The following is a 57,671-nucleotide window of genomic DNA, read 5'->3' as shown; positions in this document are numbered from 1 at the left end:
GGCCTGGCGTGGACCCAGGTGGGCGGCGAATTGCTGACCATCGAAGCTGCAGTGATCCCAGGCAAAGGCCAATTGATCAAGACCGGCTCCCTCGGTGATGTGATGGTCGAGTCCATCACTGCCGCGCAGACCGTGGTGCGCAGCCGCGCGAGGAGTCTGGGGATTCCCCTGGACTTCCACGAGAAGCACGACGTGCACATCCACATGCCTGAAGGGGCGACCCCGAAAGATGGTCCTAGTGCAGGCGTAGGCATGTGCACGGCGCTGGTATCGGCATTGACTGGCATCCCCGTGCGCGCCGATGTCGCAATGACCGGGGAAATTACCCTGCGTGGTCAGGTATTGGCTATCGGTGGTTTGAAAGAGAAACTGCTGGCTGCGCATCGGGGTGGCATCAAGACCGTGATCATTCCAGAAGAGAATGTTCGCGACTTGAAGGAAATTCCGGACAATATCAAGCAGGATCTTCAGATTAAACCAGTTAAATGGATTGACGAGGTCCTGCAAATTGCGCTGCAATACGCGCCGGAGCCCCTACCGGATGTAGCTCCGGAGATAGTCGCGAAGGACGAAAAACGCGAGTCTGATTCCAAGGAAAGAATTAGCACGCACTAATCCGCTAAAGCCTGGGGGCTTCCTTGACAGCTTTTTAGAGCCCTTGTTATAAAGCGGCTCTTAAGTGTCTGTAGGCCATTCAGCACTGGTTTTTGCTTTCACCAAAAAACTTAGAATCATACTCAATAGATATATAAGGGGACTTAGAGTGAACAAGTCGGAACTGATTGATGCTATCGCCGCATCCGCTGATATCCCGAAAGCTGCTGCTGGCCGTGCGCTGGACGCAGTAATCGAATCCGTCACTGGCGCTCTGAAGGCCGGCGACTCTGTGGTACTGGTAGGCTTCGGTACTTTCTCTGTGACTGACCGCCCAGCTCGTACTGGCCGTAACCCACAGACTGGCAAAGCACTGCAAATCGCTGCTGCCAAGAAACCAGGTTTCAAAGCCGGTAAAGCCCTGAAAGAAGCTGTTAACTAAGCGTCGATCAAGCCTTACCTACCCGGGTCGGACACCGTCCGGCCTGGCAGCGGAGCGGCAGCTGACCCATGTATCCATCGGGTCACCAAGCCGGGGGTGTGGGTTAAACCCCCCGTCCGCTCCGCCAGTTACGAGAAGGCGCATCCTCGGATGCGCCTTTCTTCTATCCGGACTCTACCCACGCTCCACGGTTGCCTATTTTTGAAGTTCAACCGTTTCTGGGGGACGCATGCTGCAAAATATCAGGGACAATTCACAAGGCTGGATTGCCAAGACAATTATCGGGATCATCGTCGCATTGATGGCGTTCACCGGTATCGAGGCCATTTTTCAGGCTTCGACCAATACCAAGCAGGACGTGGCCAAGGTCAACGGTGAAAAAATCACCCAGACCGAACTGAGCCAGGCCGTCGACATGCAACGTCGCCAGCTGATGCAACAGTTGGGCAAGGATTTCGATGCTTCGCTGCTGGACGAAAAACTGCTGCGCGATGCCGCCCTCAAGGGGCTGATCGACCGCAAGCTGCTTCTGCAAGGTGCGGCTGATTCCAAGTTTGGCTTCTCTGAAGCGGAGCTGGATCAGGTGATCCTGCAGACGCCGGAATTCCAGGTGGACGGCAAGTTCAACGCCGAACGCTTTGACCAGGTGATCCGTCAATTGGGTTACAGCCGTCTGCAGTTCCGTCAGATGATGACCCAGGAAATGCTGATCGGCCAGGTTCGTGCGGGCATCGCAGGCAGCGGTTTTGTGACCGACGCCGAAGTGCTGGCATTCGCCCGTCTGGAGAAACAGACCCGCGATTTCGCCACCGTCAATATCAAGGCCAACCCTGCGGCGGTGAAACTCACCGACGATGAGGTCAAGGCTTACTACGACCAGCACGCCAAGGAGTTCATGACCCCGGACCAGGTGGTCATCGACTATCTGGAACTGAAGAAGTCGTCCTTCTTCGACCAGGTCAGCGTCAAGGACGATGAACTGCAGGCGGCCTATGAGAAAGAAACCGCCAACCTCGCTGAACAGCGTCGCGCAGCGCATATCCTGATTGAAGTGAACGACAAGGTCACCGACGCGCAAGCCAAGGCCAAGATCGAGGAAATCCAGGCACGCCTGGCCAAGGATGAGAAATTCGAAGCCCTGGCCAAGGAGTTCTCCCAGGACCCTGGTTCGGCCAACAATGGCGGCGATCTCGGGTTTGCGGGGCCTGGTGTCTATGACCCGGATTTCGAGACCGCCTTGTACGCGTTGAACAAGGACCAGGTCTCGGCGCCGGTGCGCAGCTCCTTTGGTTGGCACTTGATCAAACTGTTGGGCGTTGAGGCACCGCAAGTGCCGACGTTTGCCAGCCTCAAAGGCAAGCTGACCCGTGAGCTCAAGACCCAACAGGTCGAGCAGCGTTTTGTTGAAGCCACCAAGCAACTGGAAGATGCGGCATTCGAAGCTTCCGACCTGGCCCAGCCCGCGTCTGACCTGAAGCTGACCGTGCACACCTCCGCGCCGTTTGGCCGTGAAGGTGGCGACGGTGTTGCGGCCAACCGTGCCGTGGTCACTGCTGCGTTCAGCCCGGAAGTATTGGATGAAGGTGCCAATAGCACCGCCATCGAACTGGACCCGGAAACCGTCATCGTGCTGCGTGCCAAAGAGCACCTCAAACCTACGCAACTGCCGCTGGAAAGCGTTGCCACGGCGATTCGTGCACAGATGACCAAGGAGCGCGCCAGCGCAACGGCCAAGACGCATGCGGACGAGTTGATCGCCAGCCTGCGTGATGGCAAGACCCCGCTGAGCCAGCCGATTGATGGCCAAGCGTGGAAAGTCACCGCAGCGGCTACCCGTGGTCAGGAAACGATTGATCCGGCGGTGCTGCAAGCTGTGTTCCGCATGGCCAAGCCTGTGGCCAAGGACAAGCCGACCTTCAGCAGCGTGACCCTGGCTGACGGTAGCCTGGCAATCGTGCGCTTGAACGGCGTCAATGAAGCCGTTGCTCCAACGGACGAAGAAAAAGCGCAGTACCGCCGCTTCCTCGCTTCCCGTATTGGTCAGCAGGACTTCGCGGCGTATCGCAAGCAACTGGAAGCCAAGGCTGACATCAAGAAGTACTGATGTCGGTTTGAACGAAAAAGCCCCCGGCCTGAAAAGACCGGGGGCTTTTTCATGGGCGTTTGCCCAGCGCCAGCAGCATCAACAGTGCCACTGCCCAGGGAAACGCAACTACGCCCCAGCTCTGTAATAGCAACCCGCCCGCCAACCCGCCTCCGGCAATGCCCAGGTTCCACACGGTCACCAGCATCGACTGCGCGGCGTCCGCTGACTCGCCGGCTGATTTGGCCAGCGCGGTTTGCAGCAGGGCCGGCAAACCACCGAATGCCAGACCCCAAACCGCCACAGCGCTGTAGATGACTATCGGTGAGTCGATCCAGAACGCCAGCGCCAATGCCAGCAGACCAAACAGCAAGCAACTGATCAGCACCAACAGTCGCAGCCATCGGTCGATGAGCAGCCCTACCAGCCAGATGCTCAACAATGCCGAGAGGCCAAACACCAGCAGGACCTGATCTATGTCGCCTTCGATTCCTGCTGGCACCAGCAGGGGCGCGATGTAGGTATAGAGAATGTTATGAGCCAGCACGTAGGCGAAGGTTACCCATAGCACCGGACGAATGCCTGGCAAGCCCAGCACTTGGCGCAGTCCCAAACGTTTATCCGCCTGTTCGCCGGAAAAATCCGGCAGTAGCAGGCGCGCCCATATCAGCAGCACCAGCGTCAACCCGGTCATGATCGCAAAGCTCAGGCGCCAGCCAACGGTGGTACCGAGGAAAGTCCCCGCAGGCATGCCCAGTGACAGCGCCAACGGTGCGCCCACCATCGCCACGGCAATGGCGCGACCTTGCAGATGAGGTGCCACCATTCGGCTTGCATATCCGGCCAGCAGTGCCCAGAGCAACCCGGCGAACACCCCGGCAAAAAAACGTGCTGCCAGGGTCAGCCCGTAGTGGCTCGAAACCGCGGTTATGCTGTTGACCAAGGCAAAGCCGCCGATGGCGAGCAGCAGCAACGGGCGCCTGCGCCAGCCACGGGTCAGCAGTGTGAGGGGGATGGCCGCCAGCAGCGATCCCAGGGCATAAACAGTGACCAATTGGCCAATCAGTGCGGGCGACACGCCGAGCCCTTCGCTCATTTGCGGCAGGAGCCCTGCGGGCATGGCTTCGGTAAGGATGGTGATGAAGCCGGCGCACGCCAGGGCCAGCAAACCACCCAGCGGCAGCGCATCAGGTTGGGCGGGCGCTGGACAATCAGTCAGTGAGGGGCTGTTGTTCATGAGGTCGTCTCCATGCAAAAGGGCAAGGACGCAGGGTAGAGGGCTGTGATGCACGGAAAAACAGGCTAAGGTTCCTGACTTATCGGACGTCGGTGTCCGTAATGGGCAAGGATGGGGTCATGGACAGCTTGGGCAGCCTTTCGGTATTTGTGCAGGTGGCGGACACGCGCAGTTTCACCGCCGCAGGCCGCGTGTTGGGGGTGTCGTCGTCGGCAGTGGGCAAAAGCATTGCGCGCATGGAAGAACGCCTGGGCGTGCGCTTGTTTCATCGCAGCACTCGCAGTATCACCTTGACCAGCGAAGGCTCGCTGTTTCTTGAGCGGTCGCGGCGTATTCTCGCCGAGGTGGAAGCGGCAGAGCGGGAGCTGACGCTGGCCAGCACCACGCCCAGGGGTAAGTTGCGCGTCAGCGTGCCGCAAGTGCGGGGCTTGTTGATGCCGGTGCTCAGCGATTTTATGCGCGCTTATCCGGACATCGAGTTGGATGTGGATTTTTCCGACCGTATGGTGGACGTAATCGAGGAAGGTTTCGATGCGGTGATTCGCACCGGCAAGCCAGAAGACTCGCGCTTGATGGCTCGTCATCTGGGTCACTACCATCTGGTGCTGGTGGGTACGCCGGCCTACTTCCAACGACACGGCACTCCGCAACAGCCCCGGCACTTGAGCGCGCATGCCTGCCTGCGCCACAAGTTCTGCGCCACGGGCAAACTGGAGCCCTGGCCCTTGCGGCAGGAGGCTGGCGCTGTGGAGCCCATGATGCGCACCCCGTTGGTCAGCACCACGATCGAGTCCCTCAATCATGTGGTGCACGAAGGGTTGGGCATTGCCTGTCTGCCGGACTACATGGTCAACCAGGCCGTGGCAGAGGGGCGGCTGCAACGGGTGTTGGATGACTATCTCGAGCATCAGGGCAGTTTCTGGATGCTGTGGCCATCCAGTCGTCATGCTTCTGCCAAATTACGCGTGTTTATTGATCATATGTGCGCCGGGCTTTTTCCTGCAGGCCCCGCTGTGTAGGCTTGTGACGTTTTACCGACAGGAATGCGCGCGCCAAGGCCTCGTTCTGTTGCACAATACGGCCCTGACTGTTTTCCTCAGGATTTTCAATGTCGACATCATTTCACTTGCGTAGCCTCGGGTTGGCGCTGGTGCTGGCGGGCGCTGCGGGCTGCTCGTCACCCAAGACCGCTATTTATGAACATGAGAGTTTCGACGACTCCGGCACCTTCTCGCGAGATTATCCGGTCACAGATGTCGCCGCATGCGAAGCCGCTCGGCGTGCATTGCTGAGCCAGGGTTACATCATCACCAGCAGCGATCCGAAACTGGTCGTGGGCAACAAGAGCTTCCAGCAGACCGGCGAGACTCACCTGCAGATCAGCTTCAACGTGGTGTGTGCCGACGACGGCAAAGGCAAGAACCACTCGACGATGTTTGCCAACGCCTTGCAGGATCGCTATGCGCTGAAGAAGGTCAACAATTCCGCGAGTCTGGGCGTAGGCGTGCTGGGTTCGGTGTCGATGCCGATCGGTTCCACCGACGACTCGATGGTGAAGGTGGCGAGCGAGACCGTCTCGGCGCCGAAGTTCTATGAACGTTACTTTGCGCTGGTGGATTTGTTCCTGCCCCAGGAAGTGAAGAAGGCCGAGCATATTCCCGAGAAGCCAAAAGCGGATCTGGGGGTGCCTGAGCCTAAAGCAGCACCGGCGGTCGAAAAGGTCGAGGCACCGAAGGAGCAGCCCGCCGCCGCAGCGCCTGCGGTTTCCGAGCCTGCCGCACCGCAGCAGGAGCCGGCACCGAGTGTCCCGCAACAAGAGCCGGCCCCCGCCGCGACGAGTTCGGAACTGCCGGCCCCGACCGAGGCGATTCCACCGTTGCCGACACCTGCGCAGTGAAAGGCCGGCCGGTGGTGATCCCCGGCTGATAAATTCTCCAGGCGCTACTACGTTTAATCCTGTAATGCAGGAACGTCATGGCGCTGACTTTTTTTCGTCATCGCGGCACTTTAGGCTGGTCTTGCAGGTCATTAATTTGCAGCTGCTTTGAACCCTAAGGAGCCTTATATGGACGATTACCAGGAAGAACTGCTCGAGTACCAGGCGTTTGAGTTGGACCCGCTGGAACCGGACGACGCAACAGAGCTGTAAGACCGACTTCAGGCGGAGTGCCGCTGACTGCGGCGAAATTCCCCTGGGGTCTGGTTGTTCCATCGCCGGAACGCCCGCTGGAAGGCCTGGGCCGAGGCGAAACCGAGTAAGTAGGCGATCTCGCCGAACGCCAGTTCCGTGTCGCGAATGTAGGTCATGGCCAGGTCGCGACGTGTATCGTTGAGAATGGCGCGAAACTGAGTGCCTTCTTCGGCCAGTTTGCGGCGCAGCGTCCAGGTTGGCAGCTTCAAGCGTGCCGCCACTTCTTCCAGGTCGGGTTCCCGGCCGCCATTGAGCATCGGCCCGAGCAAGCGGGTAATGCGCTCGCGCAGGCTGCGGGTGCGCGTCAGTTGCTCCAGTTCCCGTTCACACAGTTGCAGCAGCAGTTGCCAGGTGCTCGGACAGTGCTGCGGGTTACGCAGGGCCAGGCTTTGCTGGTTCAGGCGCAGTTGATTGGCCTCGGCGCCGAAGTGGACCGGGCTGTCGCTCAGGATGCGGTACTGCTCGCTGTACTCGGGGGCGTCGAATTCGATGTCGATACGCTGTGCCTGCACCGTCTGCTGGGCCAGGTTGGACAATTGCTGCAGCCAGCCGGCGATGATCGAATCCACCACAAAACGGTTGTAGGCGTTGTAGGGGCTGATGGAGTAGAACCGCAGCCAGGCGCCTTCGGCATCTTCATGGAAACTCGACTGCCCACGATAGTTGGAGCCGTACAGGGCTTCGAAGCGGGTCAGCGTGCGGGCGGCCTCGCGTACGTTGGGCGCCTGGGCGGCGGTGACGCCGGCCAGCCCGGCCTGGCTCAAACGGCTGAGCTGGCCCATGCGCAGGCCCAGGCCGGGGTCACCGGTGAGTTGGATGGCCCCATGGCCCAGGCGCATATAGCGCGGGATCGACAAGCGTGCGCCCGCTTCGGCGAGTCGCGCCGGGTCGAGGCCGTATTGCAGCAGCAGCGGTTGCGGGTCGAGGCCGTGGCTGTGGACGGCGTCGGCCAGGGTCTGCACGAAGCCTACCGACAGATCCCCCAGGCGCACTGGCTTCATGGCATTACAGCCAGATATTCAGCAAGCGCGCGCCACGGGCGTCGCCGTCGGCACTGATTTGGCCGTTGCTGCTGAGAAAGCTGCGCCCGGCGGTACCGAGGTCCCAGAATTGCCCACGTAGAAATACGCTCATACCGGCGACTGCCTGGCTGATCGGTTGCTGGCTGATCAGCGTAAGGCGCCGCCACGCTTCGCCCTCACTGAGTTCTTCAGGCTTGAGGCTGACTTCCGGCGGCGTCGACACGCTTTTGAAGCCGCGCCAGGGTCGGTCCCACGTATCGCGACCCAGCACAAAGGCCGGCACGGCGATCAGTTGCGCGCCGCGCTCGTTGAGTTTGCGGTAGTTGTCCGGGTACCAACTGTCACTGCCCACCAGCACGCCCAAGCGGCCAGCCGGGGTGTCGACCACGCTGACGACGTTTTCATCGCCGGGCTCGATAAAGCCGCGCTCATCGTAGATCGGATAGAACTGACGCTGCGGCTCGCCGATCGGCAAACCGTCTGCGGCAAACACCACACTGGCGTTGTACAGCGCACCATGGCCGACCTGCAATTGACCCAGGCTGACACTTGGGTTCGGCAGCGCGATGGAGCCGGCCACCAGGGTGACGCCGAACTCCTTGGCCAGACCGCCGAACAGCACCTGATAGTCCCGCGCCATGGCTGGGGCTTTCATGCGCAGGTAGGCGTCGTCGGTACGGTTGTCGCCGGTGGCGCTGATCCAGGCGCGCAGGAACAGCACCGGGTTGCTGATCGCCAGCCAGTTCATCGCATCCTTGGCGTGCAGCGCCTGGTACACCTCGTTCTTTTCACCGGCGAGCATCAGCCAGGTGCCAATATGTTCGGGCAGCACCACGATGGTCTTATCGTTGATCAGCCCCTGTTCCCGAGCCTTTTGCAGATAGGCTGCGAGTTTCAGGTGCAGGCGTTCCAGGCTCTGGTAGTCGGCAGGGAACAGTTCCGGCTGGATGCCCAGCAGGTTGCCGCGATCGGCAGGCAGGCCTTCATTCACGGCGAGGGTAATGCGCAGGTCCGACAGGTAATGCGCCACGGGGCGTTCCTGGATCCAGGCCAGATACGCGGCGACGGCGGCAACGAGGGCCATGGCGAGGGTGAAGGCGAGAAGTTTACGCATGGGGCAACAGACAACAGACCGTGTGCTGGGTTCGCCGACTAGGGTAGGGCCCATGCACGGGCTTGCCAAGGGGCGCTGTGCATTTGGATCAATAACTTGTCAGTTTCGGTCATTGAGCGGTAATCCATCGCCTCTTAGTCTGTGGGACATAAACCGATGAGGCGTCATTCGAACGCCTCACGTCCCGTGATGATCCGTTGTGGAGCTTGACCATGACCGCTGTTGCCTACCCGCACCTGCTGGCCCCGTTGGACCTGGGTTTTACCACCTTGCGCAACCGTACCCTGATGGGCTCGATGCACACTGGCCTTGAAGAAAAGCCAGGCGGCTTCGAGCGCATGGCGGCCTACTTTGCCGAGCGCGCCCGTGGCGGCGTGGGCCTGATGGTCACCGGTGGCATTGGCCCCAATGATGAAGGCGGCGTGTATTCCGGCGCGGCCAAGCTGACCACGGACGAAGAAGCGCAGAAGCACAAGATCGTGACCAAGGCCGTGCACGAGGCGGGCGGCAAGATCTGCATGCAGATCCTCCACGCCGGCCGTTATGCCTACAGCCCCAAGCAGGTCGCACCGAGCGCGATCCAGGCGCCGATCAACCCGTTCAAGCCCAAAGAGCTGGACGAAGAGGGGATCGAGAAGCAGATCCGCGATTTTGTCACCTGCTCGTTGCTGGCCCAGTCCGCCGAGTACGACGGTGTGGAAATCATGGGCTCGGAAGGCTATTTCATTAACCAGTTCCTCGCGGCCCACACCAACCATCGCACCGACCGTTGGGGCGGCAGCTATGAGAACCGCATGCGCCTGGCAGTCGAGATCGTGCGCCGTGTGCGTGAGGCGGTTGGCCCGAATTTCATCATCATCTTCCGCCTGTCGATGCTCGACCTGGTGGAAGGCGGTAGCAACTGGGAAGAGATCGTGCAGTTGGCCAAAGCCATCGAGCAGGCGGGCGCGACCCTCATCAACACCGGGATCGGCTGGCACGAAGCGCGCATCCCGACCATCGCCACCAAAGTACCGCGTGGGGCGTTCAGCAAAGTTACTGCCAAGCTGCGCGGTGCGGTGCAGATTCCGCTGATCACCACCAACCGCATCAACACGCCGGAAATCGCCGAACAGATCCTGGCCCAGGGCGATGCCGACATGGTGTCGATGGCGCGACCGTTCCTCGCCGACCCGGAGTTCGTCAACAAGGCCGCGGCGGGCCACGCCGATGAAATCAACACCTGCATCGGTTGCAATCAGGCTTGCCTGGACCACACCTTCGGCGGCAAGTTGACCACTTGCCTGGTCAACCCGCGCGCCTGTTACGAAACCGAGCTCAACTACTTGCCGGTCAAGCAGATCAAGAAAATCGCCGTGGTCGGCGCCGGGCCTGCGGGGCTGGCCGCTGCCACTGTGGCGGCCGAACGCGGTCATCAGGTGACGCTGTTCGATTCCGCCAGCGAGATCGGCGGTCAGTTCAACATCGCCAAGCGCGTGCCGGGAAAGGAAGAGTTTTTCGAAACCCTGCGGTATTTCAATCGTAAATTGCAGACCACCCACGTCGAGGTGTGCCTCAACACCCGTGTCGATGTTGCGCAACTGACGGCGGGCGGCTACGACGAGATCATCCTGGCCACCGGGATTGCGCCGCGGACGCCGGCGATTCCGGGGATCGACAATGCCAAGGTGCTGAGCTACCTGGACGTGATCCTTGAGCGCAAGCCGGTGGGCAAGCGCGTGGCGGTGATCGGCGCCGGTGGTATCGGTTTCGACGTGTCGGAATTCCTCGTGCACCAGGGCGTGTCCACCAGCCTGGACCGTGACGCGTTCTGGAAAGAGTGGGGCATCGACACCCAATTGCAGGCTCGTGGCGGTGTGGCCGGCATCAAGCCTGAGCGCCATGCGCCGGCACGCGAGGTGTTCCTGCTGCAGCGCAAAGCCTCCAAAGTCGGCGACGGCCTGGGCAAGACCACCGGCTGGATCCACCGTACCGGCTTGAAGAACAAGCAAGTGCAGATGCTCAACAGCGTCGAGTACCTGAAGATCGACGACGAGGGCCTGCATATCCGCATCGGCGCCGAGGGTGAGCCGCAGCTATTGGCAGTGGACAATGTCGTCATCTGCGCCGGCCAGGACCCGCTGCGCGAATTGCAGGATGGGCTGCTCGCCGCGGGCCAGAATGTGCACCTGATCGGCGGCGCCGATGTGGCGGCCGAGCTGGACGCCAAGCGCGCCATCAACCAGGGCTCGCGCCTCGCCGCCGAGCTGTAAGACCCAAGAAGGGGCGGTGTTAGACTACCGCCCCTTTTTCATGCAGATGTCCCTCCGATGGGTCCTTTCGATTGGCTTCCCCATGCCCCGCTTGAATCCGTGCAGTTGGATTGGCTGAACGGCGTCGAGTTGGCCGTGCTGCGCCTGGATCGTATCGACCCGCTGATCAGCGGCAACAAGTGGTTCAAGCTCACCGAGCACTTGGCCCAGGCGCAGCAGGTCGGCGCCAGCGGGATCATCAGCCTCGGCGGCGCTTACTCCAACCACCTGCATGCGCTGGCGGCGGCGGGGAAACGCTTTGGTTTCCCCACCGTCGGCCTGTTGCGCGGCCACCCCCAAGACACCCCCACCGTCCTCGACCTGAAAGCCTTCGGCATGCAGCTGCATTGGCTCGGCTATGGCGGCTATCGCGCGCGGCATGCGGCGCAGTTCTGGACGCCGTGGCGCGAGCGATATCCGGGTCTCTTCCCGGTGCCCGAAGGCGGCGGCGGGAGGGCCGGGGCGTTGGGATGCGGTGTCTTGGTCGAGCAGGTTCGCCAGCAATTGAGCGACGTGGGCTGGGCCGATTACGACGCCTGGTGGTTGGCGGCAGGCACCGGGACTACGCTGGCGGGTCTGGCGCTGGCAGAGGCGCACGCGCGTCCGGTCTACGGTGCACTGGCGGTGCCGGATGATCATGGCGTCGCACAGAACGTGCAGGCCATCGTAACGGGCGGGTATGTGTTGCTGGACGCCAGCCGGGGAGGCTTTGCGAAGGTCGATCCGCTCTTGCTCGAATTTATCGACACCACCGAACAGGCCTGCGGTGTACCCCTGGAGCCGCTCTACACCGGTAAAGCGTTGCTGGCGTTGAAGCAACAGATCGAGGCCGGGCGTTTCGCTCCCGGCACTCGCCTGATCTTCGTCCATACCGGCGGCTTGCAAGGCCGCCGAGGTCTGGTGGCCTAGCGCTTGGGCATCATGCGCAGCACGGTGTTATCGCGCATGAAGTAGTGATGGTACAGCCCGGCCAAGGCGTGCAGGCCAATCAACCAATAGCCGATCGTGCCGCCCAGCTCATGCCACTCTTTGATCTGCTTGGACAGGTCCTTGTTTTCGCCAATCAACGGCGGCAACTCGAGCCCGTAGAACATCACCGAATGGCCTTGGGCGCTGACGATCAACCAGCCGGCAATCGGCATGCCGATCATGAACAGGTACAGCGCCCAATGCATCAGGGTCGCCAGCAGCGATTGCCATTGCGGCGGTGCCGGGATGATTTTCGGTGCGACCCCCAGGGAACGTGCAAACAGGCGTAGCCATACCAAGACAAATATGGTCAGGCCGAACATGAAGTGCATCTCCACGATCAACGCCCGTCCGCCACTGCCTTTGGGAAAGATCCCGCGAAACTCAATGCAGGCGTAAACCACCGCCAGCAGCACCAGCATCAACCAGTGCAACGCAATCGACAGGGTGCTGTAGCGCGTATCGGAATTTTTCCACGGCATCGCTTTTTTCCTCACTCATCAGGGCATATCTCCGTTCTTCGGCGACGAAGTCCTTTTACTGTATGCCTGTTTGGTGGGATTTGCCTGAAGCTAATGCCCTTGTGTTGACCTTGATCAGTGACTTTGCGGCATTTCTCCGCGGGCCAGGCGCGCGTTGATATCCGCGATGACCGCCGGCAGTTCGGTGAGGGTGTCGATCAGGTAGTGCGGGCGCGAGCCTTCGAACATCGCCTCGATGCGTTGACGTTCACTGCTCAAGGTCGCGGCATCCAGGGCGCGGAATTGCGCGTAGGTCAGGCCCAGGGCATTGCCGGAGCAGGTCAGGGCCACGGTCCACATGCCGGCACGGCGACCTTCGAGAATGCCGGGCACGGTGTCGTCGACCTTGACGCACGCCGCCACATCGTCGATGCCCAGCGCGATCACGTTGGCCAACGCCTGGGCCGGCCATGGGCGGCCGTTGGGCACTTCGTCGGTGGCCACCACATGGTCGGCGACGTAGCCGTTGGTGGCGGCGAGTGCGACGACCTTGTCCATCACTTGCTTGGGGTAGCCGGAGCAGGAGCCGATCTTGATGCCTTGCTCACGCAGTTGGCCGATGGTGTCGAGGGCGCCGGGGATCAGCGCTGAGTGTTCGGCGATCTTTTCGATCTGCAGCGGCATGAAGCGCCGGTAGATGGCGGTGACGTCGTCGTCGGTGGGCGTGCGACCGAACGCCTGGCGGTAGCGCTCGGCGACTTGCGGCAGGTTGCAGAGGGTGCGGATGTGGTCCCACTTGCCCATGCCCATCGGGCCACGGGCTTCTTCGATGGAAACCTGCACATCGAACTCGGCAAAGGCCTCGACAAAAATCTGCGTGGGCGCGAAGGAGCCGAAGTCGACCACGGTGCCGGCCCAATCGAGGATGACGGCCTGGAGGGTGTTGGGATGTTGGTAATTCATGATTCAGATCCTGTAGGTAAAGACACTGTAGGAGCGAGCTGGCTCCTACACATTGCTTGCAGCACTTGGCCGATCGCCTTGACCGCAGCGTGCATGCCTGCCGCGTTGACATGGCCGATGCAGCCCACGCGGAAGGTGTCCACCTGGGTCAATTTGCCGGGGTACAAGATGAAACCCTTGGCCTTGACCCGCTCGTAGAAGTCCTTGAACTGGTAGCGCGGGTCTGTCGGTGCATGGAAGGTCACGATGATCGGCGCCTGGATCGCCGCCGGCAGGAAGCTGCGCAGACCCAGATCGGCCATGCCGTCGAGCAGCACCTGGCAGTTGTCGGCGTAACGTTTGTGGCGTGCGGGCAGGCCGCCTTCTTCCTGGTATTGCAACAGCGCTTCGTGCAGGGCTGCGACCACGTGGGTCGGCGGGGTAAAGCGCCATTGACCGGTCCTGGCCATGTAGCTGTGCTGGTCGAACAGGTCCAGTGCGAGGGAATGGCAGTTGCCCTGGGCGGCCGCCAACGCCTGTTTGTTGGCGAATACAAAACCCATGCCCGGCACACCTTCCAGGCATTTGCCGGAGGCGGCGATCAGCGCGTCGAACGGCACTTCGCGGGCATCGATCGGCAACGCGCCGAAGGAGCTCATGGCGTCAATGATCAAGCGCTTGCCGTGTTGTTTGACGACCTGGGCGATGTCCGCCAGGGGGTTGAGAATGCCGGTGCTGGTTTCGCAGTGGATCAGCGCGACGTGGGTGATGGTCGGGTCGGCGTGCAGCAGGCGGTCGACGTCGGCGGCGGTGGTGGGTTCGTCCTCGGCGGTTTCAAAGGTACTGAAGTCGCGGCCGAGCACTTCGCAAATCTTCGCCAGGCGTTTGCCATAGGCACCGTTGATCAGCACCAGCACCTTGCCATCGCGGGGCACCAGCGTGCCCACGGCGGCTTCGACGGCAAAGGTGCCACTGCCCTGCAACGGCACGCAATGGTGGCTGCTTTCTCCATGCAGAATCGCCAGCAGTTGCGCGCAGACGCTGGCGGTGAGGGCGTTGAAGCGGTCATCCCATGAACCCCAGTCTTCCTGCATGGCCTGGCGGGTGCGGGCAGACGTCGTCAGGGGGCCGGGGGTCAGCAGGATCGGCGCGGCAGTGTTCATTTCAAGTTCTCGCAAGGCGTCGGGGTTGAAGCTACGGCGCCTAAATTGCAGTTTGGCTTGTCATCAATCAAATTGTTTGTTGTTATGCGAGCTATCAGTGAGGCCGATAGCTATGAACCTGTTCCAACTGCGCGCATTCGATGCCGTGGCCCGCGAGGGCAGTTTTACCCGTGCGGCGGCGCGGCTGTTCATCAGCCAGCCGGCGGTGACCGGGCATATCAAGGCCCTGGAAGAGCACTATCAGATCCCGTTGCTGCGTCGCACGGCGCGTCGGGTGGAGTTGACCGAGGAGGGCGCGCGGCTGGCGGCGATCACGCGGGCGATCTTCGGCCTGGTGGACGAAGCGCAGACGCTGCTGGAGGCCAACCGGCAACTGCTCACCGGACGCCTGGAGGTCGCGGCGGACGGCCCGCACCTGGTGATGCCGATGATCGCCAGCCTGCGCGCGCGCTACCCCGGGATTACCGTCAACCTGCGCCTGGGTAACGCCCAGGAAACCCTGGCCGCGCTGTTGTCCGAGCATGCGGATGTGGCGGTGCTTACCGAAGTGGAACCGCGCAATGGCCTGCACCTGCAAGCGTTGGCGCAATCGCGGATCTGCGCCCTGGTGCCGGCCAGCCACGCGTGGGCGACGCACGTCAAGGGCATTCGCCTGGAGCAACTGAACGACGTGATCATGGTGTTGCGCGAGCCCGGTTCCATCACCCGGCGCACCTTCGATGACGCCTGTGTGGCTGCGGATGTGCGCCCTAAAGTGTTGCTGGAGCTGGACAGCCGCGAGGCGGTCACCGAAGCCGTCGCCGCGCAATTGGGGGTGGGCGTGGTCTCGTCCATGGAGGTCAGCCCGGACCCACGGGTGCAGGCGGTGGCGATCCAGGGCGACGGGCTGGTCAACCGGCATATGCTCGGTTGCATGGAGCGGCGCCGCTCATTGCGCTTGATCCAGGCGTTTTTCGAGTTGGCGCCCTGATGGTTTTTTGGTGGAACGATGGGTTCTCGCGCTATAAACTCTGCCCCCAAAGCGCCGGCCAGTAGACGTTTCGGCGCGATGGACAGAAGAGAGTGAGTCATGGGCGCACAGTGGAAAGTCAAACATAAAGAAGCAGCAGCCAATGCCAAGGGCAAGATCTTCGGCAAGCTGGTCAAAGAAATCACCATCGCCGCCCGCAACGGCGCCGACACCGCGACCAACGCCCACCTGCGTCTGGTGGTGGAACAGGCCAAAAAGGCCTCGATGCCCAAGGAAACCCTGGACCGCGCCATCAAGAAGGGCGCCGGTCTGCTCGGCGAAACCGTGCAGTACCATCGCGTGACCTATGAAGGGTTCGCCCCGCACCAGGTGCCGCTGATCGTCGAGTGCGTGACCGACAACATCAACCGTACCGTGGCTGAAATCCGTGTGGCCTTCCGCAAGGGCCAATTGGGCGCTTCCGGCTCCGTGGCCTGGGACTTCAATCACGTCGGCCTGATCGAAGCCTCGCCGGACAGCCCCGACGCCGATGCGGAAATGGCCGCCATTGAAGCCGGCGCCCAGGATTTCGAAGCCGGCGAAGAAGAAGGCACCACCCTGTTCATCACCGAGACCACCGACCTCGACGCCGTGCAAAAAGCGCTGCCGGAGCAGGGCTTTACCGTGCTGTCGGCCAAGCTGGGCTACATCTCGAAGAACCCGGTCAGCGGTTTGACCGATGAGCAGATGGCTGAAGTCGAGGCGTTCCTGGAAGGGCTGGACAACCATGATGACGTGCAGGACATGTTCGTCGGCCTGGCCGGCTGATCCATAACTGAATAAACCCGGTCAAACATGTGTGTGCGGCACGGCTTCCAGCAGTGCTTCGACGTCTTCGAAGCTCGGCCGTGCCAACACCTCGGGCTGACAGCAACGCGCCTGCAAGCCTTCCAGTAGCTGACGCGCTGCGTCGCTCAAGCCCGTGTCAATCCGCTCCAGCAACTCCCCGAGCAACACCCCGAACGCGCGCACTTCAATACGCTGCAACGCCCGGGTCTCCACGCTGTCTGCCGTGGCATGGAACGACGCCGCGCCAAAGTCCCCCAGCAGGCAATCCCCCGCTGCATTCCACAAAATATTATGGCCGTACAGGTCGCCATGGGTGATGCCGTGTCGGTGCAAGTGCGCCGCCACCGACGCAATCCCCCGTGCCATGCGCAGCGCCACCTCGAGGCTGAACCGGGTGCTCGGCTCATAGATATCCCGGGTGCACGAGGCCAGGCTCGGCAGGGCGGCGAGGTTGCGGTAGCTCGGGTCGATCAGGTCCATCACCAGCGCGGCCTGCGCCTCGGGGTGGCCGACCACGCGGCCTTCCACCTTGATCAAATTGGGATGCAACCCGGCGGCGATGCAGGCCTGCATTTCGTGCAGGGGCGAGCCGTCACTGGTGATGGTGCCTTTGTAGAGCTTGACCGCGACGGGTTGCGCCGAGGGTTTCCACAGTGCCTTGCGAATCACCCCGGAAGCGCCTTCGCCCAGCACGTCGGCCACTTCCAGCTCGGACCAGGGAATATTCGGTGTGGTGTCATCCGTTGCCGCCTTCTCGGCGATTTCCACCGGGTTACCGGCGTAGGCCAGCCAGGTCAGGCTTGGCAACGCCAGCAGCCACTCAGGCAGACGCGTCAGGCGGTTGGAGGCGATGCGGATCAGTTCCAGGTTTGTGCACTGGGCCAGGCTTTCTGGCAGATGAGCCAGTTGATTACCGGCCAGCATCAGCTTTTGCAGCAGCGGCCGCTGGCCCAATGCGTCGGGCAATTGGCTGATGCGGTTGTCGGTGAGGATCAGCCAGCGCAACTGCGGCGGCAGCGCGGCGGCAGGGACATGGTGGATCTGGTTGGCCTTGAAGCCGATCATGCTCAGCTTCGCACACTGGCCCAGGCACGCCGGCAGTTCGGTAAAGCGGTTGTCCGAGCAGAACAGCACGCGCAGGTGCGGCAGGCGGTGCAGATCGTCGGGCAGGCTGCTCAGGGCGTTACCGCTGAGGTTGAGGATTTCCAGGGAGTCGGCCAGTTCGAAGATTTCCCGCGGGAATTCGGTCAGCCCGCAGGACAGGTCCAGGCGTGTGATGCCGGCCAATTGGCCGGTCTTGAGTTGGGCGAGGGTATGCATGAACGGCGCGGTCACTCGGCAAGAGGGCTTGAATGGCGCTCATGATACTGGCTCGGACAGGGCTTGCGGGGTGGCCTGTTGCAATTGGTTCAGGCGGCTGGCGGTGCGCGCCAGGTCGATGGCCTGTCCCGCCAGGCACTCGTTCAGAGGCCGTTCGCCGATCAGGATCAGGTGCTTGTCCTGGTCGTACAGCACGTCCACCAGGTTGATAAAGCGCTGTTGCACGGCAATCGGGCAATCCTCCAGCAGAGGCAGGCCGTCGATGATCCAGTGGTCGAAGTCCTGGCACAGCAGCAGGTAGTCCATCACCGCTGTCAGTTGTTCGCAGAGGTCGCCGAAGGTAAAGGCGAGGGTGCGGGCTTGATGGTGGCGGGCTATCAGATGGCGGTTGCCAACCGTCAGGGACTGCGCCGGGCCATCCATGGCAGGCAGGCCGAGCGCTGCACGCTGGGCCGCCGTGCCCGGCCACACGTATCGGCCGATGGTAAAACGCTGCGTGGCATGGGCCTGGGGCAGACTGCGAAAGTCCTGGGGCGAACTGACTTCCAGCACCTCCATCCGCGCGGCGATCAGGTCGATGACCGGCTTGAAGCGCTCGTGGTACAGCGGGTTGGGCAACAAGCCTGCGGGCGGGTAGTTGGAGGTGACCAGCACCAGTACACCACGCTCGAACAGCGCCTTGAACAGTCGGGTGATGAGCATCGCATCACCGATGTCGTGGACATGGAACTCGTCGAAACACAGCACCCGGCAGTCCGCCAGTTGTTCGTCGAGGCTGACGGCCAGGGCGTCGGCATGCTCACGGTGCTTGAACAGGCTGCGGTGCAGGTGGGCGAAAAATCCGTGGAAATGCACGCGCTTTTTCTCGGCGAGCGGCAGCGCCTGGAAAAAACCGTCCAGCAGCCAGCTTTTGCCGCGCCCCACCGGGCCGTGCAGATACAGGCTGCGCGTGGGCTGGCCGGCGAGCAGGCGTTGGCATTCGCGGGACATTGCGGCAATCGCCAGGGCCTGGCCGGCGCTGAGGGTGTAGCCCTGTTGTCGGGCCTTGTCCTGAAAGAACGTCTGGATGGAGGTGGCGTTGTGGGCGTCGGTTTTTTTACCGAGCAGACGACGAATCAGCGGTAGCGCGGCCAATGGGAGTCACTCTGTAGTGCGGTGGTCGCTCACTTTAGGCGGCGCATCGCCATTTGACCAATAGAGAAGTGCGCCGCCAGCCATCTCGAAACGGCATGTCGCAGGTGTAAGGCGACGCCGCTGCCGAGGGCGGGCGTCTAGAACTTCAGCATCGGTGGGGCGGGCTGATCGCTCGGACTGACCACCGCATAGTTGTAGCCGTCGCCGGACCAGTATTGCGCCTGCAGCCCATCGGCGCTGCGGCTACCAGGGGGCAGGAAGCCGTTGTCCGGTCCCGGCGGGCGGATGTAGAAACTGATGCGCCGTCCTTGCGGGTCTTCATACAGCACCATGGCCGCCGCACCTTGGTCGGTGGTGAGCAGACGCCCGCTCACCGGGGTGAACCCCGCCGCGCTCAAGTCAGGCAGGCGGTGGGCCTGGTGGAAGTAGCGGTCGAGCCAGGCTTGCATCGTGCCGCGGCCCTGGGTGTTGTAGTCGGCGGGCATGATGCCATCCTGGGCAAACAGGCGGAACGCTTGCATCGCATCGGCCATGGGCAGCAGGGGGGGCTGCGTGGCTTCGCGGGCATGCCAGCCGCCAAGGCCGCCGAGGCTGACGGCCATCAGCAGCAGCGCCGCCGTGGCGAGGTGGCGGCGCGACTGCTGTTTGATGCGTTGACGAATCAGCGCCGGGTCCAGGTCCGGGTTGGCCGGCTGTTGCAGCGCACCGGCCAACGACGCGCGCAGCACTTGCGCGTCCTGTTGCCAGGCGTGGACCTGGGCGGCGACATCGGGGTGGGCCGACAAGTAGGTTTCAAGCACGTGTCGGTCGCTCTCCGGTAACTGGTGATCGACGTAGGCATGCAAATCGCGTTCGCTGGGGGGCAGGCTGATCATTTGAGTATCCGCAGGGCAGGGCTGGCGATTTCGCCATCGCTGAGTTGACGCAGGGCCTGGCGCGCCCGGGACAGGCGCGACATGACGGTACCGATTGGCACATCGAGGATCTCGGCGACTTCCTTGTAGCTCAGGCCCTCGACCGAGACCCACAGCAGCAGGGCGCGCTGTTCGGTGCCCAGTTGATCGAAAGCTTGCAGGGTCGACTGGGCGATCACCGTTCGCTCCACCGACGGCTGCGCATCGTCACGACCGGTGAAGAAGTCGAGCATGCGCGCATAGCGCCGGCTGCGACGGTGGGCATCGAGGAACTGCCGGTACAGGATCGAGAACAGCCACGCGCGCAGATCGCCCTCGACGCGCTTGTCGGCCCAGCGACTGATCGCGCGTTCCAGGGTCGACTGCACCAGATCGTCGGCACTGCTGGCGTTACGGGTCAGGGACACGGCGAAGCGCCGCAGCCTGGGGATGAGTTCACGTAACGGTTCGTCGAGTTCATGCATGGGGATGGGAGTCTAGCCGGTTGTGATGAGGTAGACGGTGGCCGTTGTAGGTTATTCCACGTTCGCAGAAAGAAATCTTACGGAGCACAAGTGGGAAAGCTCTGCATCGCTTGAGAGTCTGTAATAGCGAGTCACGTCCTCTATCCACCCCCTTACCTGCCGGCAGTGAGTTGGCAGTGAAACGATGAGGGTGTGTCTATGACGTGTTCACCAACCGGTAAACCGTGTTTTTCCCGCCGTGCGCTCGCTCACTTGCCGGACGCGCAGCAGGCGCTGTTCGAAAAGTGGGGGCGCGGCCCGTCGGGCCTACCGGACTTTCACAATGTGCACCACGCAATCGAAGCGCACGCAGCGCGGGCACCCGAAGCGACGGCGGCGATGGCCGCCGGCCAACGCATCAGCTATGGGCAACTCGACCGCCAGGCCAATCGCTTGGCCGCGCGGTTGATCGAGCAAGGCGTGGCACGCGGCGACACGGTGGCGCTGTTCGTCGAGCGCTCGATCCCCATGCTGGTGGGGTTGCTCGCAGTGTTGAAGATTGGCGCGGCGTATGTGCCCCAGGACGCACGGATCGTGCCGCCGCTGCAACTGGCGATGGTCCTCGATGCCTTGAGCGCGCCGGTGATATTGACCCTGTCGAACCTGCAAGGGCGTGTGCCCGAAGCGCAAGCGCAGCGTTGCCTGTGCCTCGATGCGTTTCTGGCCGAGGAGCCCTGGGTGGCCGAGGACAATGCTCGGGTGTTGGCCGCAGTCGGGCCGGACGACCTGTGTTTCGTGCTATTCACCTCGGGCACTACCGGGCGTCCCAACGGCGTTCGTGTCAGCCATCGCAACCTGTGCAACATTTTACTGACCGAGCCTGGGCGGATGGGCATGGCGCCGGGGCGCAGAGTGGGGCAGATCCTCAATATCGGATTCGACATGGCCGCCTGGGAAATACTCGGCTGCCTGGCCCATGGCGCGACCTTGATGATTCGCGGCAAAGACATCGCGCGCACCGCCGCAAAGTGTGACGTGCTGATTGCCACGCCCTCGATCCTCGCCAGCCTCGATCCGCAACGCTGCCCCGATCTCAAGGTGGTCGCGGTGGCCGGTGAGCCTTGTCCTCAAGGGCTGGCCGACCGCTGGGCGGCTCACTGTGACTTCTACAACGGTTGCGGGCCGACCGAAACCACCATCGTCAATACCTTGCACCGGCATGTGCCTGGCACGCCGTTGAGCATCGGCCGGCCGACAGCCAATAACACCGTGTATGTACTCGACGCTCAGGGCCGCGCCTGTGAACTGGGCGAAACCGGTGAAATGTGGGCAGGCGGTGCCGGTGTGACCGCCGGCTACCTGGGCAATGCCGAACTCACGGCGCAGCGCTACCGGCCGGATCCCTTTCTGGGGGCCGGCGCCGTGATGTTTCGCACGCGGGACCTGGGACGCTGGACGCGTGACGGGCAGCTCGAACACCTGGGGCGCGTCGATGATCAGGTCAAGGTTCGGGGCTTTCGCGTGGAACTGGACGCCGTGTCCGTCGCGCTGGAAGCCGAAGAGGGGTGCACGCGTGCGGTGGCGCTGAAACTCGACGAGCGCACCCTGGTTGCGTTCGTAAGCCCCGCCAGCGCCGATATCGACGCTTGCCGGCACCAGTGCGAGCAGCGCCTGGCCTATTACTGCATGCCTCGGGCGATCTATGCCCTGGATCAATTCCCCCTGACCGCCAGGGGCAAGGTGGATAAAGCGCAGTTGCTGGACTGGGCGCGGCAACGACAGGACGTGAAGGAGGCCGGCGATGTTTGAGGTCTTGACCCGCAGCCCCGTCCCGCCCAAGTCGACACGGTGGCACAGGGTGTCCGCGCTGCCCCTGTTTTCCTATTACCACCGGCTTTTTGCCCTGGTCATAGCCTGCAATGCGATGGTCTTGTGGCAAGGGCCGGGCATACAGGCCATGGGCCTGGAAAGCCTCTCGATCCTGGTGCTGATCAACCTGGCGCTGGCGACATTGATCCGCCAGCAATACCTGATCAATGCGCTGTTCTGGTTGGCTACCCGCGTGCCGCTGGGCTGGCCACTGGCGATCCGACGGCGGGTGGCGAAGGTCTATCACGTTGGCGGCTTGCACAGCGGCGGCGCGCTGGCGGCCACCGGCTGGTTCGCCGCCATGGTCTGGGTGCAGGCGCTGATGCACGTAAGCGAGCCTGGCAGCGTTTCGTCCCTCCGGCTGTGGCTCACGGGCGGCTTGATGGTCTTGCTGCTGTCGATGGTGATCATGGCGTTGCCGTGGGTGCGAGGCCGTTTTCACAATGGTTTCGAGCGTGTTCATCGGTTCGCCGGCTGGAGCGTATTGCTGGTGTTCTGGGGACTGACGCTGCTGGCGCCCGTCGAAGATTCGGCGAACCCGCTGTGCAGCGGCACGTTTTGGATGCTGGTGCTGCTGAGCCTGAGCATCGCCTTGCCGTGGCTGCGTTTGCGCAAAGTGCCGATTGCCACGGTGCGGCCTTCCGGGCATGCAGTCATCGCGCGGTTCACCCACACCACGCCCTTTGCCGGTTCTTCCACCGCCATCAGCCGGAACCCGCTGCTGGAGTGGCATTCATTCGCCAATATTCCTGCGCCGGGCCAGCCGGGGTTTCGTCTGATCATTTCCCGGGCCGGGGATTGGACGGGGCAGTTCATCGAGCAGTCGCCGTCCCATGTGTGGGTCAAGGGGATTACCACGGCCGGGGTCGCGAATGTGGAGACGCTGTTCAAGTCGGTGCTGTACATCGCCACCGGCAGCGGTATCGGCCCGGTGTTGCCGCACTTGCTGGCCGGCAACGTGCCGCTGCACTTGATCTGGTCGGCCCGCAACCCGCGGCAAACCTACGGTGACGCGTTGGTGGAGGAGATCCTGCAGGCCCAGCCGCAGGCGCTGATCTGGGACACCGATGTGCGCGGCAAGCCTGACCTGGTGCAACTGGCCTGTGGCGCCGTCCAGGCGTTCGGGGTGGAGGCGGTGATCTGCATTGCCAACCAGGGCTTGACCCGGCGCGTGGTGCAGGCGTTGGAATCCAGGGGAATACCGGCCTATGGCGCGATCTGGGATTCGTGAGACGGCGTCGTGGGTCAACGAAATCAATCTGTGGAGGTGTATATGAATGTAGTCATCGAGCGTCACGATCGGGTGGTACTGGCGCGGCTCAATCGGCCCGAAGTCAAGAATGCGCTGAGTTCGGCATTGATGAGGCAACTGCGTTCGAGCCTGGAGGCACTGGATCAGGATCTCGAGGTCGGCTGTTTTGTCATCACCGGCACGGCCGATTATTTCGCCGCAGGGGCCGACATCAAGAAAATGAGCGGCAAGCATCCTTCAACCGGTCGTAAAGCGATGAGGCCCCCGGTAATCCACCTGCTCTGAAAAAAACTACAGTGAATGGGGAATAAACCTACGTGGGATTCGTCCCATAGCACCTTTCCCCTGTGGCCACGTGCCCTGGAGCTATTCATGGTAGATCATTCATCACCGCCCAAACCGCCCCTCAGTACCGCCAGCCGGGTCATCAGGCTGGCGTGTATTGCCGGGGTAGTGGTGGTTGTGGCCGGGGCATTTGCCTACGTCAACGGGACCCTCGACCCACAGCGCCTGCGCCCGAAAACCCTGGTCAATGCCCTGGAAACCAACAATGGTGTGCATCCGGGGTTTCGGCGTAACCATGCCAAGGGCGTATGCGTCGCCGGGTATTTCGAGAGCAGTCCTGAGGCGCGGACCTACTCCAGCGCCCAGGTGTTCAGCGAAGCCAGGACGCCGTTGATCGGCCGGTTCGCCTTGCCCAGCGGCAACCCCTATGCGCCGGACAGCAGCGTGCCGATCCGCAGCTTTGCCGTGCAATTCAACCAGGCCAACGGCCAGCAATGGCGCACCGGGATGAACAGCATGCCAGTGTTCCCGGTGGGCACGCCCGAGGCGTTCTACCAGATGCTCAAGGCCGGCGCGCCGGACCCGGCCACCGGCAAGCCCAACCCTGCGAACATGCCGGCGTTTTTTGCCGCCCATCCCGAGACCGCGGCGTTTCTGGCGTGGGTCAAGACCGCCAAGCCTTCGGCCAGTTATGCGACCGAAACCTATAACGGCATCAATGCCTTTTACTTGGTGGGTGCCGATGGCAAGCGTCAGGCGGTGCGGTGGGGTGTCGTCCCGCAGAGCCAGGACGCGCCTGGTGTTGTGGCGCCGGCAGGCAATGATTTCCTCGAAAAAGACCTGGTGCAGCGCCTGGCTTCAGGGCCGTTGCGATGGCAGTTGAACATGACCCTGGCCAACCCCGGCGACCCACTGGATGACGCGAGCAAGACCTGGGCCGGTGAGCACAAGGTGCTGAACGCCGGCACCCTGGTCCTGCAAAGCAGCCAACCTCAAGCCGATGGCGATTGCCGCGACATCAACTTCGACCCGCTGGTGTTACCGAGCGGTATCGAAGCTTCCAATGATCCGCTGCTGGCCGCGCGTTCGGCGGCGTATGCCAGTTCATACCTGCGCCGTGCCGGTGAAGTCGGCCCGTTGCACAGCGCCCCCCAGGAGTCGAAGCCATGAATGCCCAACCCCGGTTTTTCGCGCCCCTGGCGCGCCTGTTGCACTGGCTGATGGCGCTGATGGTCATTGCCATGCTGTTTATCGGCGCGGGCCTCGCGGCGTCTGTTTCCGAGCGGCATGAATGGTTGATCCACCTGCACAAGCCCTTGGGGATTGCGATCCTGGCGCTGGTGATCGTGCGGCTGGCGGTGCGTTTCTCCACGCGCCAACCGCCGTTGCCCAGCGATTTACCGCTGTGGCAAGTGCTGGCGGCCAAGGCATCCCACCTGGTGCTGTATGCCTTGATGCTGGTGCTGCCGCTGTTGGGGTGGGCGATGATTTCGGCGGCGGGCGACCCGGTGATGCTCAGCAGTTCCCTGCGGTTGCCCGCACTGGTGGCGGCCAATGCGCCGCTTTTCGCCATACTGCGCAAGGCCCATGGATTTTTGGCTTATGTGCTGTTCCTGACGGTACTGGTGCACCTGGCGGCAGCGTTGTTCCATGGGCTGATTCGGCGTGACGGCGTACTGCAGAGCATGACCGGCACCAAGGACTGACGCCTAGCGCAAGGACGTGACGATATCCGCCACCGTACTCAACACATCCTTGCCCAACTGCATCGAGCGCTTACCTGACCAGCCGGTTTGCGGGTTGGGGGCGTCGTCGTTGTCCTTGAACGGCATTTCCAGGGTCAGGGACAGGCAGTCGTACTTCTCGCCCACTGCGTTGCAGGCCAGGGTCATGTTGGCTTCGCCCGGCAGGTCGCGGGTGTAGCCATGGACGGTCTGGAAGTCGCGGGTCAGTGCGCTCAAGTGGCTGCGAAAGCGCTTTTCCAGCGCTTCGATGCGCGGGGTGTAGCCGGGGTTGCCTTCGCAACCGGCAGTGAAGACGTAGGGGATTTCTTCGTCGCCGTGGATATCGAGGAACAGGTCCACGCCGTATTTTTCCATTTGCTGCTGCACGAACAGCACTTCAGGGCTGTACTCTTCGCTGGCGCTCTGCCAGGCACGGTTGAGGTCCTGGCCCTTGGCGTTGGTGCGCAGGTGGCCGTGGAAGGCGCCGTCCGGATTCATGTTGGGCACCAGGTACAGGTCGGCGACCGCCAGTAGTTTTTTCAGTTCGGCGTCGCCGTCCTGTTGCAGGCGTTCGATGATGCCTTCCATGAACCACTCGGCCATGTGTTCGCCGGGGTGCTGCTGGGCGATGATCCACACGCTGCGTCGGCCTTCGCCGCCTTTACCGCGGCGCAGCAGTTGGATGTCGCGGCCTTCGACGCTCTTGCCGGTGGCCAGCAACTGGGTGCCGGCGCGGTTCAGCGCTCGCTCGATCAGCCAGTCGTGGCGTTCGCGGCTGTAGGGTTCGAAGTAGGCGAACCAGGCGTGCTTTTCGCGGGTTTCGAGGCTGATGTGCAAAATTTCGCCGTCAAACCGTGTGGGGACGCGAAACCAATGGACATGGTCGTAGGACGCCACGGCGTTGTAGCCGCTCCATGCGTGCTTGTAGGAGGACTTGCCTGCGTTGCTCAGGCGAAAGGTGTGGGTGTGGCCCACATGCATGCCTTCGGCCTTGAAGTGGAACCATTGGAAATGGGGGCTGCGCGTATCGGGGTTGATCGCCAGCAATAACTGGTAGGCATCGCTGGCGTCGAGTACCTGAATATTGCCACTGTCGAAGTCGGTGCTGATCCTGATGGAGGTCAAAGCCACTGTCATAGTCTGGGTGCCTGATTATGAGTGTTGTGGCGGCTATATTACACAGGACCCCGGTAAAGACTGGATGCAAAATTGTTGCAGGGAGGAGGGGGCGTCGTCCATGACGCTGTCGCAGCTTAGGTTCTATGAGATTGATTCTCAAGTGCTATTTCGCAAAGAGCGAGGCTAGAGCGTTCGGTTGGCTTTCTTTGCGTGGTGGTCTTTTGCTACCATTCGCGGCATTGAGCAACACAGTCTTCATTAGCCTGAAGCCAAGCCAGGAAAACTGGCAAAAAAAAGACCCGGCCAAAGAGCCGGGTCAAAAACCGTGATTAGCCTGATGAGGAGATATTCCAAGAGTCCGACCTAAGGTCCCTTGGTCTATCGACTGATCTCGCGATCAGTTGGGTCCAATAATAATCATTATCATTTGCAAGTCAAATGTTTTTATCCGTGGGATAGAAATATTTTTGCTTCGTCACCGCTATACGTTTGCCTGAGCCTGCGGCGCTTGCAACGATCGCTCCACCATCGCCTTCGCCATATCGATCAGATACACCACTGAAAACGCCAGGTCCCGGTGGTTGCCCTGATGGCTGCTCGCCGACTCATAGGCCGTGGCCGCCGCGCTGCGCAGCAGCTCCGAGGCGTGCACCAGGGCTTCCTCCTGGCTGATGCTCGGATTGATGGCGAACAGGGCGCCGTCCGAGACTGATACCGACATATTTTCTTTCAAGTAAAAGTCCAGTGCGCGCTGAGCGGCGCCGCTGCTGCGCAGGTCATGCAAGTCATCGTGTTGCGGGGGTTCAGGCAGGAGGTGCGGGCTCGTGGTCATAAGGGGCGGTACTCTCAAGTGGGTGTCGAAAACCTTATGTTCGATGATAGTACGTATCGTATTTATGTCGTTTTATGGATTACTACAAACTGTTTATTGCCCTGAAAAATACCTGACGTATCGTCATGCCCCATGGATAAGTGGATAGCGTTGGTGAAGACCAACATGGAAGACCGCAAGGTCACGCAGGGTGAGCTGGCTGAACGCTTGGGCATGTCCCAGGGCGGCGTCGGCCATTGGCTGAACAAGCGTCGTGCGCCGAGCCTGGCGGACATGAACCGGGTGCTCGAAGCGCTGGGGCTCGGGTACCTGGAAGTTGCGCTGGACATTCGCGAAAGACGCGACGAGCACCTGGCTGCACCCGCTCGTTACAACCCGTATTTCCGTTATCCGGTCAGCGACTGGAAAGGCCTGTGCGAAGTGCGCGAAGAACGCGCGACCTATGGTGTGCACCGCTTCGAATCGAGCGATTATCACGCCCGCGGCGAGGCGTTCTGGCTGCCGGTCACGGGCGACGCCATGACCGCCCCCGCCGGCCTGAGTATCAGCGCCGGGATGATGATTCTGGTGGATCCGGCCATCGCCGCCGAACCTGGCAGACTGGTGGTCGCCCAATGGGCCGACCATCCCCAGGCCACCTTCCGCCAGTTACTCGAAGAGAGCGGCCAGCGCTACCTGGTGCCGCTCAATCCTACCTACCCGAAGCGGTTGTTCACCGACGATTGCCGCATCCTCGGCGTCGTCGTGCAGGCCACGGCGAAGTTTTAATCCGCTGTTTCGAGCTCCACCAGCGCGCAACCTTCGGCAACCATCTCGCCTTCCTGGCAGAACAGCGCCTTGATCACTCCGGCCTGGGGCGCACGGATGCTGTGTTCCATCTTCATCGCTTCGAGCACCACCAACTGTGTGCCGGCCTCGACGGCCTGGCCCACTTCCACCAGCACCCGCACGATGCTGCCGTTCATCGGCGCGCTGAGCCCACCTTGATGGGACTGGTTGGCTTCGACCGCCGCAATCGGATCGAACAGGCTCACGCCGTGCATTTCACCGTCCCAGCGCAGGAACACAGTGCCTTCGCTGCGTACCGCCAGATGCCCACGACGCACGCCCTGGCGTTCGATCAGTAACTGCTCGCCCCGCAACGGCGCAGCCGCGCCCGCCAGCGTCACCAGCCGATCCTGCCCGTTGCAGCTCAAATGCAGCGAGACTTCGGCCGGCAATCCAGCGCGAAACCCACGCGTGTCCGCCCAAGGCCCATCGCCCGCCGGCAAGCTCTGCATGAAAGCCGAACCCGCCGCCTGCCAGAATTCGTCACTCAAAGGCCCGGCCTGGGGCAGCAGTTCGTCCTGATAGCGCGGGATGAACCCGGTATCCAGTTCAGCCGCCGCAAACGCCGGATGCCCGATAATGCGCCGCAGGAAGCCCAGGTTGGTCTTGAGCCCGCCGACGGCAAATTCATCGAGCATGGTCAGCAAGCGCAGGCGCGCCTGTTCGCGGTCTTCGCCCCAGGCAATCAGCTTGCCGAGCATCGGGTCATAGAACGGCGAGACGCTGTCGCCTTGTTCGACGCCGCTGTCCACCCGGCGCCCAGGGCCTGCGGCCGATTCGCGGTACAGCGTCAGGTGCCCGGTCGCCGGCAGGAAATCGTTCGACGGATCTTCGGCATACAAGCGCACTTCGATCGCATGGCCGATCAGCGGCACCTGCGCCTGAGTGATCGGCAGCGCCTCGCCCTGGGCCACGCGAATCTGCCAGGCCACCAGGTCGAGGCCGGTAATCGCCTCGGTGACCGGATGCTCGACCTGCAGTCGCGTGTTCATCTCCATAAAGAAAAAATCGCCGCGCGCATCCAGCAAAAACTCCACGGTACCGGCGCCCACATAACCGATGGCCTGGGCCGCCCGCACCGCCGCTTCGCCCATCGCGCGGCGTTGTTCAACACTCAGCCCCGGCGCCGGCGCTTCTTCCACGACTTTCTGATGACGACGCTGGATCGAACAATCGCGTTCGTTGAGGTACAGGCAATGCCCATACTGATCGGCAAACACCTGGATCTCCACATGGCGTGGTTTGAGCAGGTACTTCTCCACCAACATCTGCCCATTGCCGAACGACGACAGCGCTTCACGCTGGGCCGACGCCAGGGCTTCGGCCAATTGACTGACGTCTTCGACCACCTTCATGCCCTTGCCGCCCCCGCCGGCCGTGGCTTTGAGCAGCACCGGATAGCCGATGCGCGCGCAGGCGTCGCGGAAGGTTTCGAGGTCCTGGGCTTCGCCGTGATAACCCGGCACCAGCGGTACGCCGGCGATTTCCATCAGGGCCTTGGCTGCCGATTTGCTGCCCATGGCATCGATGGCGGAGGCGGGCGGGCCGAGGAAGATCAAGCCCGCGGCCTCGATTGCACGGGCAAATCCGGCGTTTTCCGACAGGAACCCGTAGCCCGGATGAATCGCCTGGGCGCCGCTGGCGTGGGCGGCGGCGATCAGTTTGTCGATTTGCAGGTAGCTGTCGGCGGCTTTGCTGCCGCCCAGGTCGACACGGATGTCCGCCTCGCGGCTGTGGCGCGCATCACGGTCGATGGCGCTGTGGACCGTCACGGTGCTCAGGCCCATGGCTTTGGCGGTGCGCATCACCCGACAGGCGATTTCGCCACGATTGGCCACCAATACGCGGGTCAATGTACTCATGAGCGCGGTTCCTGTGGCTGCCAACTGGACGGACGTTTTTGCAAAAAGGCGCGCAAGCCTTCCTGGCCTTCGGCGCTGACGCGGATGCGCGCGATGGCATTTTCGCAATAGCGGCGCAGGGCCGGGGTGAGTGCACCGTTGCCGACTTCGCGCAGCAGGTCCTTGCTGGCGCGCATCGCCGCCGGGCTGTTGTGCAGCAGGTTGGCGATCCAGTGTTCGACCTGTCGGTCGAGTTCGCCAATCGGATAGCTTTCCGCCAACAGGCCGATTTCCCGCGCGCGCTGGCCGCCAAATCGCTCGGCGGTCAGGGCATAGCGCCGCGCCGCGCGCTCGCCGATGGCCTGTACCACGAATGGGCTGATCACCGCCGGCGCCAGGCCGATGCGAACTTCCGACAGGCAGAACTGCGCATCGTCGGCGCCGATGGCCATGTCGCAGCAACTGATCAGGCCCAGCGCGCCGCCATAGGCCGCGCCTTGCACCACTGCCAGCGTGGGGATTTTCAGCTTGGCGAGGTTGTACATCAGCTCCGCCAGTTCGCGGGCGTCGTCCAGGTTGGTGGCGTAATCCAGTTCGGCCGATTGCTGCATCCACGCCAGGTCGGCGCCGGCGCTGAAGTGCTTGCCACGCCCGCGCAGCACCAGGAAGCGCAGGGATGCATCCGCCTGGACCTGGTCGAGGGCGATGATCAGTTCGCGGATCATCTCGGCATTGAACGCGTTGTTCTTGGCTTCACGACTGAGCCACAGCGTGGCGAAACCACGGCTGTCGGTGATCAGTTCGAGGGTGTTGAAATCGCTCATGGGGGACAGCTCCATTTACATGCGGAACACGCCGAAGCGGCTCGGCTCGATGGGGGCGTTCAGCGCAGCGGACAGCGCCAGGGCCAGCACGTCGCGGGTCTGCAATGGGTCGATGACGCCGTCATCCCACAGGCGCGCGCTGGAATAGTAGGGATGGCCCTGGGTTTCGTACTGGTCGAGGATCGGCTGCTTGATCGCGGCTTCTTCCTCGGCGCTGAAGGCGACCCCCGCGCGTTCGGCCTGCTCGCGCTTGACCTGCACCAACACACCGGCCGCCTGTTCGGCGCCCATCACGCCGATGCGTGCGTTAGGCCACATCCACAAAAAGCGCGGGTCATAGGCGCGCCCGCACATGCCGTAGTTACCGGCACCGAAGCTGCCGCCGATGATCACGGTGAATTTCGGTACCTTGGCGCAGGCCACGGCGGTGACCAGTTTGGCGCCATGCTTGGCGATGCCGCCGGCTTCGTATTTCTGGCCGACCATAAAGCCGGTGATGTTCTGCAGGAACAACAGTGGAATCCCGCGCTGGCAGGCCAATTCGATAAAGTGCGCGCCTTTTTGCGCAGCTTCGGCGAACAGAATGCCGTTGTTGGCCAGGATCGCTATCGGGTAGCCGTGCAAGTGCGCAAAGCCGCACACCAGGGTGGTGCCGAACAGCGCCTTGAATTCATCGAACACCGAACCGTCCACCAGCCGCGCGATCACTTCGCGCACATCGAACGGCTGCTTGGCATCGGCCGGGATCACCCCGTAAAGCTCTTCGCCGCTGTACAGCGGCGCCACCGGCGGGCGTTGCAGCAGCTCGCCCTGTTTGCGCCAGTTGAGGTTGGCCACGCTGCGGCGGGCCAGAGCCAGGGCGTGTTCGTCGCTGTCGGCGTAATGGTCGGCCACCCCGGAAATCTTGCAGTGCACATCGGCCCCGCCGAGGTCTTCGGCGCTGACCACTTCACCGGTGGCGGCCTTCACCAGGGGCGGGCCGGCGAGAAAGATAGTGGCCTGCTGGCGCACCATGATCGCTTCGTCGGCCATGGCCGGCACATAGGCGCCGCCGGCGGTGCACGAGCCCATCACCACGGCGATCTGCGGGATGCCCTGGGCGCTCATGTTGGCCTGGTTGAAGAAGATCCGTCCGAAGTGCTCGCGGTCCGGGAACACCTCATCCTGACGCGGCAGGTTGGCGCCGCCGGAGTCCACCAGGTAGATGCACGGTAGGCGGTTCTGCTCGGCGATGGTCTGGGCGCGCAGGTGTTTTTTCACGGTGAGCGGGTAGTAGGAGCCGCCTTTCACCGTGGCGTCGTTGGCGACGATCATGCATTCGACGCCTTCCACGCGGCCGATCCCGGCGATCACGCCAGCGGCGGGCACTTCCTCGCCGTAGACCTGATGGGCGGCCAGTTGGCTGAGTTCGAGGAACGGCGAGCCGGGGTCGAGCAGGCGATTGATGCGCTCGCGCGGCAACAGTTTGCCCCGCGAGGTGTGCCGCTCCTGAGCCTTGGCGCCGCCGCCTTGCTGCACCTGGGCGAGCAGGGTGTGCAGAGCGTCGACCTGTTGGCGCATCGCCGCGCTGTTGGCGGCGAATTCCGCCGAGCGCGGGTTGAGCAGGGTGTGCAAGGTGGCCATGGCGCGCTCCTTCAGCGGGTTTCGTTGAAGAGTTCGCGACCGATCAGCATGCGCCGGATCTCACTGGTGCCGGCGCCGATTTCATACAGCTTGGCGTCACGCAGCAGGCGTCCGGCGGGGAATTCGTTGATATAGCCATTGCCGCCCAGGATCTGGATCGCGTCGAGGGCCATTTGCGTGGCGCGTTCGGCGCTGTAGAGGATCACCCCGGCGGCGTCCTTGCGCGTGGTCTCGCCGCGCTCGCAGGCCTGGGCCACCGCGTAGAGGTAGGCGCGGCTAGCGTTGAGCTGGGTGTACATGTCGGCGACCTTGCCCTGGATCAGTTGGAATTCGCCGATGCTCTGGCCGAACTGCTTGCGGTCGTGGATGTACGGCACGATCAGGTCCATGCACGCCTGCATGATCCCGGTGGGGCCGCCGGAGAGGACGACGCGCTCGTAGTCCAGGCCGCTCATCAGCACTTTGACGCCGCCGTTGAGCACGCCGAGGATGTTGTCCTCGGGCACTTCCACGTCATCGAAAAACAACTCGCAGGTGTTGGAGCCGCGCATACCGAGCTTGTCGAACTTGTTACTGCGGCTGAAGCCTTTCCAATCGCGTTCGACGATAAAGGCGGTGATGCCGTGCGCGCCTTTTTCCAGGTCGGTCTTGGCGTAGATCACGTAGGTGCTGGCGTCGGGACCGTTGGTGATCCAGGTCTTGCTGCCGTTGAGCACGTAGCAGTCGCCGCGTTTGTCGGCGCGCAGTTTCATCGAGACCACATCGGAGCCGGCATTCGGCTCGCTCATGGCCAGGGCGCCGACGTGCTCGCCGCTGATCAGCTTCGGCAGGTACTTGAGTTTCTGTTCGTGGTTGCCGTTGCGGTTGATCTGGTTCACGCACAGGTTGGAATGCGCGCCATAGGACAGCGCCACCGACGCCGAACCGCGGCTGATCTCTTCCATGGCCACCACGTGGGCCAGGTAGCCCATGCCGGCGCCGCCGTATTCCTCCGCCACGGTAATGCCCAGCAGGCCCATGTCACCGAACTTTCGCCACAGGTCTTCGGGGAACAGATTGTCGCGGTCGATCTGTGCCGCGCGGGGGGCGATCTCCTGGGTCACGAAGGACTGCACCTGATCGCGCAACATGTCGATGGTCTCGCCGAGGGCGAAGTTCAGGGACGGGTAACTCATGGACAGGCACCTTAATGTGAACATTGTTGTTGTGCGGATTGGGCGCCAGGGGAGGGCGCTCACCTTTACGTTAACGTAAGCTTGCGTTGCGGCGCTGTCAATCGTAGTTTACGTTTACGTCAACCTACAAAAAAGACAACAGGGGTCGTTATGGATCAACCGAATCTGAGCTACAGCCGTGGCTCCCAGGACAAGACCTTGCTGGCCATGACCATTGGCCAGGCCTTCGACCGTACCGTTGCGCAGTATCCAGACGGCGAAGCCCTGGTGGTGCGCCATCAACGGCTGCGTTACACCTGGCGGCAACTGGCCGAGACCATCGACTTGCACGCCCGCGCATTCCTGGCCCTGGGCATGCAAACCGGGGATCGCCTGGGTATCTGGGCACCCAACTGTGCCGAGTGGCTGATCTGCCAGGTGGCCAGCGCCAAGCTCGGGGTGATCCTGGTCAATATCAATCCGGCCTATCGCAGCAGTGAGTTGGCGTACGTGCTTGAGCAATCGGGCTGCCAATGGCTGGTGTGCGCCGGCGCGTTCAAGACCTCCGATTACCACGCGATGCTGCAAGCGCTGAACCCCGACCTGCGCGGCCTCATCAGCCTCGATCCCAGCCCGCCGCCGGGGTTCATGCCCTGGTCGCAACTGGCGGCCCTCGGCGCCGGTGTCCCGCCCGAGCAACTGCACACCCGCCAGGCCAGCCTGCACTTCGATCACGCCGTGAATATCCAGTACACCTCCGGCACCACCGGTTTTCCCAAGGGCGCCACACTCAGTCACCACAACATCCTCAATAACGGTTACATGGTCGGCGAAAGCCTGGGCCTGACCGCGCAGGATCGCCTGGTGGTTCCGGTGCCGCTGTATCACTGTTTCGCCATGGTGATGGGCAACCTGGGCTGTATCACCCATGGCACCACCCTGATCTACCCGAATGACGGCTTCGACCCGCTGCTGACCCTCAGCGCCATCGCCGAAGAGCGCGCCACCGGCCTGTACGGCGTGCCCACCATGTTCATCGCCCTGCTCGATCACCCGCGCCGCAGTGAGTTCGATCTGAGCAGCCTGCGCACCGGGATCATGGCCGGCGCCACGTGCCCCATCGAAGTGATGCGCCGGGTCATCAGCGAGATGCACATGGGCGAAGTGCAGATCGCCTATGGCATGACCGAAACCAGCCCGGTGTCCCTGCAAACCGGCGCGGATGACGACCTGGAACGCCGCGTGACCACGGTCGGGCGCACCCAGCCGCAACTGGAAAACAAGCTCATCGACACCGATGGCAACACTGTGGCGCGCGGTGAAATCGGCGAACTGTGCACCCGTGGCTACAGCGTGATGATCGGCTATTGGAACAACCCCGAAGGCACCCGCGCCGCCATCGACGACGCCCGCTGGATGCACACTGGCGACCTGGCCACCATGGACGAGCACGGCTATGTGCGCATCGTCGGGCGCAACAAAGACATGATCATTCGCGGTGGCGAGAACGTGTACCCGCGGGAGCTCGAAGAGTTCTTCTTCACCCACCCTGCGGTGGCTGACGTACAGATCATCGGCATTCCCGATGCGCGTTACGGCGAAGAAATCGTCGCCTGGATCAAGTTGCACCCCGGCCATGTGGCCACTGCACTGGAGTTGCAAGGCTGGTGCAAGGATCGGATCGCGCACTTCAAGACCCCCAGGTATTTCAAGTTCGTCGACGAGTTCCCAATGACCGTGACCGGCAAGATCCAGAAATTTCGCATGCGCGAGATCAGTCTCCAGGAGCAGCAGAGCGCCGGCTGAAGCACCCTGCATGTCTACCGCTTGACGCTGGAACGCATTGCCTAGAGTGGCGGGATATTCCGCCATTTAAAGGTCATGCATATGACAGATAGGGTCATCGATCCCGCCGCGCTCACTGCTGAGGATGAGCAGAGTCTTCACGCCGGGGTCATCAGCGACAACACGCCCACGTGGTACACCGAAGCCCTGGACACGCGTAAAACCGAACTGGCCGCGCTGGATCTGCGTATTCCGGATTGGTACCGGCAGGCGTCGGCGACGGCCAGGGAACGGATGAAGGAGGTCCATGGGCGCAGCCGGCGCTCCTTGAACCAGTTGGACCAATTGTTCAGCCAACTGAAAAATCCGGCGGACTACGCCGAGCCGTTGCTGGTCGGCGAAATAGAGAAAACCTTCGGTCAGCGCCTGGACGTCAGGACGCTGTTCTACGCGCGCAAGATGGAGCAAAAGGAATGCATCCCCGGGCCCCGGGAGGTCTCTACCGACAGCGCCAGTGCGCTGGCGCCTCAGTTCTATTTCTATAAAGGCCTGAGCCTGCTCGAAGCGGCGCTGAACAATTTCACGCAGGAGGAGGCCTCGCAGCCGGTCTGCGCGGATTGTCACCTGATCACCCGCTACGATTTCCACCAATATTCTGCGAGCAGGTTGCATGTTCCGGCGAATGTTCGGGCGCTCAAGTCGGACCTCGATGCCCATAGGTTCGCGGCCATGTGCCGGGAGCTGGACCTGGGGCGCTCGTATTTCGAACATGTGCGTTCCACCCTGAATGCCCATATCCGCCCGCAGGCATCAGGTGCGCAGTCTGGAAAACTCTACTCCACGCTGATCACCTGCTATCGCAACCAATTGGAGCTGGCCGCCGAAATCGCCTTGATGAAGGGCGATATCCAGGCGTCTCAGCACGCCCTGATCAAAGCCATTCTGATCAACCAGAGCGGACAAAAATGGGGTGAGGACGACGTGTCGTTCTGCCGCTTCAAGCTGTACGCGTTCGAGTTGGAAGGCATCCTGATCATCGGCCCGGTGGTGTGGCAGGAGTTTCTGGTCAACTCCGAACTCCAGCCGCGGCCGTGCATGGTGTATATCCCCGGCGACCCGCTTCACCCGCTCAAGGCCTACGACACTATCGGTGCCTTTACCGAACAACTGACCACCCGTTTGTGTGCTGTGGAGTACCGCCAGTTCTTCAGTCAATTCGTCCCCTTGTCCAAGCAGGATGCGTTTTATTCAAAGCTCAAGACGTTGCTTGACCCAGGCGAGGCCTTCACGCACGACGAGGATTTCGATGCAGCGAAGAAAAGCAAAATCCACACCCAGGGGCATTACGGTAAACGCTGGGGTGACCTGTGGATGGACAGCGCCATGCAGCGCGTGCGCTTGATCATGGACAACGCCAGCGCCAGCGCGGTCTCGACCCAGGACATCAGCGATCGCGTCTACAACGCCTGGCTCTGGTCCTGGGGCAGCAAGGCCCTGGATATCCTCAACCTGGCGGCATTCGTGGTGCCGTTCCTCGGTGAAGCGATGCTGGTGGTCGGCGCGGTGCAGATGGCCTATGAGGTGTGCGAAGGGTTTGAGTCGTTGTCCGACGGGGATACGAGCGCCACCTGGGCGCATTTCTCGGCGGTGGCATTGAACCTGGCGGGGCTGGCCATTCCCAAAGTGCTGCTGGCGGCTAAGGACTCGGCGATTGTCCGGCGCCTGATGCATGTCGAGTTCGGCGGGCGCACCCGTTTGTATGACTTCAATCCCGCCCACTACCGGCATCAAGTCAGGTTGCCGAGCGATCTCAAGCCCGATGCCAGCGGCCTTTTTGCCCACGAGGGGCGCACGTACCTGCCGGCCGAGGACGGGCACTATCAGGTGCAGGCCACGCCAACGCGCAATGACTTCAGGCTGATCCATCCCGACGGCGACTCACGCTATGCACCGCGCATCCGCCATAACGGCGAGGGCGCCTGGGTGCATGAATTCGAGCAGCCCCTGAGCTGGAATCGCAGCACCTTGCTGCGGCGTCTCGGGCCGCGCGTCGAACACCTGAGCGACAGTCAACTGGAACAGATCCGGATGATCAGCGGCGTGTCGGATGACGACTTGCGACGGGTCTACGTGGACCAGCAACTGCCGCCGCCGTTGTTCAGGGACACCCTCAGGCGTTTTGAATGCGCCGCCAGGCATCAGGCGTTCATCGATCGGTTGAGCAGTGCCGACCCACAGGTATTCAGCCGCGTCGACTGGGCCCTGCAACTGAAGGTGATGATGGATACGGGCATGTGGCCCAGCTCCAGGGTGTTGGTGGTGTTCGATGCAGAAAATAATCTGGTGTGGCGCTCGGGGCAGGTCAAGACGCGCGCGCAAGTCGTGAAACTGGATGAAGCGCAGATCGACAGCGGCAGGTTACTGCCGTCACTGCTCAATCAGTTGAGTGAGTCTGAAATCGCTCACTTGCTGGACGAGGCGGGTATCAAGAACTATTTTCGTGGGCGCCTGGCCATGGCGGGCGGTCTGAATCTGGACGGCACCTTTACGCTCCGACCGCCTAACGCTGAGGCGCTTGATGCCCAGGCGGAGCGAATGATGCAAGCGCGGCGCACACCCGAGGCGCAGGCATTGCGTTACCGCGACCGGTTGTTGAAAGCGGCCAAAAGCACCCGAGGCAAGCTGTTCAGGGATGAGGTGGCGGCGGGCGATATTTCCAATGACAGCCATGTTCAGTTGATCCAGCGCAGCTTTCCGTCCCTACCCAAACTCGTCGCGCAAGAACTGGTCGAGCACGCCAACAGTCGCGAGCTGACCCAGATGGATAAGACCTCGCGACTGCCGTTGCGTCTGGCCGAAGAAGCCCGCCGCTACCTGCACAAAGCCCGGATCATGCGTGCCCATACCGACTTGCTGTTCGACACCGAACTGACCATGGACGGCGTGCATCTGGCGCTGCACAAGCTGGCTGCACTGCCTGATCGCCTGAAGGGTGTGGGCATCGAGTTGCGCGCGGGTACCTATGACGGTGAGTTACTGGACCGCATCGGCCGCGCGGGTGCCCCCCGGCAGTTTCGCCTGGTGTGTATCAGCCTGAAGGAGTGGGCGTTGTACAGCGGGCCGCAAATGATCGAGTTCTGGCGTTCAGACCCCGATACGTTCTATGGCGCGCTGTGTATTGCCAGCCAAGGCACGTTCGTCGACGTTTCCCGGTTCAGGGCCTCGATCCAGGCCTTGAAGGCCGAGATTCTCGCGCAGCCCTTGACTGAGCAGACGAGCCGGCAAGTCCTGGGTCTGCAAGCGATCAAGCCGGGTTACAAGTCGCCTATGCGCTTGTCCGATGGGCGCGTTGGTTACCCATTGAGTCCGATAGGCGGTATCGAAGGCGTACCGACGCCCTGCGAGATGAAAGCGCAGTTTCTGTACCCCACGAAAACCGTTGAAGAAGTCGTCGAGATGCTGGCGCTTCAAGGCCGGGGGGCGGCCGCCTTGCTGTCTCGATTGAACCAACTCGAACAGGAATTCGCGCAACTGAACTCTGAGCTGATCGCCTGGCAGCAGGAAGGCGGGCCGGGCTACCGCAATGCCAGGGTTATCGTCGGGGGCTTGATCAAGGATGCCTGGCAGCGTCGGTCACCTCTGGCATTTGCGGCCGATCAAACCCCGATCGGACATGTTCTGGAACTGTCCGATGAGGCCATCGGCGAGCTGCCCGAGTTGTCTGCCAACATGGACCATGTGGGCAGCCTGGTTTTGCGGCGCTTGTACCTGTCCGACAGTTCCTTGCCCTTTCTCCAATCGTTTGGCGGTTTGCGCTGGCTGAATATGAAAGAGAACAACCTCACCCGCCTGCCGGAATTTGCCAACGGTGGCGCAGGGCTGACCAAGCTCAACCTGAGTCGAAATGACATCCAGCTCACCGAACAAAGCCGTGTGCGCCTGGAAGCCATGCAGAACCTGAAAATCCTCAACCTCTCCGACAATCGTCGCCTGGGCTGGACCGCCGACCTGCGAGGCATGCGCAGCCTGAACCAGCTTTACCTGCAAGATACCGGCACCACGACGTTTCCTGCCGGGGCCGAGCAGTTGACCAACTTGGCGAGGATCGATCTGCATGCCAACCGGATCACCACGCTGCCGGAATACGCTTACCAGCATCTGGAACGCATCAACGTGCATGACAACCCGCTGTCGGCACCCACGCTTGCGCGCATTCAGTTGGAGGGACCGCTGGATCCGGCGCAATGGGACGATCACGTGACCGCAGAGCAGGCGCGGCTGGCATGGTTGCTTGATTCGCCGGCCAGCGTGCAGTCCCGGCGTGGCGAGCTGTGGGACGACGTCCTCGCCGAGCCGGAGTCGGCCTCGCTGTTCACCGTGCTGGCCGACACCACTCGCAGCGCCGAGTACGCCTCGCAGGCCACCCGCGCGGCGTTGGCCGAGCGGGTGTGGGACATGCTTGAAGCGACTCGGGAAAGCCAGGAGGTCCGCGACATACTCTTCAGCACCGCTGATGATCGCGTCACCTGCGGCGATGGCAGTACGGTCGAGTTCATGAACCTCGAAAGAGAGTTGATCGGCGCCAGGGCGCTGGCGCTGGCGGGGGAGGCGAATACCGAGGGCGCATTGATCGACACCGCCAGAAAGCTGTTTCGTCTGCACTTGGTGGACGCCGTTGCACAACGCGACGTCGATGCCCGCGGGCCTGGTTTCACGGAGCAGGTCGAAGTCATTCTGGCCTACCGCATCAGGTTGGCGGACCGGCTGCAACTGCCGCTCAAGACCCGGGACATGTTGTTTCCCCACCAGGCGAATGTGAGCGAGACCGCGATCGAAGCGGCGTACGAGCACGTTATCCGTGACGAACGGGTGGCGGCTGACGAAACGAGGTTTTTCGTGGACCAGGGCTTCTGGCAAAAACACCTGCGTAGCCGCTATTCCCAGGAGCTCGAGGCGTTGATGGCGCCCGGTCGTGCGCGGCTCACGGAAAAGGCCGAGGCGCTGGACGATCTGTCGGAGTGGCAGGCCAGGCGGGAGAACACGGTGGATCAGGCTCAGTGGCAGGCACACCACCATGAGTTGGTCGACACCCTGGGACGGCTGCTGGGCAAGCGCCGGGACGAAATCCTGGTCGATGGTTCGATGCAAAGTGCTTTTTACGTTGAGCAGTACAACGCGCTCGGTGTTGAGCAGCAGGCGCAGGAAGCGCAGGCGATGGGCAGCTTGACGCGCTCGGTACTCAATAATTTCGCGGCGGTGCAAGGGACCGACGTCTGAAACGTCGCCACCGCAAAGCACAAAGGGGACCCAAAGGTCCCCTTTAATTTGTTGTTACGTGCTCTTTTTTTATTATTGAGGGGCGGTCTATTGTTGTTTTTGGTAACCGTGGCCCTTTACCGCTGTTTTTGGCGACCCCCATGCGGGATCAAGAGCAAACGTATTTTTTTGAGCGCTGAGCTGCTTCTTCGTTAACGATCCAACCAGTGGGTAGCTACCTGAGGTAGTTTTATTTTTCTCTAACCGGTTGCGGGTGACGGCATGCCGTTCCCTGCGAAGCACATCTTCTCCAAAAAAATCTGTTAGCTGCGTCTCTGCCGTGTTGTTTTTGTTATGTCAGAGTCGTTACGTCTTATTTTTATTAGGTTTGGCGCTTTTTATTCTTGTTATGCAATAGAGATAGCAGAAGCCGTGCCAACTTTTAAAAGTCTTTTAAAATCAATGATTTAATTTTTTGGTGGGAAATGTCTGGCGGCAGATACGACAAAATATGTTCCCGTGTTACTCGATGTGTAGGCGTGCGGTAACACATTGTCACGGTCGCGCTACTCAACCGGCGTTACGTGCCTTGGCCACACGCGAGCCGGTGGGCCGGTCCAGGACGTCGCTGATCTGCCGGCCCGCGAGAATCAATCGCTCCAGGTCGATGCCTGTCTCGATCCCCAGGCCGTTGAGCAGGTACACCACGTCTTCGGTGGCGACGTTACCGCTGGCGCCCTTGGCATAAGGGCAGCCGCCGAGGCCCGCGATAGAGCTGTCGAATACGTTGATCCCTTCCAGCAGGCTGGCGTAGATGTTGGCGATGGCCTGGCCATAGGTGTCATGGAAGTGGCCCGCCAGCTTGTCCCGTGGCACTTGCGCGCCGACCACCTCAAACAGACGCCGCGTGGCGCCTGCCGTGCCGGTGCCGATGGTGTCGCCCAGGGACACCTCGTAGCAGCCCATGGCGTACAGTTCCCGTGCGACCGCCGCGACTTGTTCGGGGGCGATTTCACCTTCGTACGGGCAACCCAGCACACAGGACACATAGCCGCGCACACTGATTCCCTGCTGCCTGGCCGCGGCCATGATCGGCGCAAAGCGCTCCAGGCTGTCGCTGATGGAGCAGTTGATATTGCGCTGGGAAAACGCCTCGGACGCCGCCGCGAACACCGCGACTTCCTTCACGCCCGCCGCCACCGCATCCTCAAACCCGCGCAGGTTCGGCGCCAGCGCACCGTAGGTCACCCCCGGTTTGCGCTGGATCTGCGCGAACACCTCGGCGGAACCGGCCATCTGCGGCACCCATTTGGGCGAGACGAAACTGCCCACTTCGATGTAACTCAAGCCCGCCGCGCTGAGGGCGTCCACCAACCGGACCTTGTCGGCCACGCTGATGGGCTGGGCTTCGTTCTGCAGGCCGTCGCGCGGACCGACTTCCACCAGGCGTACGTGTGAGGGGAGGGGCATGGCAGTTACCTTCTGGTCAATGGCCGACCTGGGCCATGGTTTGGGCCAGGGCCTGGGTGCAACGCTCTTCGGCGGTGTCCAGTTCCAGCTTCATCTGTTCGATATCCAGCAGTTGCTGTTCCAACTGTTCGCGGCGTTCGGCGATCTTGGCCAGCATGCTGTTGAGTTGCACATGGTTACCGCTGGTGGGGTCGTACAGTTCGATCAACTCGCGGCATTCGGCCAGGGAAAAACCGATGCGCTTGCCGCGCAGGATCAGCTTGAGGCTGACCTTGTCCCGCGCCGAATAGATGCGCTCCTGGCCCCGGCGTTCGGGGGCCAGCAGGCCTTGTTCTTCATAGAAGCGAATGGCGCGGGTGGTGATGTCGAGCTCGCGGGCGAGGTCGGAGATGCTGTAAGTCGTGCTCATGGGGGCGCTCAAGAAGGTCTTGGCGCTAAGCTAATGGCAGGTTGACGTAAACGTCAAGCCTGCAGGCTGTTCTCGCTCCTACACGGAATGGGCTTGCAGTTTGTCCAGCTTCTTCTCATGGGCTGTGACCTGCTGGCACAACTCGATCATCTGCTCGCGCATCCAGCGGTTGGCTGGGTCCTGGTCGGTGCTTTCGTGCCAGTACAGGTGAGTTTCCACCGGCGGCACGTCATTGACCGGCAGGTTGAACCAGTGCAGTTCATGGCGGCGGGCGAAGCGTTCGGGCACGGTCATGACCATGTCGGTCTGTTGCAGCACTTGCGAGGCCATCAGGTAATGCTGGGAGCGCAGGGCGATCTTGCGCTGGATGCCCATCTTGCCCAGGGCCAGGTCGACATGGCCCAAGCCGTTGCGGCGACTGGAGATATGGATGTGGGTCAGCGACAGGTAGTCGTCGAGGGTGAACTTGTCCTTGCCCGCCATCGGATGGCCCTTGCGCATGGCGCACACGTAACGGTCTTCCATCAGCTTGACGTGGCGCACCTGCGGGTCGGTATTGAGCGGCGCATCCACGGCAAAATCCAGACGCCCGGCGGCCAGCTCCTTGGTGGTTTCGCGGCGTTTAGACAGGAAACTCTCGATCACCACCGTCGGCGCAAGGCGGCGCAGGCGCTGGAACAGCGGCGGCAGGATCACCGCTTCGGTGAGGTCGGTCATGCTGATGCGGTAGGTCTTGGCCGCCTGCTGCGGGTTGAAAATCCGGCTTTCCTGCACCGACACGCGCAGCAACGACAGGGCATTGCGCACCGGGCCGATGATGTTCTGCGCCATTGGCGTGGGCACCATGCCTTGGGCGGTGCGCACGAACAGCGGGTCGTTGAAGGTTTCGCGCAGGCGCGCCAGCGCGTTGGACACCGCCGGCTGGGTGATGCCGACAATCTGCCCGGCGCGGGTCAGGTTGGCTTCGGTGTAGATCGCGTCAAAGACGATAAACAGGTTGAGGTCGACCTTGCTCAGATTCATTTCGTTGCGCTCTTATTGTTAGGTGTCCATGCGCCGATCATATATCGGTGATGAATGTTAATACACGCCGAGAATAGGCTAGGTAAATTATCAACGCTGTTCTAGCATCGATTGCATGACCTAAACAACCTCTCAAAGAAGGGAGCTGCTCATGGATTTCGCCTATTCGCCCAAGGTTCAGGAACTGCGTGAACGCGTCACTGCGTTCATGGACGCTTACGTTTACCCGGCCGAGCCGGTGTTTGAACGCCAGGTCAGCGAAGGCGACCGCTGGCAGCCCACCGCGATCATGGAAGAGCTCAAGGCCAAGGCGAAAGCCGAAGGCCTGTGGAACCTGTTCCTGCCCGAATCCGAACTGGGCGCCGGCCTGACCAACCTCGAATACGCGCCGCTGGCGGAAATCATGGGCCGTTCGCTGCTGGGCCCGGAGCCGTTCAACTGCTCTGCGCCGGACACCGGCAACATGGAAGTGCTGGTGCGCTACGCCAACGCCGAACAGAAACAGCGCTGGCTCGAACCGCTGCTGCGCGGCGAGATTCGTTCGGCCTTCGCCATGACCGAACCCGACGTGGCCTCCTCGGACGCCACCAACATGGCCGCCCGCGCCGAGCGTCAGGGCGATGAGTGGGTGATCAACGGCAAGAAATGGTGGACCTCCGGCGCCTGCGACCCGCGTTGCAAGATTCTGATCTTCATGGGCCTGAGTAACCCCGACGCGCCGCGCCACCAGCAGCACTCGATGATTCTCGTGCCGGTGGACGCCCCCGGCGTGAAAATCGTGCGTCCGCTGCCGGTGTTCGGTTACGACGATGCGCCCCACGGCCACGCCGAAGTGCTGTTCGACAACGTGCGCGTGCCGTACGAAAACGTCCTGCTGGGCGAAGGCCGTGGCTTTGAAATCGCCCAGGGTCGTCTTGGCCCGGGCCGTATTCACCACTGCATGCGTTCCATCGGCATGGCCGAGCGCGCGCTGGAACTGATGTGCAAACGCGCCATCAGCCGCACCGCGTTCGGCAAGCCGTTGGCGCGCCTGGGCGGCAATATCGACAAGATCGCCGACTCGCGCATGGAAATCGACATGGCGCGCCTGTTGACCCTGAAAGCGGCCTACATGATGGACACCGTGGGCAACAAAGTGGCGAAGAGCGAAATCGCCCAGATCAAGGTGGTGGCGCCGAACGTGGCGTTGAAGGTGATCGACCGCGCGATCCAGATCCACGGCGGCGCTGGCGTGTCCAATGACTTCCCGCTGGCCTACATGTACGCCATGCAACGCACCCTGCGCCTGGCCGACGGCCCGGACGAAGTGCACCGCGCGGCGATCGGCAAGTTCGAGATCGGCAAGTATGTGCCCAGGGAGCTGATGCGCGGCGGCCAGTAACACCGGGTTGCCTGCTACCGGGAGCAAGCCCCCACAGGTTGGAATGCATTCCAAGTGTGGGAGGGGGCTTGCCCCCGATGACGTCGGACCAGGCAATACAGATCCGACTGTCCTCAGTACACCCAAACCTCCACCCGCCGATTCTTGATCCGCCCCTCATCCGCCGTATTCGCCGCCACCGGCATCTGCGCGCCGAACCCGCGGATATCGCGCAGCACCACGCCGCTTTTCACCAGTTCCCGGCGCACTGCCATCGCCCGCAACTTAGACAGCAGCGCAGCGCGTTGCGGGTCGTTCTTGGCATCGCCGAACCCCACCAGCGTCACCTGCTTGTCCAGCTTGTCGTGGTTTTTCAGATACGCCACCACCCGCTGCAAATCCTGGCGTGCCTTGTTATCGAGGCTGGCGCTGCCCTCTTCGAAGCGAAAATTCACCGTCAGGCGCTGAGCGTCGCGCGCGATGGCCTGATAGTCCTCGGGCATCGACGCTCGTGGCTCCACGGCCATCGCCTGCACCTGCTGCGCGATAAACCCGTTGGCCGCGACAATCGCCTGGCCCTTGCTGCTCTGGGTAAAGTCCACCAGCGCCTTGGCCCACGGGGTCTGGCTGGAGGGGGGCAGGTAAAAGAACAACCGACGCGACAGAGGGTAGTCCTCGGTGGCAATCAGGCTGTTCAACGGCAACATCGGTTGCGAGTCACCATCGACGATCGCCACGGCCTTGGCCTGGCGCACATACGGCAGGCCGATGAAACCGATGCCTTGTGGGTCCTGGCTGACGGCGTCGGATAGCTGCTCGCTGGATTCGAAACGTTTGGCGGACGCGGCCAGGGGCTTGCCGCGCAGGCGTAGCACCAAGTCCTTGAAGGTGTCGTAGGTCCCGGATTGATCATCCCGCGCGTACAGGTGAATAGGCCCGCCGATCCCACCCAGGGCTTCCCATGTACTGACCTCGCCGTTGAAGATCTGCGCCAGTTGCTCGGTGTTCAGGGTATCCAGCGGGTTGCGCGGGTTGAGAATGATCGCCAGGCCGTCGATCGCGATCACTTGTTCGGCCTCCGGGCTTTTCAGGTCGCCCAAGGGTTCAAGGTCTACCAGTTCGCTGTCCTTGATCGGGCGAGAAGAGGCGGCGAGGTCGGCGCTGGCTTTTTTCAATGCGGCAAACCCGGTGCTTGAACCATGGGCCGCGACTTCTATGGTGACCGTCTTGCCCTGGCGCGTCTTGCCGACCACGCGCTGTTCATTGGCGCCGCCGCCCGGTTCACTGTGCACCGCCTGCAGGCCCTGATGCTCCATCAATCCCTTGACCAAGGCGGGGCCCAGCGCCGCGCCAATGGTGTTGGAACCCTGGATGCGCAATGCAGGGCCCTGGTCGGGGACGGGGAGGGGGGCGGCAACGATGGAAAAGGAACACGCGCAACACAGCAGGAACAAAACGCGCAGCAGCATGCTGGCACCATCTCAATACAAAGGAAGTGCTGCGAGATTAAGTCAGTAAGATTGCAGCAATGTGACTGATGTTCAGCGGATCAACAGGTGGGAGCGGGCTTGCTCCCACCTTTAACCGAGGACCGCCGGAAAATCAGCTCAACTCGAGCCAGATCGGCGCATGGTCGGACGGTTTCTCCAGGCCGCGCAGTTCGTAATCCACGCCGGCATCCTTGACCCGTGGCACCAGGCCGGTGGACGCCATGATCACGTCGATACGCAGCCCGCGCTTGGGCTCATCCTCAAAGCCGCGGCTGCGGTAGTCGAACCAACTGAAACGGTCGGTCACGTCCGGGTTCAGGTGGCGGAAGCTGTCCACCAGGCCCCAGTTTTTCAAGCGTGCCATCCATTCGCGTTCCTCGGGCAGGAAGCTGCACTTGCCGGTTTTCAGCCAGCGCTTGGCATTGTCGGCGCCGATGCCGATGTCGCAGTCTTCCGGGGAGATATTCACGTCGCCCATCACCACCAGGGCCTGGTCATTGCTGAACTGGCTCTCCAGCAGGTGTTGCAAATCTGCGTAGAAGCGCTGCTTGGCCGGGAACTTGGTGGGGTGGTCGCGGCGTTCGCCTTGTGGGAAATAGCCGTTCATGATCGTGACCGGGTTGCCATGCTCATCGGCGAAAGTGCCCCAGATAAAGCGGCGCTGAGCCTCTTCGTCATCGCTGGCAAAACCTTTATGCACGCTCAACGCTTCCTGGCGCGAGAGCAGGGCCACGCCGTAGTGGCCTTTTTGGCCGTGGTAATAGACGTGATAGCCCAGGGCCTGCACTTCAGCGAGGGGGAACTGGTCGTCGTGGACTTTGGTTTCCTGCAGGCCAATCACATCGGGTTGATGCTTTTCAATCAGCGCCGCCAACTGATGAGGGCGGGCGCGCAGCCCGTTGATATTGAAGGAGACGATTTTCATGGTCGGCAGTCCAGTCCTGGCAAAAGGGCGATGCTAGCCGACAAGTCAGACGGGGGCCAGCGTGGCGGTAGGACAGATGCACTGCTAATGTCTGGGAACGACTGGTGCTGCGTAGGTTCGTACCCATAAGAACGCCATCCTTTGAGTGGCGCACAGGGAGATTGATTGTATGCCTGAGACTTTGAACGCCGTTGCCGAAATCCGCCTGCTCAACAGCGACTATTCCCGCGAGGCTCGCTCGCTGTTGTACCAGGCCTATCGGCATGAGCCGACGTTCGCCTACATCTTCGAGGCGGAACGCCCAGGCTATGAACAGCGGGTGCGCGCCACGGTGCGCGAGCTGGTGAAGCAGCATTTCTTTCAGAAACTTCCCGCCATTGGCCTGTTCGTCAATGATCGTCTGATCGGCATCGCGCTGATCGCGCCGCCGCAACGGCGCCTGGGCATTACCGAGAGCTGGGCCTGGCAACTGCGCATGTGGTTGAGCACCGGTGTGCGCGGCACCCGGCGCTATCTGGATTACTACAATGCGGTGCTGGCCTGCTTGCCCAGCGAGTCGGTGCATGTGCTGCCGCTGCTGGGCATCCACCCGCAATTGCAGGGCAAGCACTACGGCGAACAATTGCTCGAAGCCGTGCACAACTGGTGCGCCGAAGACCCGCATTCGTCCGGCGTGGTGCTGGATACGGGCAATTCACGTTATCTGGACTTCTATAAGCGCCAGGGCTACGAGGAAATCGGCGAAGTCGCCGTAGGACCGATCCTGGAACATGTGTTTTTCCACCCCAATCCCCAGGTGTCACATGCTGCAACGGCTTAGCGCAGAATTTTTCAGAATTGTCTGAGCTCTAAGTTTCTCCTCAGCTCGTGTAGCATCCGCGCTTATGAAGTTTCCAGTAAAAGTTACCAGCGGCTTGATTCTGCTGTTCACAAGCTGCAGCGCGTTCGCGCAAAGCGAATTGGATGTGCGGATCAAGCCATCCAACGATGCGCTGAAAGCCAATATCGAAGGCTACATCGGCGGGGTGGGCGATCGTGATGAAGAGGCCTTGCTGCGGTTCAGCCGTGGCGCCGAAGAGCAGGCGCGCAAAGCGGCCCAGGCGCTGGGTTTCTATCAGCCACGGATCGAAAGTTCCGTCGCGGGCGGCAAGAACCCGCGCCTGACCCTCACCATCGACCCCGGCGAACCGGTGCATCTGCGCAACGTGACCATCCGGGTCGATGGCCCGGCCGCGGACCTCAAGGCCTTTCGCGTACCCACCAGCAACGAGCTCAAATCCGGCGCGGTGCTCAACCACGGGCATTACGAAGACGCCAAGCGCCTGATCCAGAACCAGGCTTCGCGCTACGGTTTTTTCAGTGGACGTTTCACCCGCCAGACGCTGGCGGTAGACCCCAAGGCCGGCGTCGCCGATATCGAACTTGTCTACGACAGCGGTCCGCGCTACACCTTGGGCAAGGTCAGCTTTGCCGGCGATACGCCGTTCGACGAAGAACTGCTGCAACGCATGGTGCCGTTTAAAAGCGGCGATCCTTACGACTCCGAGCTGATCGCCGAACTCAACCAGAACCTGCAGGGCAGCGGCTTTTTCGAAGGCGTGCGCGTGGACGCCGCGCCGGCGGCCTCGGCCAATGATGTGATCCCGGTGGCCGTCCGCCTGGAAACCCGCAAGCCGCGCACCATGGGCCTGGGCCTGGGTTTTTCCACCGACGTCGGCCCGCGCGGTAAAGCCAACTGGACGCGCCATTGGGTCAATCCCCAGGGCCACAGCTACGGTTGGGAGGCCGAACTCTCGGCGCCGCGCCAGAACGTCGGCCTGTGGTACGACATTCCGCTGGACCCGCCGCTCACCGATAAACTGCGTTTTGCCGGTGGTTACCAGAATGAAGAAATCGCCAACACCGACACCCTGAGTAAATTGCTCACGCTAGGTCCCGAATGGCACAGCAAGTTGCCCAGTGGCTGGACCCGGGTGATCTCGTTGAAATACCAGCGCGAGGAATATCGCCTGGGCAACGACTCCGGCCTCAGTAACCTGCTGATGCCCGGGATCAGTTACTCCTACCTGCGCAGCGATAATCGCATCGACCCCCACCATGGCTACCGCCTGCAATTCGACTCCAAGGTGGCCAAGGAGGGCCTGGGTTCGGACACCAACCTGCTTTACGGCACAGCCATGGTCAAGGGCCTGACCACCCTGTGGGACAAGCATCGTTTCCTCGCCCGGGCGCAGGTGGGCGGCAGCGCCACCAATGGCTACAAATCGGTGCCGCCGTCGTTGCGCTTCTTTGCCGGTGGCGACCAGAGCGTGCGCGGCTACGAGTACCAGAGCCTGTCGCCGGAAAACGACCAGGGCGACCGCATCGGTGGCCGCTACATGGTGGCGTTGAGCGCCGAGTATCAATATTCCATCGCCGAGAAATGGCGGATCGCGACCTTTATCGACCAGGGCAACTCGTTCAACACCCTGGAAATGCCCAGCCTGAAAACCGGCGTCGGCGTGGGCATCCGCTGGGTCTCGCCGGTGGGGCCGATCCGCCTGGACCTGGCCCACGCCCTGGAAGATCCGGGTGGCGTTCGATTGCACTTTTCCATGGGGCCTGAGCTGTGATGCGTGGTTTGAAAATCGCGGGGCTGGCCGTCGCGGCCGTCCTCGCCCTGGTATTGCTGGGAGTGTGGACGGTACTTGGCACCCCGGCTGGCAGCCGCTGGGCCTTGGGCCAGGTGCCGGGTTTGAGCGTGGAGAACTTCCAGGGGCGTTTGGGCGGTCGGTGGAGCGCCGATCATCTGCTGTGGCAACAGGACAGCAGCCGCGTCGAACTCACTGCGGCGACAGTCGATTGGTCGCCGGCGTGCCTGTTGCGCATGACCCTGTGCATCAACCGGCTGGACGTGGAACAGGTCGGTCTGCAATTTCCACCCGGCACTGAAGACAGCAGCGGGCCGATCCAGCTGCCCGAGCTGAAACTGCCCCTGTCCATCCAGTTGGGCGACGTTCGCGTTGGTAGCCTGCTGTTTAACGGCAGCGAAGAACTCAAGGGCCTGCAACTGGTGGCGCATTGGACTGCTGCCGGCCTGCAGATCGACGCCGTGCACCTGCAACGGGACGACCTGGTGCTGGACCTGGCCGGGCTGTTGCAACCGACCGGCGACTGGCCGTTGAGCGCCAGTGGCAACCTGAGCCTGCCGTATGCGCCGGGCGGTGCGCCCTGGACGGTCGCGCTCAAGGTCAACGGCGATCTGCTCAAGACCCTCAAGCTCGATGCCGACAGTAGCGGTTACTTGCCCGCCAAACTCAGCGGCGAGCTGCAACCCCTGGCGGACAACCTCCCGGCCCAGGTGCGTATTACCGCCGATGGCTTCAAACCCAGTGCCGATCTACCCGACACCCTGCAACTCAATCAACTCGATCTCACTGCCAAGGGTGACCTGAAAGACGGTTATCAACTGCTCGGCAAGGCGGTATTGCCGGCGGAAAAAGGCCCGGTGGACCTGCTGCTGCAAGGCAAGGTCGACGCCAGGGGCGCACAGATTACCGGCCTGGAGTTGACGGCCGGCGACCAGCAGAGCCTCAGACTCAGCGCCCAATTGGATTGGCAGCAAGGCTTCAGCGCCGAGGCGAAAATCGCTTGGCTGGATTTCCCCTGGCATCGCCTCTATCCGTTGATCGACGAACCTCAGGTGGTTTTGCGCACCTTTAATGGCGAGATTTCCTATAAGGACGGCAACTACCTCGGCAATCTCAAGGCCGATCTCGACGGTCCCGCCGGCAAGTTCAATGTGGTCACGCCGTTCAGTGGCGACCTCAAGCAGATCTTCTTGCCGGAGCTGAAACTGACTGCCGGCCAAGGCAAGGCTGAAGGCCATCTGAACCTGCAATTCGACGATGGCATCGCCTGGGATACGGCGCTGGATTTGTCGGCGCTGAACCCGGCGTACTGGGTCGCGCAATTGCCGGGCACCCTGGCCGGACCGCTGCGCAGCACCGGTGAGTTCAAGAACGAACAGCTCAAGCTGAACGCCGACCTCGACCTCAAGGGCCGCCTGCGCGGGCAAACCGCGGTGCTGGCGGCCAAGGCCGAAGGCGCGGGCGCGCAATGGACCCTGGCCAACCTGGACATTCGCCTGGGTGACAACCGCATCAACGGCAGCGGCAGCCTGCAACAACGCCTGGCCGGGCAGATCGACATCAAGCTGGCGCGCCTGGCCCAGCTGTGGCCGCAGCTGCGTGGGCAGGTCAACGGTCGACTCGACGTGGCCGGTAGCCTGAAAGCGCCCCAGGGCAAGCTCGACCTCAAAGGGCAGCAATTGGCGTTCGCCGACAATCGCCTGCAAAGCCTGACCCTCGCCGCCAGCCTCGATAATGCCCAGCGCGCGCAGATCGACCTCAAAGGCAGCGGCATCCAAAGCGGCGACACCCAGGTCGGCACGCTCAACGCCAGCGCCCAGGGCGATATCAACAGTCAGAAAGTCCGGCTGGAGCTGGCGGGCCCGTTGGTCCAGCTCGCCCTGGCCCTGGACGGCAACCTCGACAAAGGCAACTGGCGCGGTCGCTTGGCCAGTGGCGACATACAAGCCGGCGGCCAGGACTGGAAGCTGCAAGCCCCGGCAAAAATCGAACGGCTGGCCGATGGCAAGCTGACGTTCGCGGCGCACTGCTGGGTCTCCGGCCCGGCCAGCCTGTGTGGCGAAGACCAGCGGCTGATGCCCGAGCCCAAGCTGCGTTACCACCTCAAGCAGTTTCCCATCGACAGCCTCGCCGCGTTCCTGCCCAAAGATTTTGCCTGGCTGGGCAAGCTCAACGCTGACATCCAGCTCGACCTCCCCGACAGCGGCCCCAAAGGCGTGGTGTCGGTGGATGCCAGTGGCGGCACCTTGCGGGTCAAGGACAAGCATCAATGGCTGGATTTCCCCTATGACACCCTCACCCTGGAAACCACCCTCAACCCCACGCGCATTGACACTCGGCTGAACTTCCGTGGCGGCAAACTCGGTGAGTTGTTGCTGCAGGCACAGATCAACCCGCTGCCGAAAAACAAGCCGATCAGCGGAAACTTCAGCCTCACCGGCCTTGATCTCGCGGTGGCGCGACCGTTTGTGCCGATGGTGGAGACGCTCCACGGCAGGCTCAACGGCAACGGGCGTATTTCCGGCGGGTTGCTGGCGCCGCAGGTCAACGGCAGCGTGAATCTGTTGGACGGCGAGATTTCCGGGCCGGAACTGCCCATCAGCCTCGAGGGTTTGAATGTGCAAGCGTTGATCGCCGGCGAAAGCGTCCAGCTCAATGGCGCCTGGCGCAGCGGCAAGGCCGGGCAGGGCAGTCTCAAGGGCCAGATCGAATGGGGCCAGGCGTTGGCCGTGGACCTGCGCCTGCAAGGTTCGCAACTGCCGGTCACGGTCGAACCCTATGCCGTGCTGGAAGTGGCGCCGGACCTGAAGATCAGCTTGAAGAACGACCACCTGGCGATTGCCGGCAAGGTACGGATCCCCCGCGGTGACATCACCGTGCGCGAACTGCCGCCCTCGACGGTAAAGGTCTCGGACGACACGGTGATCATCGGCAGCCAGACCGAGGAGGGCAAGCCGCCGATGGCCATGGCCATGGATATCGACGTGGCGGTGGGTGAAGACCAGCTCAATTTCTCGGGCTTCGGCCTCACCGCCAAAGTGCAGGGGCACGTGCATATCGGCGATAACCTCGACACCCGTGGCGAGCTATGGCTTAACGATGGCCGCTACCGTGCCTATGGCCAGAAACTCGATGTGCGTCGCGCAAGGTTGCTGTTCGCCGGGCCGCTCGACCAGCCGTATCTGGACATCGAAGCGATCCGCAAGACCGACGATGTGATCGCCGGAATCCGCCTGAGCGGCAGCGCCGAGCAGCCCACCACGCAGATCTTCTCGGAACCGGCGATGAGCCAGGAGCAGGCGCTGTCCTACCTGGTGCTGGGCCGTCCACTGAGCAGCACCGGCGAAGACAACAACCTGCTCGCCCAGGCCGCCCTGGGCCTGGGCCTGATGGGCAGCGCCGGGGTGACTTCGGACCTGGCCAGGGACCTGGGAATTAAGGATTTCGAACTCGACACCCAGGGCAGCGGCACCACCACGGCGGTGGTCGCCAGCGGCAAGATCACCGAGAAACTCAGCCTGCGTTATGGCGTGGGGGTGTTCGAACCGGCGAGCACCATTGCCTTGCGCTATCTGTTGAGCAAGAAGGTGTACCTGGAAGTGGCCAGCGGCGTGGCCAGCTCGTTGGATATTTTCTACAAACGAGACTTCTGACCCACCCCTCTGTAGGAGCCGGCTTGCCGGCGACAAACGCCCAGGCGCCACGTTCATCCTGACGGCTCACGTCATCGTCAACGACCCTCGCTGGCAAGCCATCTCCGGTTTTGCATTTGCTCCGGTCGTCGGTCAATTAGCAAGCAAGCTAATTATTCATTTTGATATTCGCTGCCTAAGCAGTAACATCCGGTCATACATTCGCTGCTTAGGCAGTAATAAGGTGACTTTCGATGAAACACTTCACCCCCGAAAACTTCCGCAACTGCCACCTTGGCCTGTTGCTGGGCCGCGCCGCGATTCTCAAGGACCGCATCATCGACACCCACATGGAACCCCACGGCATCACCGCCGCGCAGTTCAAAGTGTTGATCATCATGGCGCAGTTCGGCGTCGACACCCCGGCGGAGCTGTGTCGCCACCTGTCCCTGGACAGCGGCTCGATGACCCGCATGCTCGACCGCCTGGAGCAAAAAGACTTGCTCAGTCGCAAGCGTTCCGAGCTGGACCGCCGCCAGGTGCAGTTGGTTCTCACTGAAGACGGCCAGCGCCTGGCGGACATGCTGCCGCATATCGGCGCCGAGGCGTTGAACCAGTTGGCCGGTGCATTGGATCCGGGGGAGTTGCAGACCCTGGAAAAGATCCTCAAGAAAATTCTGATAGCTGCCGGTGACTCCATCACCCTGCAGCGGGTAGGTAAAGAATGAACACACGTGCCTTTTGCCTGGTCCTGGTGGCCATGAGCATGGCCGGTTGCGCCAACTTCAGTGGACTCGATACCCAGGGCCAACGCTTGGATGCCAACACCTTGCAAACCGGCAAATCCCTGAGCGGCGTGACGCTGTCGAGTGCCGCCTGGCCGCGCGCCGACTGGTGGAAAAGCCTCGGCGACCCGCAGCTCGACAGCCTGATCTCCGAGGCTCTGCAAAACAGCCCGGATATGCAAGTGGCCAGCGCCCGCGCCCATCAGGCCGAGGCCGCCGCCTATGCCGCGAATGCCGCGCGCCTGCCGACCTTGGATGCCAGCGCCGGCGTGAGCCGCTCGCGCCTGGCCAGGGACCAGGACCCGCTGGGGCAGGGCGATACCTATTCGACCGTGCGTAGCATCGGCGCCAGCTTCAATTACAACTTTGACCTCTGGGGCGGCCAGCGCGCTGCCTGGGAAGCCGCACTGGGCCAGGCCCGTGCCGCCGAAGTCGACCAGCAGGCCGCGCGCCTGACCCTCGCCGCCGATGTGGCCAAGGCGTATAGCGATCTGGGTCAGGCCCATATCGTGCGTGACCTGGCCAATGACGACCTCAAGCGTACCCGGCAAATGCTTGATCTGGGCCGGCGTCGACTGAACTCGGGCATCGATAGCCAGTATCAGTACCAGCAGACCGAAAGCCTGGAAGCCAGCTCCCAGTCCCAACTGATCGATGCGGAAAAACAACTGCAGAGCGCCAAGATCGCCCTGGCGGTGTTGCTTGGCAAAGGTCCGGACCGTGGCAATGAGCTGGCCCGGCCGGTTGTGCTCAAGCCCAGCGCGGTGGCTGTTCCTTCGGTACTGCCCGCTGAATTGCTCGGCCGGCGCCCGGACCTGATCGCCGCCCGCTGGCGTGTGGAGGCGGCAAGCAAGAACATCGCCGCCGGCAAGGCCAGCTTCTACCCCAACCTCAACCTCAGCGCGAGCGCCGGGGCCGAGTCGTTGCTGGGGGATGCGATGTTCGGTTCGGCCAGCCGCTTCTTCAACATCGCGCCGACGATCTCGCTGCCGATCTTCGATGGCGGCCGCCTGCGCGCCAATCTCGACGCGCGCGACGCCGACTACGACCTGGCCGTGGCCCAGTACAACAAAACCCTGGTGCAAGCCCTGGGCGACATCGGCAACACCCTTTCACAACTGCGCGACACCGGTCGGCAGATCCAGGCCCAGCAACACGCTGCGGACATTGCCCAGCAGTCCTACGACACCGGGATGCAGCGCTACAGCTCCGGGATCGGTAACTACCTGGATGTGCTCAGCATCGAGCAGCAATTGCTCCAGGCCCAGCGTCAGCTAGCGACCCTGAATGCCGCGCAGATCGATCTGTCGATTCAATTGATGCAGGCCCTGGGCGGCGGCTACGGCGCCGACAACGTGGCAGCGACCACCCCAGCCACACGCACGGAATAATTCGAGGTATTTGTCATGGCCACTGCCGAAAGCACCACCGCACCACAACCCAAAGACAACAATCCACGCAAGCGTAAAGTCATGCTGATCGGCCTGGCGCTGATCGTTATCCTCAGTATCGTTGGCGTGTGGGGTTGGTATGAACTCTACGGGCGCTTCAACGAAAGCACCGACGACGCCTATGTGAACGGCAACGTGGTGGAAATCACGCCGCTGGTCACCGGCACCGTGGTCAGCATCGGCGCCGACGATGGCGACCTGGTCCACGAAGGCCAGGTGCTGGTCAATTTCGACCCGAACGACGCCGCCGTCGGCCTGCAAAGCGCCCAGGCCAACCTGGCTCGCACCGTGCGCCAGGTGCGCGGCCTGTACAGCAACGTCGACGGCATGAAAGCCCAGGTCAATGCACAGAGAGCCGACGTGCAAACCGCCGAGGACAACTTCAATCGCCGTAAAACCCTGGCCCAGGGCGGCGCGATTTCCCAGGAAGAACTGTCCCACGCCCGCGACAGCCTGACCGCCGCCAAGAACGCCCTGACCAACCTTGAGCAACAGCTCAAGACCAGCAACGCCCTGGTGGATGACACCGTGATTTCGTCCCACCCGGACGTGCAGGCCGCCGCCGCACAACTGCGCCAGGCCTACCTGACCAATGCGCGCAGCACCTTGATCGCGCCGGTCACCGGTTACGTGGCCAAGCGCACTGTGCAATTGGGCCAGCGTGTGCAGCCGGGGACTGCGCTGATGGCGGTGATCCCGCTGAATCAACTGTGGATCGACGCCAACTTCAAGGAAACCCAACTGCGCGATATGCGCATCGGCCAGCCAGTGGACATTGAGTCGGACATCTACGGCAGCGACGTGAAGTACAGCGGCACCGTGGACAGCCTGGGCGCCGGGACCGGCAGTGCGTTTGCCCTGCTGCCGGCGCAGAACGCCACCGGTAACTGGATCAAGATCGTCCAGCGGGTGCCGGTGCGCATCCATATCAACGCCGAGGAGCTGGCCAAGCACCCGCTGCGCGTGGGCTTGAGCACCGTGGTCAATGTGGACCTGCATGACCAGAGCGGCCCGATGCTGGCGCAACAGCCGCCGCAAAAGGCTTCGTTCACCACCAACGTGTATGACCGCCAACTGGCCGAGGCTGACGCCATGATCACCCAGTTGATCCATGACAACAGCATCGCCGCGCCCAAGGCTGTGCAACGCTGATGAGCCATAACGCGTCCTTCACGCCGCCCAGCCTGCTGATGGCCACCATTGGCCTGTCGCTGGCGACCTTCATGCAGGTGCTCGACACCACCATCGCCAACGTGGCGTTGCCGACGATCTCCGGCAACCTCGGCGTGAGTTCGGAGCAGGGCACCTGGGTGATCACCTCGTTCGCGGTGAGCAACGCCATCGCTTTGCCGCTGACCGGTTGGTTGAGCCGGCGCTTTGGCGAGGTGAAGCTGTTCCTGTGGGCGACGATGCTGTTTGTGCTGGCGTCGTTCCTCTGTGGTATTTCCACCTCGATGCCCGAGCTGATCGGCTTCCGGGTACTTCAGGGGTTGGTCGCCGGGCCGTTGTACCCGATGACCCAGACGTTGCTGATCGCGGTCTACCCGCCGGCGCGGCGCGGCATGGCCCTGGCGCTATTGGCGATGGTCACGGTGGTGGCACCGATTGCGGGGCCGATCCTCGGCGGCTGGATCACCGACAGCTACAGTTGGCCGTGGATCTTCTTTATCAACGTGCCCATCGGCGTGTTTGCGGTCATGGTGGTGCGTTCGCAACTGAAGACGCGCCCGGTGGTCACCAGCCACCAGCCGATGGATTACGTGGGGTTGCTGAGCCTGATCGTCGGGGTGGGCGCCTTGCAGATCATCCTCGACAAGGGCAACGACCTGGACTGGTTCGAATCCAACTTCATCCTTATCGGCGCGGCTATTTCGGCGATTGCCCTGGCGGTGTTCATCATCTGGGAACTCACCGACAAGCATCCGGTGGTCAACCTGCGGCTGTTCGCCTACCGTAACTTTCGCATCGGCACCATTGTGCTGGTCC

The 57,671-nt window shown here is 62.2% G+C and carries 45 protein-coding genes and 1 pseudogene (2 of these 46 only partly in view); 25 read left to right on the top strand and 21 right to left on the bottom strand.

Annotation, left to right across the window (positions count from 1 at the left end; all coding sequences use genetic code 11):
* The 3 genes from lon to ACLH0J_RS22350 form a co-directional block, all read left to right on the top strand.
* Nucleotides 1–615: the end of an endopeptidase La gene (lon, locus tag ACLH0J_RS22360; RefSeq protein WP_411389078.1), read on the top strand. 1,782 nt of this gene lie to the left of the window's left edge; 615 of the gene's 2,397 nt are visible here — the last part of the coding sequence; its start codon lies off the left edge, out of view; the stop codon is at nt 613–615.
* A gap of 148 nt (nt 616–763) precedes the next feature.
* Nucleotides 764–1,036, top strand: coding sequence for an HU family DNA-binding protein (locus tag ACLH0J_RS22355; protein ID WP_003174819.1), 273 nt, complete (start codon nt 764–766; stop codon nt 1,034–1,036).
* A gap of 229 nt (nt 1,037–1,265) precedes the next feature.
* The gene (locus ACLH0J_RS22350) at nt 1,266–3,140 is read left to right on the top strand and encodes a SurA N-terminal domain-containing protein (RefSeq protein WP_411389077.1); all 1,875 of its coding nucleotides are present in this window, start codon (nt 1,266–1,268) and stop codon (nt 3,138–3,140) included.
* 49 nt (nt 3,141–3,189) lie between these two features.
* Here ACLH0J_RS22350 and ACLH0J_RS22345 read toward each other — a convergent pair whose 3' ends face one another.
* A complete protein-coding gene (locus tag ACLH0J_RS22345) occupies nt 3,190–4,356 on the bottom strand; it encodes an MFS transporter (RefSeq protein WP_411389076.1) in 1,167 nt (388 codons plus the stop codon).
* Nucleotides 4,357–4,475: 119 nt separating this feature from the next.
* On the opposite strand from ACLH0J_RS22345, the gene ACLH0J_RS22340 reads away from it, so the two are divergent.
* Both ACLH0J_RS22340 and ACLH0J_RS22335 read left to right on the top strand, forming a co-directional pair.
* Entirely contained in the window at nt 4,476–5,375 is a 900-nt protein-coding gene (locus ACLH0J_RS22340) for a LysR family transcriptional regulator (protein WP_411389075.1), read from the top strand.
* An 89-nt stretch (nt 5,376–5,464) separates the two neighbouring features.
* Entirely contained in the window at nt 5,465–6,253 is a 789-nt protein-coding gene (locus ACLH0J_RS22335; RefSeq protein WP_411389074.1) for a DUF2242 domain-containing protein, read from the top strand.
* A 260-nt stretch (nt 6,254–6,513) separates the two neighbouring features.
* Here ACLH0J_RS22335 and ACLH0J_RS22330 read toward each other — a convergent pair whose 3' ends face one another.
* Complete coding sequence (locus ACLH0J_RS22330) at nt 6,514–7,548, bottom strand: AraC family transcriptional regulator (RefSeq protein WP_411389073.1); 1,035 nt, start codon at nt 7,546–7,548, stop codon at nt 6,514–6,516.
* Nucleotides 7,549–7,552: 4 nt separating this feature from the next.
* Nucleotides 7,553–8,683 carry a carbon-nitrogen hydrolase family protein gene (locus tag ACLH0J_RS22325; RefSeq protein ID WP_411389072.1) on the bottom strand — a complete coding sequence of 377 codons (1,131 nt, stop codon included), beginning with the start codon at nt 8,681–8,683 and terminating at the stop codon, nt 7,553–7,555.
* 212 nt (nt 8,684–8,895) lie between these two features.
* On the opposite strand from ACLH0J_RS22325, the gene ACLH0J_RS22320 reads away from it, so the two are divergent.
* Nucleotides 8,896–10,935, top strand: coding sequence for an FAD-dependent oxidoreductase (locus ACLH0J_RS22320; RefSeq protein WP_411389071.1), 2,040 nt, complete (start codon nt 8,896–8,898; stop codon nt 10,933–10,935).
* 57 nt (nt 10,936–10,992) lie between these two features.
* Nucleotides 10,993–11,883, top strand: a complete 891-nt coding sequence (locus tag ACLH0J_RS22315) for a 1-aminocyclopropane-1-carboxylate deaminase/D-cysteine desulfhydrase (RefSeq protein ID WP_411389070.1) — start codon at nt 10,993–10,995, stop codon at nt 11,881–11,883.
* Here the strand turns inward: ACLH0J_RS22315 and ACLH0J_RS22310 are convergent.
* From ACLH0J_RS22310 to ACLH0J_RS22300, 3 genes are all read right to left on the bottom strand, one after another.
* Nucleotides 11,880–12,425: a cytochrome b gene (locus ACLH0J_RS22310; RefSeq protein ID WP_411389069.1), complete on the bottom strand. Its 546-nt coding sequence runs from the start codon at nt 12,423–12,425 to the stop codon at nt 11,880–11,882. The two genes, ACLH0J_RS22315 and ACLH0J_RS22310, sit on opposite strands and share 4 nt — an antisense overlap.
* 114 nt (nt 12,426–12,539) lie before the next feature.
* Nucleotides 12,540–13,367 (bottom strand): phosphonoacetaldehyde hydrolase, encoded by an 828-nt coding sequence (phnX, locus tag ACLH0J_RS22305; protein WP_411389068.1) that lies wholly within the window; start codon nt 13,365–13,367, stop codon nt 12,540–12,542.
* Nucleotides 13,364–14,509, bottom strand: a complete 1,146-nt coding sequence (locus ACLH0J_RS22300; RefSeq protein WP_411389067.1) for a 2-aminoethylphosphonate--pyruvate transaminase — start codon at nt 14,507–14,509, stop codon at nt 13,364–13,366. The genes phnX and ACLH0J_RS22300 overlap by 4 nt, the downstream gene beginning before the upstream one ends.
* 112 nt (nt 14,510–14,621) lie before the next feature.
* Between ACLH0J_RS22300 and ACLH0J_RS22295 the strand changes: the two genes are divergently transcribed.
* Nucleotides 14,622–15,479: a LysR substrate-binding domain-containing protein gene (locus ACLH0J_RS22295; RefSeq protein ID WP_411389066.1), complete on the top strand. Its 858-nt coding sequence runs from the start codon at nt 14,622–14,624 to the stop codon at nt 15,477–15,479.
* A 99-nt stretch (nt 15,480–15,578) separates the two neighbouring features.
* On the top strand, nt 15,579–16,286 hold the full coding sequence (locus ACLH0J_RS22290) for a YebC/PmpR family DNA-binding transcriptional regulator (protein ID WP_411389065.1): 708 nt from the start codon (nt 15,579–15,581) through the stop codon (nt 16,284–16,286).
* A gap of 21 nt (nt 16,287–16,307) precedes the next feature.
* Here ACLH0J_RS22290 and ACLH0J_RS22285 read toward each other — a convergent pair whose 3' ends face one another.
* The 4 genes from ACLH0J_RS22285 to ACLH0J_RS22270 form a co-directional block, all read right to left on the bottom strand.
* Nucleotides 16,308–17,627 carry a protein kinase gene (locus ACLH0J_RS22285; protein WP_411389064.1) on the bottom strand — a complete coding sequence of 440 codons (1,320 nt, stop codon included), beginning with the start codon at nt 17,625–17,627 and terminating at the stop codon, nt 16,308–16,310.
* A gap of 39 nt (nt 17,628–17,666) precedes the next feature.
* Nucleotides 17,667–18,761 (bottom strand): cell division protein ZapE, encoded by a 1,095-nt coding sequence (gene zapE, locus ACLH0J_RS22280; RefSeq protein WP_411389063.1) that lies wholly within the window; start codon nt 18,759–18,761, stop codon nt 17,667–17,669.
* Nucleotides 18,762–18,898: 137 nt separating this feature from the next.
* Nucleotides 18,899–19,636 carry an anti-sigma factor family protein gene (locus ACLH0J_RS22275; RefSeq protein WP_411389062.1) on the bottom strand — a complete coding sequence of 246 codons (738 nt, stop codon included), beginning with the start codon at nt 19,634–19,636 and terminating at the stop codon, nt 18,899–18,901.
* Nucleotides 19,633–20,139 carry a sigma-70 family RNA polymerase sigma factor gene (locus ACLH0J_RS22270; protein WP_411389061.1) on the bottom strand — a complete coding sequence of 169 codons (507 nt, stop codon included), beginning with the start codon at nt 20,137–20,139 and terminating at the stop codon, nt 19,633–19,635. Before ACLH0J_RS22270 ends, ACLH0J_RS22275 begins: the two co-directional genes overlap by 4 nt.
* Before the next feature lie 198 nt (nt 20,140–20,337).
* Here ACLH0J_RS22270 and ACLH0J_RS22265 point away from each other — a divergent pair, with 198 nt between their 5' ends.
* The 5 genes and pseudogenes from ACLH0J_RS22265 to ACLH0J_RS22245 all read left to right on the top strand — a co-directional run bounded on the left by ACLH0J_RS22265 (nt 20,338) and on the right by ACLH0J_RS22245 (nt 25,230).
* Entirely contained in the window at nt 20,338–21,927 is a 1,590-nt protein-coding gene (locus ACLH0J_RS22265; protein ID WP_411389060.1) for an amino acid adenylation domain-containing protein, read from the top strand.
* Entirely contained in the window at nt 21,920–23,218 is a 1,299-nt protein-coding gene (locus ACLH0J_RS22260) for a hypothetical protein (protein ID WP_411389059.1), read from the top strand. The genes ACLH0J_RS22265 and ACLH0J_RS22260 overlap by 8 nt, the downstream gene beginning before the upstream one ends.
* A 42-nt stretch (nt 23,219–23,260) precedes the next feature.
* Nucleotides 23,261–23,470 (top strand): annotated as a pseudogene (locus ACLH0J_RS22255) (enoyl-CoA hydratase-related protein); the annotation flags it as partial.
* Nucleotides 23,471–23,611: 141 nt separating this feature from the next.
* Nucleotides 23,612–24,694, top strand: coding sequence for a catalase family peroxidase (locus tag ACLH0J_RS22250; RefSeq protein ID WP_411389058.1), 1,083 nt, complete (start codon nt 23,612–23,614; stop codon nt 24,692–24,694).
* Nucleotides 24,691–25,230 (top strand): cytochrome b, encoded by a 540-nt coding sequence (locus tag ACLH0J_RS22245; RefSeq protein WP_411389057.1) that lies wholly within the window; start codon nt 24,691–24,693, stop codon nt 25,228–25,230. The genes ACLH0J_RS22250 and ACLH0J_RS22245 overlap by 4 nt, the downstream gene beginning before the upstream one ends.
* Before the next feature lie 3 nt (nt 25,231–25,233).
* Here ACLH0J_RS22245 and ACLH0J_RS22240 read toward each other — a convergent pair whose 3' ends face one another.
* Both ACLH0J_RS22240 and ACLH0J_RS22235 read right to left on the bottom strand, forming a co-directional pair.
* The gene (locus tag ACLH0J_RS22240; protein ID WP_411389056.1) at nt 25,234–26,385 is read right to left on the bottom strand and encodes a M14-type cytosolic carboxypeptidase; all 1,152 of its coding nucleotides are present in this window, start codon (nt 26,383–26,385) and stop codon (nt 25,234–25,236) included.
* Nucleotides 26,386–26,848: 463 nt separating this feature from the next.
* Nucleotides 26,849–27,199: a DUF6124 family protein gene (locus ACLH0J_RS22235; RefSeq protein WP_411389055.1), complete on the bottom strand. Its 351-nt coding sequence runs from the start codon at nt 27,197–27,199 to the stop codon at nt 26,849–26,851.
* A gap of 132 nt (nt 27,200–27,331) precedes the next feature.
* On the opposite strand from ACLH0J_RS22235, the gene ACLH0J_RS22230 reads away from it, so the two are divergent.
* Complete coding sequence (locus ACLH0J_RS22230) at nt 27,332–27,967, top strand: LexA family protein (RefSeq protein ID WP_411389054.1); 636 nt, start codon at nt 27,332–27,334, stop codon at nt 27,965–27,967.
* Here the strand turns inward: ACLH0J_RS22230 and ACLH0J_RS22225 are convergent.
* From ACLH0J_RS22225 to ACLH0J_RS22210, 4 genes are read right to left on the bottom strand one after another with little or no spacing between them, the layout of a single operon-like run.
* Nucleotides 27,964–29,889, bottom strand: coding sequence for a biotin carboxylase N-terminal domain-containing protein (locus tag ACLH0J_RS22225; protein WP_411389053.1), 1,926 nt, complete (start codon nt 29,887–29,889; stop codon nt 27,964–27,966). The two genes, ACLH0J_RS22230 and ACLH0J_RS22225, sit on opposite strands and share 4 nt — an antisense overlap.
* Nucleotides 29,886–30,692 carry a gamma-carboxygeranoyl-CoA hydratase gene (locus ACLH0J_RS22220; protein ID WP_411389052.1) on the bottom strand — a complete coding sequence of 269 codons (807 nt, stop codon included), beginning with the start codon at nt 30,690–30,692 and terminating at the stop codon, nt 29,886–29,888. Before ACLH0J_RS22220 ends, ACLH0J_RS22225 begins: the two co-directional genes overlap by 4 nt.
* A 15-nt stretch (nt 30,693–30,707) precedes the next feature.
* Complete coding sequence (locus ACLH0J_RS22215) at nt 30,708–32,315, bottom strand: carboxyl transferase domain-containing protein (RefSeq protein WP_411389051.1); 1,608 nt, start codon at nt 32,313–32,315, stop codon at nt 30,708–30,710.
* Between the two features lie 11 nt (nt 32,316–32,326).
* On the bottom strand, nt 32,327–33,490 hold the full coding sequence (locus ACLH0J_RS22210) for an isovaleryl-CoA dehydrogenase (RefSeq protein ID WP_411389050.1): 1,164 nt from the start codon (nt 33,488–33,490) through the stop codon (nt 32,327–32,329).
* A gap of 150 nt (nt 33,491–33,640) precedes the next feature.
* Here ACLH0J_RS22210 and ACLH0J_RS22205 point away from each other — a divergent pair, with 150 nt between their 5' ends.
* Together ACLH0J_RS22205 and ACLH0J_RS22200 are read left to right on the top strand one after the other, a co-directional pair.
* Complete coding sequence (locus ACLH0J_RS22205; RefSeq protein ID WP_411389049.1) at nt 33,641–35,275, top strand: AMP-binding protein; 1,635 nt, start codon at nt 33,641–33,643, stop codon at nt 35,273–35,275.
* An 81-nt stretch (nt 35,276–35,356) separates the two neighbouring features.
* Nucleotides 35,357–40,531 carry an NEL-type E3 ubiquitin ligase domain-containing protein gene (locus tag ACLH0J_RS22200; protein WP_411389048.1) on the top strand — a complete coding sequence of 1,725 codons (5,175 nt, stop codon included), beginning with the start codon at nt 35,357–35,359 and terminating at the stop codon, nt 40,529–40,531.
* Between the two features lie 549 nt (nt 40,532–41,080).
* On the opposite strand, the gene ACLH0J_RS22195 is transcribed toward ACLH0J_RS22200, so the two are convergent.
* The 3 genes from ACLH0J_RS22195 to ACLH0J_RS22185 form a co-directional block, all read right to left on the bottom strand.
* Nucleotides 41,081–41,980 (bottom strand): hydroxymethylglutaryl-CoA lyase, encoded by a 900-nt coding sequence (locus tag ACLH0J_RS22195; RefSeq protein ID WP_411389047.1) that lies wholly within the window; start codon nt 41,978–41,980, stop codon nt 41,081–41,083.
* Nucleotides 41,981–41,996: 16 nt separating this feature from the next.
* Nucleotides 41,997–42,389, bottom strand: a complete 393-nt coding sequence (locus ACLH0J_RS22190; protein ID WP_010564941.1) for a MerR family transcriptional regulator — start codon at nt 42,387–42,389, stop codon at nt 41,997–41,999.
* Nucleotides 42,390–42,467: 78 nt separating this feature from the next.
* Nucleotides 42,468–43,412 (bottom strand): LysR family transcriptional regulator, encoded by a 945-nt coding sequence (locus tag ACLH0J_RS22185; RefSeq protein ID WP_010564942.1) that lies wholly within the window; start codon nt 43,410–43,412, stop codon nt 42,468–42,470.
* A gap of 151 nt (nt 43,413–43,563) precedes the next feature.
* Here ACLH0J_RS22185 and ACLH0J_RS22180 point away from each other — a divergent pair, with 151 nt between their 5' ends.
* Nucleotides 43,564–44,793, top strand: coding sequence for an acyl-CoA dehydrogenase (locus ACLH0J_RS22180; RefSeq protein ID WP_411389046.1), 1,230 nt, complete (start codon nt 43,564–43,566; stop codon nt 44,791–44,793).
* A gap of 113 nt (nt 44,794–44,906) precedes the next feature.
* Here ACLH0J_RS22180 and ACLH0J_RS22175 read toward each other — a convergent pair whose 3' ends face one another.
* On the bottom strand, nt 44,907–46,241 hold the full coding sequence (locus tag ACLH0J_RS22175; RefSeq protein ID WP_411389045.1) for a substrate-binding domain-containing protein: 1,335 nt from the start codon (nt 46,239–46,241) through the stop codon (nt 44,907–44,909).
* A 133-nt stretch (nt 46,242–46,374) separates the two neighbouring features.
* Nucleotides 46,375–47,187, bottom strand: a complete 813-nt coding sequence (xthA, locus tag ACLH0J_RS22170) for an exodeoxyribonuclease III (RefSeq protein ID WP_411389044.1) — start codon at nt 47,185–47,187, stop codon at nt 46,375–46,377.
* 169 nt (nt 47,188–47,356) lie between these two features.
* Between xthA and ACLH0J_RS22165 the strand changes: the two genes are divergently transcribed.
* The 7 genes from ACLH0J_RS22165 to ACLH0J_RS22135 all read left to right on the top strand — a co-directional run.
* Nucleotides 47,357–48,007 carry a GNAT family N-acetyltransferase gene (locus ACLH0J_RS22165; RefSeq protein ID WP_411389043.1) on the top strand — a complete coding sequence of 217 codons (651 nt, stop codon included), beginning with the start codon at nt 47,357–47,359 and terminating at the stop codon, nt 48,005–48,007.
* A gap of 64 nt (nt 48,008–48,071) precedes the next feature.
* A complete protein-coding gene (locus tag ACLH0J_RS22160) occupies nt 48,072–49,799 on the top strand; it encodes an autotransporter assembly complex protein TamA (RefSeq protein ID WP_411389042.1) in 1,728 nt (575 codons plus the stop codon).
* Nucleotides 49,799–53,470, top strand: a complete 3,672-nt coding sequence (locus ACLH0J_RS22155; RefSeq protein WP_411389041.1) for a translocation/assembly module TamB domain-containing protein — start codon at nt 49,799–49,801, stop codon at nt 53,468–53,470. The genes ACLH0J_RS22160 and ACLH0J_RS22155 overlap by 1 nt, the downstream gene beginning before the upstream one ends.
* Before the next feature lie 233 nt (nt 53,471–53,703).
* The gene (locus tag ACLH0J_RS22150; protein WP_411389040.1) at nt 53,704–54,177 is read left to right on the top strand and encodes a MarR family winged helix-turn-helix transcriptional regulator; all 474 of its coding nucleotides are present in this window, start codon (nt 53,704–53,706) and stop codon (nt 54,175–54,177) included.
* Nucleotides 54,174–55,625: an efflux transporter outer membrane subunit gene (locus ACLH0J_RS22145; RefSeq protein WP_411389039.1), complete on the top strand. Its 1,452-nt coding sequence runs from the start codon at nt 54,174–54,176 to the stop codon at nt 55,623–55,625. The genes ACLH0J_RS22150 and ACLH0J_RS22145 overlap by 4 nt, the downstream gene beginning before the upstream one ends.
* Before the next feature lie 15 nt (nt 55,626–55,640).
* Nucleotides 55,641–56,837: an efflux RND transporter periplasmic adaptor subunit gene (locus ACLH0J_RS22140; RefSeq protein ID WP_411389038.1), complete on the top strand. Its 1,197-nt coding sequence runs from the start codon at nt 55,641–55,643 to the stop codon at nt 56,835–56,837.
* Nucleotides 56,837–57,671: the 5' portion of a DHA2 family efflux MFS transporter permease subunit gene (locus ACLH0J_RS22135; protein ID WP_411389037.1), read on the top strand. It continues 695 nt past the right edge of the window; the window shows 835 of its 1,530 coding nt (coding positions 1–835); its start codon is at nt 56,837–56,839; its stop codon lies off the right edge, out of view. The genes ACLH0J_RS22140 and ACLH0J_RS22135 overlap by 1 nt, the downstream gene beginning before the upstream one ends.

Source organism: Pseudomonas sp. MPB23, assembly GCF_046605395.1.
GTDB lineage: Bacteria > Pseudomonadota > Gammaproteobacteria > Pseudomonadales > Pseudomonadaceae > Aquipseudomonas.
The sequence above is the reverse complement of the archived record's forward strand: the minus strand, read 5'-3'. Positions and strand labels throughout refer to the sequence as shown.

Coding starts and splice junctions, on each gene's coding strand:
- ACLH0J_RS22350 (WP_411389077.1), top strand. CDS start 1,266: ATGCTGCAAAATATCAGGGACAATTCACAAGGCTGGATTGCCAAGACA.
- ACLH0J_RS22345 (WP_411389076.1), bottom strand. CDS start 4,356: ATGAACAACAGCCCCTCACTGACTGATTGTCCAGCGCCCGCCCAACCT.
- ACLH0J_RS22340 (WP_411389075.1), top strand. CDS start 4,476: ATGGACAGCTTGGGCAGCCTTTCGGTATTTGTGCAGGTGGCGGACACG.
- ACLH0J_RS22335 (WP_411389074.1), top strand. CDS start 5,465: ATGTCGACATCATTTCACTTGCGTAGCCTCGGGTTGGCGCTGGTGCTG.
- ACLH0J_RS22330 (WP_411389073.1), bottom strand. CDS start 7,548: ATGAAGCCAGTGCGCCTGGGGGATCTGTCGGTAGGCTTCGTGCAGACC.
- ACLH0J_RS22325 (WP_411389072.1), bottom strand. CDS start 8,683: ATGCGTAAACTTCTCGCCTTCACCCTCGCCATGGCCCTCGTTGCCGCC.
- ACLH0J_RS22320 (WP_411389071.1), top strand. CDS start 8,896: ATGACCGCTGTTGCCTACCCGCACCTGCTGGCCCCGTTGGACCTGGGT.
- ACLH0J_RS22315 (WP_411389070.1), top strand. CDS start 10,993: ATGGGTCCTTTCGATTGGCTTCCCCATGCCCCGCTTGAATCCGTGCAG.
- ACLH0J_RS22310 (WP_411389069.1), bottom strand. CDS start 12,425: ATGCCGTGGAAAAATTCCGATACGCGCTACAGCACCCTGTCGATTGCG.
- phnX (WP_411389068.1), bottom strand. CDS start 13,367: ATGAATTACCAACATCCCAACACCCTCCAGGCCGTCATCCTCGATTGG.
- ACLH0J_RS22300 (WP_411389067.1), bottom strand. CDS start 14,509: ATGAACACTGCCGCGCCGATCCTGCTGACCCCCGGCCCCCTGACGACG.
- ACLH0J_RS22295 (WP_411389066.1), top strand. CDS start 14,622: ATGAACCTGTTCCAACTGCGCGCATTCGATGCCGTGGCCCGCGAGGGC.
- ACLH0J_RS22290 (WP_411389065.1), top strand. CDS start 15,579: ATGGGCGCACAGTGGAAAGTCAAACATAAAGAAGCAGCAGCCAATGCC.
- ACLH0J_RS22285 (WP_411389064.1), bottom strand. CDS start 17,627: ATGCATACCCTCGCCCAACTCAAGACCGGCCAATTGGCCGGCATCACA.
- ACLH0J_RS22275 (WP_411389062.1), bottom strand. CDS start 19,636: ATGATCAGCCTGCCCCCCAGCGAACGCGATTTGCATGCCTACGTCGAT.
- ACLH0J_RS22270 (WP_411389061.1), bottom strand. CDS start 20,139: ATGCATGAACTCGACGAACCGTTACGTGAACTCATCCCCAGGCTGCGG.
- ACLH0J_RS22265 (WP_411389060.1), top strand. CDS start 20,338: ATGACGTGTTCACCAACCGGTAAACCGTGTTTTTCCCGCCGTGCGCTC.
- ACLH0J_RS22260 (WP_411389059.1), top strand. CDS start 21,920: ATGTTTGAGGTCTTGACCCGCAGCCCCGTCCCGCCCAAGTCGACACGG.
- ACLH0J_RS22250 (WP_411389058.1), top strand. CDS start 23,612: ATGGTAGATCATTCATCACCGCCCAAACCGCCCCTCAGTACCGCCAGC.
- ACLH0J_RS22245 (WP_411389057.1), top strand. CDS start 24,691: ATGAATGCCCAACCCCGGTTTTTCGCGCCCCTGGCGCGCCTGTTGCAC.
- ACLH0J_RS22240 (WP_411389056.1), bottom strand. CDS start 26,385: ATGACAGTGGCTTTGACCTCCATCAGGATCAGCACCGACTTCGACAGT.
- ACLH0J_RS22235 (WP_411389055.1), bottom strand. CDS start 27,199: ATGACCACGAGCCCGCACCTCCTGCCTGAACCCCCGCAACACGATGAC.
- ACLH0J_RS22230 (WP_411389054.1), top strand. CDS start 27,332: ATGGATAAGTGGATAGCGTTGGTGAAGACCAACATGGAAGACCGCAAG.
- ACLH0J_RS22225 (WP_411389053.1), bottom strand. CDS start 29,889: ATGAGTACATTGACCCGCGTATTGGTGGCCAATCGTGGCGAAATCGCC.
- ACLH0J_RS22220 (WP_411389052.1), bottom strand. CDS start 30,692: ATGAGCGATTTCAACACCCTCGAACTGATCACCGACAGCCGTGGTTTC.
- ACLH0J_RS22215 (WP_411389051.1), bottom strand. CDS start 32,315: ATGGCCACCTTGCACACCCTGCTCAACCCGCGCTCGGCGGAATTCGCC.
- ACLH0J_RS22210 (WP_411389050.1), bottom strand. CDS start 33,490: ATGAGTTACCCGTCCCTGAACTTCGCCCTCGGCGAGACCATCGACATG.
- ACLH0J_RS22205 (WP_411389049.1), top strand. CDS start 33,641: ATGGATCAACCGAATCTGAGCTACAGCCGTGGCTCCCAGGACAAGACC.
- ACLH0J_RS22200 (WP_411389048.1), top strand. CDS start 35,357: ATGACAGATAGGGTCATCGATCCCGCCGCGCTCACTGCTGAGGATGAG.
- ACLH0J_RS22195 (WP_411389047.1), bottom strand. CDS start 41,980: ATGCCCCTCCCCTCACACGTACGCCTGGTGGAAGTCGGTCCGCGCGAC.
- ACLH0J_RS22190 (WP_010564941.1), bottom strand. CDS start 42,389: ATGAGCACGACTTACAGCATCTCCGACCTCGCCCGCGAGCTCGACATC.
- ACLH0J_RS22185 (WP_010564942.1), bottom strand. CDS start 43,412: ATGAATCTGAGCAAGGTCGACCTCAACCTGTTTATCGTCTTTGACGCG.
- ACLH0J_RS22180 (WP_411389046.1), top strand. CDS start 43,564: ATGGATTTCGCCTATTCGCCCAAGGTTCAGGAACTGCGTGAACGCGTC.
- ACLH0J_RS22175 (WP_411389045.1), bottom strand. CDS start 46,241: ATGCTGCTGCGCGTTTTGTTCCTGCTGTGTTGCGCGTGTTCCTTTTCC.
- xthA (WP_411389044.1), bottom strand. CDS start 47,187: ATGAAAATCGTCTCCTTCAATATCAACGGGCTGCGCGCCCGCCCTCAT.
- ACLH0J_RS22165 (WP_411389043.1), top strand. CDS start 47,357: ATGCCTGAGACTTTGAACGCCGTTGCCGAAATCCGCCTGCTCAACAGC.
- ACLH0J_RS22160 (WP_411389042.1), top strand. CDS start 48,072: ATGAAGTTTCCAGTAAAAGTTACCAGCGGCTTGATTCTGCTGTTCACA.
- ACLH0J_RS22155 (WP_411389041.1), top strand. CDS start 49,799: ATGCGTGGTTTGAAAATCGCGGGGCTGGCCGTCGCGGCCGTCCTCGCC.
- ACLH0J_RS22150 (WP_411389040.1), top strand. CDS start 53,704: ATGAAACACTTCACCCCCGAAAACTTCCGCAACTGCCACCTTGGCCTG.
- ACLH0J_RS22145 (WP_411389039.1), top strand. CDS start 54,174: ATGAACACACGTGCCTTTTGCCTGGTCCTGGTGGCCATGAGCATGGCC.
- ACLH0J_RS22140 (WP_411389038.1), top strand. CDS start 55,641: ATGGCCACTGCCGAAAGCACCACCGCACCACAACCCAAAGACAACAAT.